The sequence below is a fragment of the Streptacidiphilus melanogenes genome (genome assembly GCF_000787835.1).
Lineage (GTDB): Bacteria > Actinomycetota > Actinomycetes > Streptomycetales > Streptomycetaceae > Streptacidiphilus > Streptacidiphilus melanogenes.
On sequence record NZ_BBPP01000017.1, the window covers coordinates 1 to 57480 of the forward strand.

General features: G+C 71.7%; 52 protein-coding genes and 1 pseudogene (1 of these 53 only partly in view). 27 read left to right on the top strand and 26 right to left on the bottom strand.

From position 1 onward, the window contains the following. Positions 1 to 241: 241 nt before the first annotated feature. Positions 242 to 580 (top strand): hypothetical protein, encoded by a 339-nt coding sequence (locus tag TR49_RS19375; protein ID WP_042383228.1) that lies wholly within the window; start codon positions 242 to 244, stop codon positions 578 to 580. Positions 581 to 603: 23 nt separating this feature from the next. On the opposite strand, the gene TR49_RS19380 is transcribed toward TR49_RS19375, so the two are convergent. From TR49_RS19380 to hutH, 4 genes are all read right to left on the bottom strand, one after another. Then, positions 604 to 2286 (bottom strand): TROVE domain-containing protein, encoded by a 1683-nt coding sequence (locus TR49_RS19380; RefSeq protein ID WP_042383230.1) that lies wholly within the window; start codon positions 2284 to 2286, stop codon positions 604 to 606. Between the two features lie 212 nt (positions 2287 to 2498). After that, positions 2499 to 3053 carry a hypothetical protein gene (locus tag TR49_RS40105; RefSeq protein WP_052434444.1) on the bottom strand — a complete coding sequence of 185 codons (555 nt, stop codon included), beginning with the start codon at positions 3051 to 3053 and terminating at the stop codon, positions 2499 to 2501. Between the two features lie 77 nt (positions 3054 to 3130). Further along, the gene (locus tag TR49_RS19390) at positions 3131 to 4042 is read right to left on the bottom strand and encodes a MurR/RpiR family transcriptional regulator (protein ID WP_042383231.1); all 912 of its coding nucleotides are present in this window, start codon (positions 4040 to 4042) and stop codon (positions 3131 to 3133) included. A 168-nt stretch (positions 4043 to 4210) separates the two neighbouring features. Beyond that, the gene (gene hutH / locus TR49_RS19395; protein ID WP_042383232.1) at positions 4211 to 5770 is read right to left on the bottom strand and encodes a histidine ammonia-lyase; all 1560 of its coding nucleotides are present in this window, start codon (positions 5768 to 5770) and stop codon (positions 4211 to 4213) included. Between the two features lie 180 nt (positions 5771 to 5950). On the opposite strand from hutH, the gene fdhD reads away from it, so the two are divergent. Next, complete coding sequence (gene fdhD, locus TR49_RS19400; protein WP_042383233.1) at positions 5951 to 6796, top strand: formate dehydrogenase accessory sulfurtransferase FdhD; 846 nt, start codon at positions 5951 to 5953, stop codon at positions 6794 to 6796. Between the two features lie 563 nt (positions 6797 to 7359). Here the strand turns inward: fdhD and TR49_RS45705 are convergent. Then, positions 7360 to 8472: pseudogene (locus TR49_RS45705) on the bottom strand (diguanylate cyclase domain-containing protein); the annotation flags it as partial. A 310-nt stretch (positions 8473 to 8782) separates the two neighbouring features. Here TR49_RS45705 and TR49_RS19410 point away from each other — a divergent pair. The 4 genes from TR49_RS19410 to TR49_RS19425 all read left to right on the top strand — a co-directional run bounded on the left by TR49_RS19410 (position 8783) and on the right by TR49_RS19425 (position 14386). Next, positions 8783 to 9505: a WXG100-like domain-containing protein gene (locus tag TR49_RS19410; RefSeq protein WP_042383234.1), complete on the top strand. Its 723-nt coding sequence runs from the start codon at positions 8783 to 8785 to the stop codon at positions 9503 to 9505. A gap of 45 nt (positions 9506 to 9550) precedes the next feature. Continuing rightward, positions 9551 to 13288, top strand: coding sequence for an RHS repeat-associated core domain-containing protein (locus TR49_RS19415; RefSeq protein ID WP_052434446.1), 3738 nt, complete (start codon positions 9551 to 9553; stop codon positions 13286 to 13288). Beyond that, on the top strand, positions 13288 to 13644 hold the full coding sequence (locus tag TR49_RS19420; protein ID WP_042383235.1) for a hypothetical protein: 357 nt from the start codon (positions 13288 to 13290) through the stop codon (positions 13642 to 13644). Before TR49_RS19415 ends, TR49_RS19420 begins: the two co-directional genes overlap by 1 nt. 127 nt (positions 13645 to 13771) lie before the next feature. Then, positions 13772 to 14386, top strand: coding sequence for a DUF4291 domain-containing protein (locus tag TR49_RS19425; protein WP_042383236.1), 615 nt, complete (start codon positions 13772 to 13774; stop codon positions 14384 to 14386). Between the two features lie 30 nt (positions 14387 to 14416). Here the strand turns inward: TR49_RS19425 and TR49_RS19430 are convergent, their stop codons facing one another. Next, positions 14417 to 15673, bottom strand: coding sequence for an adenylate/guanylate cyclase domain-containing protein (locus TR49_RS19430; protein WP_084725056.1), 1257 nt, complete (start codon positions 15671 to 15673; stop codon positions 14417 to 14419). 87 nt (positions 15674 to 15760) lie between these two features. Beyond that, the gene (locus TR49_RS19435; RefSeq protein ID WP_042383237.1) at positions 15761 to 16642 is read right to left on the bottom strand and encodes a biotin--[acetyl-CoA-carboxylase] ligase; all 882 of its coding nucleotides are present in this window, start codon (positions 16640 to 16642) and stop codon (positions 15761 to 15763) included. Between the two features lie 117 nt (positions 16643 to 16759). Here TR49_RS19435 and TR49_RS19440 point away from each other — a divergent pair, with 117 nt between their 5' ends. The 5 genes from TR49_RS19440 (at position 16760) to TR49_RS19455 (ending at position 20351) form a co-directional block, all read left to right on the top strand. Beyond that, the gene (locus tag TR49_RS19440; protein ID WP_042383238.1) at positions 16760 to 18355 is read left to right on the top strand and encodes an acyl-CoA carboxylase subunit beta; all 1596 of its coding nucleotides are present in this window, start codon (positions 16760 to 16762) and stop codon (positions 18353 to 18355) included. A gap of 47 nt (positions 18356 to 18402) precedes the next feature. Then, the gene (locus TR49_RS19445; RefSeq protein WP_042383240.1) at positions 18403 to 18612 is read left to right on the top strand and encodes an acyl-CoA carboxylase subunit epsilon; all 210 of its coding nucleotides are present in this window, start codon (positions 18403 to 18405) and stop codon (positions 18610 to 18612) included. A 138-nt stretch (positions 18613 to 18750) separates the two neighbouring features. Then, entirely contained in the window at positions 18751 to 18876 is a 126-nt protein-coding gene (gene mmpB / locus TR49_RS46435) for a morphogenic membrane protein MmpB (protein WP_268874100.1), read from the top strand. Positions 18877 to 18921: 45 nt separating this feature from the next. Next, on the top strand, positions 18922 to 19524 hold the full coding sequence (locus tag TR49_RS19450) for a nucleoside triphosphate pyrophosphatase (RefSeq protein WP_042383241.1): 603 nt from the start codon (positions 18922 to 18924) through the stop codon (positions 19522 to 19524). Between the two features lie 110 nt (positions 19525 to 19634). Then, a complete protein-coding gene (locus tag TR49_RS19455; RefSeq protein ID WP_236653439.1) occupies positions 19635 to 20351 on the top strand; it encodes a hypothetical protein in 717 nt (238 codons plus the stop codon). On the opposite strand, the gene TR49_RS40115 is transcribed toward TR49_RS19455, so the two are convergent. Then, positions 20293 to 20727, bottom strand: a complete 435-nt coding sequence (locus tag TR49_RS40115) for a hypothetical protein (protein WP_052434447.1) — start codon at positions 20725 to 20727, stop codon at positions 20293 to 20295. The genes TR49_RS19455 and TR49_RS40115 overlap by 59 nt on opposite strands. A 182-nt stretch (positions 20728 to 20909) precedes the next feature. Here TR49_RS40115 and TR49_RS19465 point away from each other — a divergent pair, with 182 nt between their 5' ends. Then, entirely contained in the window at positions 20910 to 22685 is a 1776-nt protein-coding gene (locus tag TR49_RS19465; RefSeq protein ID WP_042383243.1) for an acetyl/propionyl/methylcrotonyl-CoA carboxylase subunit alpha, read from the top strand. Between the two features lie 110 nt (positions 22686 to 22795). Beyond that, positions 22796 to 23851: a bile acid:sodium symporter family protein gene (locus TR49_RS19470; protein WP_063770133.1), complete on the top strand. Its 1056-nt coding sequence runs from the start codon at positions 22796 to 22798 to the stop codon at positions 23849 to 23851. 2 nt (positions 23852 to 23853) lie between these two features. Here the strand turns inward: TR49_RS19470 and TR49_RS19475 are convergent, their stop codons facing one another. Both TR49_RS19475 and TR49_RS19480 read right to left on the bottom strand, forming a co-directional pair. Further along, on the bottom strand, positions 23854 to 24711 hold the full coding sequence (locus TR49_RS19475) for a DeoR/GlpR family DNA-binding transcription regulator (RefSeq protein WP_439654117.1): 858 nt from the start codon (positions 24709 to 24711) through the stop codon (positions 23854 to 23856). A 172-nt stretch (positions 24712 to 24883) separates the two neighbouring features. After that, positions 24884 to 26326, bottom strand: a complete 1443-nt coding sequence (locus tag TR49_RS19480) for an NAD(P)H-quinone dehydrogenase (protein WP_042383245.1) — start codon at positions 26324 to 26326, stop codon at positions 24884 to 24886. A gap of 49 nt (positions 26327 to 26375) precedes the next feature. Between TR49_RS19480 and TR49_RS19485 the strand changes: the two genes are divergently transcribed. The 4 genes from TR49_RS19485 (at position 26376) to TR49_RS19500 (ending at position 30418) form a co-directional block, all read left to right on the top strand. Next, positions 26376 to 26813, top strand: a complete 438-nt coding sequence (locus TR49_RS19485) for a gamma-glutamylcyclotransferase family protein (RefSeq protein WP_042383248.1) — start codon at positions 26376 to 26378, stop codon at positions 26811 to 26813. A gap of 157 nt (positions 26814 to 26970) precedes the next feature. Continuing rightward, entirely contained in the window at positions 26971 to 27801 is an 831-nt protein-coding gene (locus TR49_RS19490; RefSeq protein WP_042383251.1) for a purine-nucleoside phosphorylase, read from the top strand. A 140-nt stretch (positions 27802 to 27941) separates the two neighbouring features. Then, entirely contained in the window at positions 27942 to 29654 is a 1713-nt protein-coding gene (locus TR49_RS19495) for a phospho-sugar mutase (protein ID WP_042383253.1), read from the top strand. Between the two features lie 17 nt (positions 29655 to 29671). Next, complete coding sequence (locus TR49_RS19500) at positions 29672 to 30418, top strand: tyrosine-protein phosphatase (RefSeq protein ID WP_042383255.1); 747 nt, start codon at positions 29672 to 29674, stop codon at positions 30416 to 30418. 221 nt (positions 30419 to 30639) lie between these two features. Here TR49_RS19500 and TR49_RS19505 read toward each other — a convergent pair whose 3' ends face one another. Beyond that, positions 30640 to 31332 (bottom strand): PH domain-containing protein, encoded by a 693-nt coding sequence (locus TR49_RS19505; RefSeq protein ID WP_052434448.1) that lies wholly within the window; start codon positions 31330 to 31332, stop codon positions 30640 to 30642. 133 nt (positions 31333 to 31465) lie between these two features. On the opposite strand from TR49_RS19505, the gene deoC reads away from it, so the two are divergent. The 4 genes from deoC to TR49_RS19525 all read left to right on the top strand — a co-directional run bounded on the left by deoC (position 31466) and on the right by TR49_RS19525 (position 35513). Then, positions 31466 to 32452: a deoxyribose-phosphate aldolase gene (gene deoC, locus TR49_RS19510; RefSeq protein WP_236653450.1), complete on the top strand. Its 987-nt coding sequence runs from the start codon at positions 31466 to 31468 to the stop codon at positions 32450 to 32452. Between the two features lie 5 nt (positions 32453 to 32457). Continuing rightward, positions 32458 to 33894 (top strand): aldehyde dehydrogenase family protein, encoded by a 1437-nt coding sequence (locus tag TR49_RS19515; protein ID WP_042383261.1) that lies wholly within the window; start codon positions 32458 to 32460, stop codon positions 33892 to 33894. Continuing rightward, a complete protein-coding gene (locus TR49_RS19520) occupies positions 33887 to 34792 on the top strand; it encodes an aldehyde dehydrogenase family protein (RefSeq protein ID WP_042383263.1) in 906 nt (301 codons plus the stop codon). The genes TR49_RS19515 and TR49_RS19520 overlap by 8 nt, the downstream gene beginning before the upstream one ends. A gap of 85 nt (positions 34793 to 34877) precedes the next feature. Then, positions 34878 to 35513, top strand: a complete 636-nt coding sequence (locus TR49_RS19525; protein WP_236653440.1) for a uridine kinase family protein — start codon at positions 34878 to 34880, stop codon at positions 35511 to 35513. A 175-nt stretch (positions 35514 to 35688) separates the two neighbouring features. Here TR49_RS19525 and TR49_RS19530 read toward each other — a convergent pair whose 3' ends face one another. After that, positions 35689 to 36348 (bottom strand): SigE family RNA polymerase sigma factor, encoded by a 660-nt coding sequence (locus tag TR49_RS19530; RefSeq protein ID WP_174501589.1) that lies wholly within the window; start codon positions 36346 to 36348, stop codon positions 35689 to 35691. Between the two features lie 214 nt (positions 36349 to 36562). Between TR49_RS19530 and TR49_RS19535 the strand changes: the two genes are divergently transcribed. Beyond that, a complete protein-coding gene (locus TR49_RS19535; RefSeq protein WP_152627352.1) occupies positions 36563 to 37240 on the top strand; it encodes a response regulator in 678 nt (225 codons plus the stop codon). Continuing rightward, positions 37237 to 38850 carry an ATP-binding protein gene (locus tag TR49_RS19540; protein WP_439654114.1) on the top strand — a complete coding sequence of 538 codons (1614 nt, stop codon included), beginning with the start codon at positions 37237 to 37239 and terminating at the stop codon, positions 38848 to 38850. The genes TR49_RS19535 and TR49_RS19540 overlap by 4 nt, the downstream gene beginning before the upstream one ends. Here the strand turns inward: TR49_RS19540 and TR49_RS19545 are convergent. Then, positions 38840 to 39223, bottom strand: a complete 384-nt coding sequence (locus TR49_RS19545) for a hypothetical protein (RefSeq protein ID WP_042383268.1) — start codon at positions 39221 to 39223, stop codon at positions 38840 to 38842. The genes TR49_RS19540 and TR49_RS19545 overlap by 11 nt on opposite strands. A 12-nt stretch (positions 39224 to 39235) precedes the next feature. Next, complete coding sequence (locus tag TR49_RS19550; RefSeq protein WP_160311619.1) at positions 39236 to 39646, bottom strand: hypothetical protein; 411 nt, start codon at positions 39644 to 39646, stop codon at positions 39236 to 39238. A gap of 19 nt (positions 39647 to 39665) precedes the next feature. On the opposite strand from TR49_RS19550, the gene TR49_RS40120 reads away from it, so the two are divergent. Beyond that, positions 39666 to 40349, top strand: coding sequence for a VanZ family protein (locus tag TR49_RS40120; RefSeq protein ID WP_052434449.1), 684 nt, complete (start codon positions 39666 to 39668; stop codon positions 40347 to 40349). A 61-nt stretch (positions 40350 to 40410) separates the two neighbouring features. Beyond that, positions 40411 to 40602, top strand: a complete 192-nt coding sequence (locus tag TR49_RS19560) for a PspC domain-containing protein (protein ID WP_042383272.1) — start codon at positions 40411 to 40413, stop codon at positions 40600 to 40602. A 21-nt stretch (positions 40603 to 40623) separates the two neighbouring features. On the opposite strand, the gene TR49_RS19565 is transcribed toward TR49_RS19560, so the two are convergent. The 4 genes from TR49_RS19565 to TR49_RS19580 form a co-directional block, all read right to left on the bottom strand. After that, positions 40624 to 41034, bottom strand: coding sequence for a hypothetical protein (locus tag TR49_RS19565; RefSeq protein WP_042383273.1), 411 nt, complete (start codon positions 41032 to 41034; stop codon positions 40624 to 40626). A 154-nt stretch (positions 41035 to 41188) separates the two neighbouring features. Then, positions 41189 to 42325: an adenosine deaminase gene (locus TR49_RS19570; RefSeq protein WP_042383274.1), complete on the bottom strand. Its 1137-nt coding sequence runs from the start codon at positions 42323 to 42325 to the stop codon at positions 41189 to 41191. Between the two features lie 103 nt (positions 42326 to 42428). Further along, the gene (locus tag TR49_RS19575) at positions 42429 to 43775 is read right to left on the bottom strand and encodes a class I SAM-dependent methyltransferase (RefSeq protein WP_236653441.1); all 1347 of its coding nucleotides are present in this window, start codon (positions 43773 to 43775) and stop codon (positions 42429 to 42431) included. Positions 43776 to 43874: 99 nt separating this feature from the next. Next, positions 43875 to 44843, bottom strand: a complete 969-nt coding sequence (locus TR49_RS19580; protein WP_084725068.1) for a LysR family transcriptional regulator — start codon at positions 44841 to 44843, stop codon at positions 43875 to 43877. A 63-nt stretch (positions 44844 to 44906) separates the two neighbouring features. Between TR49_RS19580 and TR49_RS19585 the strand changes: the two genes are divergently transcribed. Continuing rightward, a complete protein-coding gene (locus TR49_RS19585) occupies positions 44907 to 46211 on the top strand; it encodes an MFS transporter (protein WP_042383276.1) in 1305 nt (434 codons plus the stop codon). A 119-nt stretch (positions 46212 to 46330) separates the two neighbouring features. After that, complete coding sequence (locus tag TR49_RS19590) at positions 46331 to 47524, top strand: phosphodiester glycosidase family protein (protein WP_042383278.1); 1194 nt, start codon at positions 46331 to 46333, stop codon at positions 47522 to 47524. 48 nt (positions 47525 to 47572) lie between these two features. Here TR49_RS19590 and TR49_RS19595 read toward each other — a convergent pair whose 3' ends face one another. The 8 genes from TR49_RS19595 to TR49_RS19630 form a co-directional block, all read right to left on the bottom strand. After that, on the bottom strand, positions 47573 to 48865 hold the full coding sequence (locus tag TR49_RS19595; protein WP_063770134.1) for a thymidine phosphorylase: 1293 nt from the start codon (positions 48863 to 48865) through the stop codon (positions 47573 to 47575). Between the two features lie 198 nt (positions 48866 to 49063). Beyond that, positions 49064 to 49447, bottom strand: coding sequence for a cytidine deaminase (locus TR49_RS19600; protein ID WP_084725070.1), 384 nt, complete (start codon positions 49445 to 49447; stop codon positions 49064 to 49066). Positions 49448 to 49451: 4 nt separating this feature from the next. Next, positions 49452 to 50759 (bottom strand): ABC transporter permease, encoded by a 1308-nt coding sequence (locus TR49_RS19605; RefSeq protein WP_042383280.1) that lies wholly within the window; start codon positions 50757 to 50759, stop codon positions 49452 to 49454. After that, entirely contained in the window at positions 50756 to 52117 is a 1362-nt protein-coding gene (locus TR49_RS19610; RefSeq protein ID WP_052434450.1) for an ABC transporter permease, read from the bottom strand. Before TR49_RS19610 ends, TR49_RS19605 begins: the two co-directional genes overlap by 4 nt. After that, a complete protein-coding gene (locus TR49_RS19615) occupies positions 52114 to 53748 on the bottom strand; it encodes an ABC transporter ATP-binding protein (RefSeq protein WP_152627353.1) in 1635 nt (544 codons plus the stop codon). The genes TR49_RS19610 and TR49_RS19615 overlap by 4 nt, the downstream gene beginning before the upstream one ends. 150 nt (positions 53749 to 53898) lie before the next feature. Beyond that, positions 53899 to 54990: a BMP family lipoprotein gene (locus TR49_RS19620; protein ID WP_042383282.1), complete on the bottom strand. Its 1092-nt coding sequence runs from the start codon at positions 54988 to 54990 to the stop codon at positions 53899 to 53901. Between the two features lie 336 nt (positions 54991 to 55326). After that, a complete protein-coding gene (locus TR49_RS19625) occupies positions 55327 to 56517 on the bottom strand; it encodes an amidohydrolase (RefSeq protein ID WP_236653443.1) in 1191 nt (396 codons plus the stop codon). 205 nt (positions 56518 to 56722) lie between these two features. Continuing rightward, positions 56723 to 57480, bottom strand: partial view of an acyl-CoA mutase large subunit family protein gene (locus TR49_RS19630; protein ID WP_042383285.1) — the 3' portion only. It continues 826 nt past the right edge of the window; 758 of the gene's 1584 nt are visible here — the last part of the coding sequence; the start codon falls outside the window, past its right edge; the stop codon is at positions 56723 to 56725.

Here is a 57480-nt window from a genome sequence, read left to right on the forward strand (position 1 = left end):
CCGTGCGCGGGCCGCTCTGCTGCTGCGCCATGGTTCACGTCCTCTCGGTGCTCTGATCGAGGCTCTGGATAGTTTCATTCACTATCGATAAATCTGAATGTAGCCGTTCATTCCCCGCTCCACCAGAGCCCGTCGTCAAGGAGTCCGCCGAGAAGCCCGACGGAAGGTCTTCTTTGTCCGCTTTGTTACTGTTCGGCACCTATGCTGTCACGGACGAGCCACGCGTCGAGAGGAGACCCACGTGGGCCCGGTCGAGTTCCTGGTCCTGGCCTTCCCCGGTGGGCGCGTCGGCGAAGCGGTTCTCGGCCCACTCGACCGGCTGCGGCAGGCAGGCGGGGTCCGGGTGCTCGACGCACGCGAGCTGCGCCGCGGCGCGGACGGGGTCGCCACCGCCGAACCGGGCAAAGGTGGCCTGATCACCGACGAGGACGTGGAGGCGGCGCGGGAACTGCTGCACGGGGACGAGTCGGCGCTGCTGCTGCTCGTCGAGCACGTCTGGGCGGCCGAGCTCACCGCGGCGTTCGAGGCGCGGCGCGGGCGGGTCGCGGCGTCGGTCCGCGTGGCTCGCGAGGAGGACTGACCGGCAGGTCGGTCAGGTGGCGCTCATCCGCCCGCGGCGGCCGCCAGCGCCTCCCAGGGCCAGCGGTCGCCGTCGCCCGCCTCGATGAGCGGGACCAGGCGGAAGGCCGCGTCGCTCAGGCCGCCGAAGGTGTGCCGGTTCGGGCCGGAGGGAGCGTGGCCCACGCCGTATCCGGCGAGGTTCCAGGTGTAGGTCGGCACGTGCCCCGGGATTCCCCGGAAGACATGACCGCCCGGGGACCAGTGCGCCTGTTCGTCGGTCACCACGACGACGCGGTCGTGCTCGTCGTAGTGCCCGCTCACCGCCGCGGCGGTGTTGGTGCCGCCGAGGCTGCGGAAGCGGTCGACCGTCCGCAGCAGCGAGTCGCCGGGGCGCACCTCGACGCGATGGCTGTCGGTGCCGAACTCCACCAGGTCGGCGTGCTCGGCCCGCAGGGCCAGCGCGGTGCCGAAGACGGCCGCGGAGTCGGCGCGGTTGAGCTGGGTGTGCGCACTCGGTCGGTCGAACATCGACCCGGACCGGTCCACCAGGACCAGCGTCCGGCCCGGGAGTTCGGGCACGTTGGCGAGGGAGTGGAGGAGCGCCGTCTCCAGCGCCGTCTCCCAGCGGGACGACGGGACGCTTCGGTGCGCGGCGAGGAACCGGAACGGGAACTGCCGGGACCGGGCGACCTCGGCCGGGTCCGCGATCCGACGTGCGACCTCCTCGGCGGCCTCCGCACCGATCCCGGCCTCGTCGAAGTTGCGCAGGTTGCGGACCAGCGCCATGGGCCCCATCGAGGGGATCACCGCCTCCCACACCGCCGCGTCCAACGGGCCCTTCAGCCAGCCGGCCAGGGCCTCCCAGGTCATCCCGGCCGCGGCCAACCGCTGCGCGCCGCCGGGCGCGGTGACCACTGCGTACCGCTCCTCGGCCGGGACGTCGAGGAGGGCGTGGTGGGCCACCAGGAGCGGCTCCGCCGCGGGCGGCAGGGCGTGCCGGGGGCGGTGCCGCCGGTCCAGCGCGTAGCGGAACAGCGCCCCCTGCCAGGACCGGTCCGGCGCGGGCGCGGGGTGAGTCAGCTCCAGCACGTCGCCGAACCGGAAACCGCGCGCCTGTGTGTCGTACTTGAGCAGGGCCCGGCCCGTGTAAAGGCGGCACACCGCGTCGGCGACCCCGCGCTTGAGGGGCTGCGGCAGCCGCCGTCCGTAGCGGGACGTCCAGTAGGCGAGCAACTCGCCTGGCTCGTCCGGGCGTTGCAGGACGGCCTCGACGGCTTCCCGGGACCAGCCGGCCCGGCCCGCGTCGGTCCGCGCCCGGACGAACTCGGCCGCGCCGACGAGCGAGGCGGTCCGCATCTGCGCCTCACCGCGCAGCCAGCGAAGCAGGCCGAGGGTCCAGGCGGGGTCGGTCACGGCGAGCTCGCGCACCAGCCGCAGGTAGCGGTCGTCGCGGGAGCCCGCGCCCTCGTAGAAGCTGTGCCGACCGACCATGTTCGCGGCCGCGAGCAGGAACAACTCCTGCTTGGGCTCACGGACGTAGCCGACGCCGCCCTGGTGGTTGGCCACACGGAGCCGGGTGCGGACGGGATCGCCGGGGCCGGGGACCGGCCAGGTTCCGTGGACGGAGAGGGGTGAGTCCGCCCCGCTGCGGGTCAGACCTGGTACTTCGGACTGGATCTCGGCTCGTGCTTCGGTCTTGGCGCGCTGGCGGTTGAACCGGCTCACGCAGAAGTCCCCCAGGACGGGTGGGTCGTGCGCTCGTGCGCAGAGGTGTGGAAGCGTCCTCCGAGATCAGAAAGGGGCGCCGGTGGTCGTCGTTGTCAGGAAGTAACCGGGGCCGCGCGCATCGGAAGACGCACGGCAGAAACTACCGACGCCCGCCGCCGCACGCATCCGATTTTCCGGCCGACTGCTCCTACCGCTTCCGGCACGCTCGCTCAGCCGTGCACCACGGCCTTCACCTTGCCCGCGGCGGGGCCGGTGGTGACGAACTCCCCCACCGCGGCGCGGCGGCCGAACAGGCGGCCGTCGTCGGTGCGGGCCCACAGCAGCTTCTCCTCGCGGTGCTCCCAGCGCGCGAGCAGCAGCACGGACAACTGCACGCCGAGGCCGTAGCCGAGCACGCCGAGCGCCGCGGCGGGCCCGGCGAGGACGCCCAGCGCGGCGGTCACGCCGATGCCGACGAGCAGCCACAGGGCGTGCCCGCGAGCGAGCCGCTGCCGGGTCTCCTGCGGCGGCTCCAGCGTCACCGCGAACGCGGCCTTCGTCGCCGCGGCCGCACGCGCGGCGAACCACCGTCGGCGCTGGAGCAGTCCGGCCGCCAGGCCGGCCACGAACAGCGCGGCGCCGACCGACATCCCCCGCCCGAGCCCGGTCAGACTCGGAATGAGCAGCCCGGCCAACGCACCGACCGCTCCGATCCACATCAGTGTCCGCGCCACGGTTCCCCGGACGACCACGACCCGGGCGCGCGCATAGGTTCCACGCAGCATGGCGGGACGATAACTCCGCCGCATGAGAATTGTCTTGGGGTGTGCAGGCGGGAAATCACCGTCGGACGCTCCCCGCGTCACCCCATGAACAGGCCCCGCGTCGTGGCCTGCTGCTCGAACTCCTCCAGGCGCAGCACCGAGCCGGGCAGCTCGTCGCACATGGCCTGGAGCAGCACGCGTCCCAGCATCATCGGCGCGCACGCCGTGTCGAAGACGAGGCTGGAACCGACCGCCGCCGGCAGCAGCAGGTCCGAGACCGACGCGACGGGTGCGAAGGCGCTGTCGGCGACGGTGACGACGGTGAGCCCGGCGGCCTTGGCCGTGTTGAGGGCGTCGAGGAGCTCGCGCGGGTAGCGCGGCAGGGCGAAGCAGATCAGCGCGGTCGCGCCGGCGATCCGGGCCTGTTCGATACGGTCGAGCAGCAGCGAGCCGCCCTCGTCGAGCAGCCGCACGTCGGGGTGGACCTTGGCGGCGAAGTAGGCGAAGCCGTTCGCCTGGGCCGAGGCGGCGCGCAGGCCGAGGACGATCAGCGGCTGCGACGCGGCCAGCACCCGGGCGGCCTGCAGCACGGGCTCGGGGTCGGCCAGCACCGCGGCGAGGTGCTGCAGGTTGGCGATCTCGCTCAGCACGGCCTGCTGCTGCTCGTTGCGGACGATCTCGCCCGCCGTCTCGCGCACCCCGCCGACGCGCGCACCGGGCTCGCTGCCGGGTTCGGCCAGGCCGAGCTCGCGCAGGCGGCGGCGGAGCGCCGGGTAGCCGTCGAAGCCGAGGGCCACGGCGAAGCGGGTGACCGAGGGCTGGCTGACGCCGGCCAGCTCGGCCACCTCGACGCTGGACAGGAAGGGGGCCTCGGCGGCGTTGCGCACCAGGCAGTGCGCGATGCGCCGCTGAGTCGGCGTCAGCCGGTACCCCTCGAACAGGCGGAGCAGCCTGCTGGAGGGCCCGCTGCCCTGCGGGGCCTCCACCGACTGGGGCGGTGTCACGCTCATGTGCGCCTCCAGCGGGCGTGCAGGCGATTCAGTAGGTGCCGACTCTGCATGACCGCATGCAGAGTCGGCAAGTCCCTTCTCACCTGCCGGTACGGATCCGGACACATGGTCCGGAACGGTTGTTCGCCTGTCGTTCAGACGGGCGAATCAGCCCGGCCGGGGTGCCGGTCAGGCCAGCGGACCGGTGACCGTCTCGACCGCGGAGACGAGGCCGCCGCCGCGGACGAAGCGGTACGCGGCTTCGAGGTCGGGGGCGAGGAAGCGGTCCGAGCCCGGACCGCCGACGCCGGCCTCGCGGGCCGCGGCGATGGCGGCGGCCGTCGCCGGGGCGAGCGGGCTGCTGCCCTCGCCGGTGTGGCTGTAGGTGCGGATCTCCAGCGCGCGGGCCGAGGCGACCAGCTCGACGGCGAGCACGCGGGCGAGGTTCTCCACGGCCTGACGCAGCTTGCGTGCGGCGGACCAGCCCATGGAGACGTGGTCCTCCTGCATGGCCGAGGAGGGAATGGAGTCGACCGAGGCCGGGACGGCCAGCCGCTTGTTCTCGCTGACCAGCGCGGCCTGGGTGTACTGGGCGATCATCAGGCCGGAGTCGACGCCCGGGTCGTCCGCCAGGAACGGCGGCAGGCCGTGCGAGCGGTTCTTGTCCAGCAGCCGGTCGGTGCGGCGCTCGGCGATCGAGCCGAGGTCCGCCGCGGCGACGGCGAGGAAGTCGAGCACGTAGGCGACGGGCGCGCCGTGGAAGTTGCCGTTGGACTCCACGCGGCCGTCGGGCAGCACCACCGGGTTGTCGACCGCGGCGGCGAGCTCGCGGTCGGCGACCAGCTGGGCGTGCGTGAGGGTGTCCCGCCCGGCGCCGGCGACCTGCGGCGCGCAGCGGATGGAGTAGGCGTCCTGGACGCGCGGCGCGTCGTCCTGGTGGTGGCCGGTGAGGCCGGAGCCCTCCAGCACCTTCAGCATGTTGGCGGCGGAGGCGGCCTGGCCGGGGTGCGGGCGGATCGCGTGCAGCTCGGGCAGCAGCACGCGCTCGGTGCCGAGCAGCGCCTCCAGGGACATGGCGGCGGTGATGTCGGCGACGGTGAACAGGCGGCCGAGGTCCGCGATCGCCATCACCAGCATGCCGAGCATGCCGTCGGTGCCGTTGATGAGGGCCAGGCCCTCCTTCTCGGCGAGCTCGATCGGCTCGATGCCGTGCTCGGCCAGCAGCTCGCCCGCGTCGCGGACGGCGCCGTCGGGGCCGTAGGCGAGGCCCTCGCCCATCAGCGTCAGCGCGCAGTGCGAGAGCGGCGCGAGGTCGCCGGAGCAGCCGAGCGAGCCGAACTCGTGCACGACCGGCGTGATGTCGGCGTTGAGGATGGCCGCCATCGTCTCGGCGACGACCGGGCGGACGCCGGTGCGGCCGGAGGCGAGGGTCTTCAGACGCAGCAGCATCAGCGCGCGGGTGACCTCGCGCTCGACCTGCGGGCCCATGCCGGCCGCGTGCGAGCGGACCAGCGAGCGCTGCAGCTGGGCGCGCAGCTCCGGGCTGATGTGACGGACGGCCAGGGCGCCGAAGCCGGTGGACACCCCGTAGACCGGGCGCGGCTCGGCGGCGAGCGCGTCGATCCGCGCGCGAGACGCGGCCATCTCGGCCAGCGCGTCCCCGGAGAGCTCCACCTTGGCGTTGCCGCGCGCGACCGCGATGACGTCGGCCGGGCCCACGTTGGCCTTGCCGATGACGACGTTGTGCATATCCATATACGAAATCACATCATGTGAATGGCACTATGACAACAGGAGTCGTCGCGTGCTTCGCGGGCCTCTCCGTCACCGCTGCTCAGGCGGTTCCTCCCGGCACGGTGTTGAGTACGGTGGTCGGGATACACGCCGGACGAGGACCGCGCGGACGCGCGCGAACGAAGGAGGCCGACCATGGGCCGGGTGACCGAACGCCGCCGGGTGACCCGTCTGCGCGACGGGCGCCGCGACGCGCGTCCCGACGCGCTGGCCGCGGAGGAGCCCCTGGAGATCCGCGTCGGCGGTCGCGCGCTCACCGTCACCATGCGCACCCCCGGCCACGACTTCGACCTCGTCGCCGGCTACCTCGTCGCCGAGGGCATAGCCGCGACCGCGGACGACGTCCCGGCCCTGCGCTACTGCGCGGGCACGAACGCCGAGGGGATCAACACCTACAACGTCGTCGACGCCCGCGTGGCCCGCCCCGGGACCGTCCCGGTCTCCGCCTACCGCAACCTGCTGACGAGCAGCGCGTGCGGCCTCTGCGGCGCGGAGACGGTCGACGCCGTCCGCAAGCGGCTCCCCGCGACCCTCGCGGACGATCCGCTGACCGTCGCCGACGAGGTCCTCTTCTCCCTGCCCGACACCCTCCGCGCCTCCCAGCGCGCCTTCGACGCCACCGGCGGCCTCCACGCGGCGGGCCTGTTCACCGCCGACGGCCGCCTGCTCTGCCTGCGCGAGGACGTCGGCCGCCACAACGCCGTGGACAAGGTCATCGGCTGGGCCCTGCGGGAGGACCTGCTCCCGCTCCGCGGCCACCTGCTGATGGTGAGCGGGCGCGCCTCCTTCGAACTCGTCCAGAAGGCCGCGATGGCGGGCATCCCGCTCCTCGCCGCGGTCTCCGCCCCGAGCGCCCTCGCGGTGGACCTGGCGGACGAGGCCGGCATGACCCTCGTCGGCTTTCTCCGCGGCCGCAGCGCGAACCTCTACACCGGCGGCGAGCGGATCCTCTCCTCGAGCGAGGAACTCTCCGCCCGCTAGCGCCGGGTTCGAGGGGGATCGGGTCACGGGGGGCTGGCCGGGCCCTGGAGGGCGATGGCGACGAGGGCGCGGAGCGTCGGGCCGACGGCGGCGAAGGAGAGGGTGGACTCGTCCGCGAAGAGTTCCATCAGCCAGCCGCCGGCGGCGTTCGCGCCGCCCGCGGCGACCATCGCGCGGTAACCGCCGACCACGAGGACCGCCTCCTCCGCCGGGTCGTTGCCGGGGACGCCCGTCCGCAGGCCGAAGCTCCCGCCGCGGATCGCGAGCGCGGTCAGCGGATAGGCCTTGAGGTCGAAGACCGCATCCGGCGCCTCGTTCATCGCCCGCTGGACCTGGGCCCGGACACTGCCGGGCCCGCGGGTCATCCGGCGGACGCCGTAACCCGCGGTGTGCATCGTCGTGGAGCCGGGCGGCAGGTAGGAGACCCACCAGGCGACGGCGTCCAGCAGCTGGGAGACCGTATCCGCGACGGTCTCGAGGCGGGAGAACGTTCCGGCGGGGCCGGGGCCGTCGTCGAGCGCGGCCGTCACAGCCGCGAGGAGCTGGCCCGGATCGGCGGTGTGACGGGCCCCGCGGAAGCGCCGACGCTCGGTGCGGCGGCCGCCGCCTGGACGGACGCCGGAGTCGGCGAGACTCACCGTCGGGTCGGGAAGGCTGCCTCGTCCGGCGACGACGGGCTGCGCCGCCGGACCGGACTTGGCCCGGTACTGCGCGGCGTCGGCCAGTCGGAACAGCCGGTCGGAGGTGGTGACGGGCCCGATCGGGTCGCCGGTGGAGGCCACCCCGCAGGCGACGCCCTCCCCCTGATCGATCGTGAGCGCCTGCGCGCACAGCTCCTCCGCGACGCGCACCACCTCGTCCGCGCTCGGCCCGCTGGCGACCAGGCAGAACTCGTCGCCGCCGAGCCGCCCGGCCAGCGCGCCCGGCAGCATCGCGCCGCACAGCGAGAGCTGGTTGGCGAACTGCTCCAGCAGCCGGTCGCCGAACTCGTGGCCCTTCTCGTCGTTGACCCGCTTCAGGCCGTTGATGTCGCAGACGACGAGGGAGACGACGGTGCCGTCCAGGCGGTGCCGCTCCAGCGCGGCGTCGAGCCGGGCGTCGACGGCGCGGCGATTGGCGAGGCCGGTCAGCGGGTCGGTGAAGGCCAGGCGGCTGACCTCCTCCAGCCGCTCGCTCTGCGCGAGCCCGGCGGAGAGCTGCGCGGCGAGCACCGTCGCGAACGCCGCCTCGGCGTCGTCGAAGACGGGGCGGCCCGCGACCCGGGCCAGATACAGCTCACCCCAGGCCCGGCCGCCGAGGAGGATCGGCGCGACCAGGCAGCAGGCGCGTCCGCGCCGCCGCAGCGACGCGGCCCGTGCGCGGCAGTCGGGGCCGTTGGCGGCGCCGCCGTCCGCGCTCTGCACCCAGGCCCGCGGCAGCCCGTCCGGGGCGAAGATCTCGCCGAGGCCGCGCTGGGCCAGGAACTGCCCGATCTCCGGGTACTCGGCCAGCGGATAGGACTCGTCCTGCGGCAACTCCTCCTCGCCGGGCGCGAGCAGACCGTCGTTGACCAGCACCCGCAGCCGCCCGCGCTCGCGCTCCCACATGGAGATCGCGGCGAACTCCGCCGCCATGATCTCCCGCGCGCGCCCGGCCGCCACCTGCGCAGCCGCCCGGCCGTCCGGCGCCGCGGCCATCGCCTGGGCCAGCCCGACCACCGCGCGCAGCCGCGCGTCGGACGCACCGGAGTCGGGCGGAACCGGCGCGTTCGGCGGGGCGTCCTCACTGGCACTGGCCTGCACGGTGCTCCTCGTTCCTGGGTCGCGGCTCTTGAGCATCGAGACTACGGACATACAGGGCAAATACTACGCAGGCGAGCGATCACGGCCCTCGGTGCTTCCTCTCCGCCGGACGAACCAGGAGATGCGCTCTCGCCGTCCGACGCCGCTGCTACGGTGACAGGAACGCGACGCGATCCACTGGATCCGACGGTCACGGGGGGAAAGCATGGCCATCGAACTTCCGGGCGAAGTCGCTCAGTTCCTGCAGTTCATCGGCATCAACTGGCCGCAGATCAACGAGGACAAGGTCCGCGAGTTCGCCTCCCACGTCCGGGAGTTCGCCACGAACATCCAGGACACGCACCAGCAGGCGACCGGCACCGTCAGCGACATGAGCCAGCACTACCAGGGCAATTCGTACGAGCTGCTGGTCTCCAAGTGGGCCCACCTCTCCCAGGGCCACATGCAGGACCTGCTCGACGCCTGCCAGGTGCTCGCCACCGCGCTGGACGCGGGCGCGGACTACATCGTCGCCATGAAGCTGGACTGCATCGCCGAACTCATCGCCCTCGCCGCCAGTTTCATCGCGGACCAGGCCGCGGCCGTGGCGACCCTCGGCCTCGCCGAGGCCGCCGAGGCGCTGATCGTGGAGGCGGCCGAGAAGGCCGTCGACTTCCTGGAGCAGCAGCTGGTCCAGTACATCATCGGCCAGGTCATCGAGGCGGCGCTGACGCCGTTGCTGGGCGTCGTCGAGAAGGCCGTCGCGGGCATGACCTACTCGGCACTGGAGGACATGCTCGGCGTCAGCGGCAGCGGCCCGGGCGACGGCTTCATGATCCACCCGGACAACCTCAAGGCCCACGCCCAGCTCTTCGCCGTCCACGCGGAGACGGTGCAGGGCCACGCACAGGTCCTGAGCGGCCGGCTCGCGGGGATGAGCTTCGAGTAGTCCGAACAACACGAGCCGAACCGACGAAGACGGGACCACGGGGGAATGAGCGAGATCGCGCAGGCGGTCGGAGACGCGGCGAAGAAGGCGGAGCAGGGCCTCGCCCAGGACTTCAGCAAGGCCTACCACTCCATCCTCAAGGACACCGAGGAGAAGACCACCCAGGTCGCCGAGCACGCCGCGGAGAACGAGGCGAAGACCGTCGACGACCTCGGCAAGTCGGCCGAGCACGCCGGCACCACCCCGCACGACCCGCACGCGCCCTCCGGCGGCGGCCCGTCCTCCAGCCCGGGCGAGGGCGGCGGCCCGGAGGGCGGCGCCGGCCGTGAGCAGGTCCAGGACCCGCACGACGCCGGCCGCACCGAGGACGCCGTCTGCGGCGGCGGTGAGCCGGTCGACATGGCGACGGGCCGGATGTACATCGACCAGGTCGACGCCTCCCTGCCGGGCTCGCTGCCGCTGCTGTTCACCCGCAACTTCGAGTCCGGCTACCGGGCCGGGCGCTGGATGGGCCGTCGCTGGGTCTGCACCTTCGACGAACGCCTGGAGATCGACGCCGAGGGCGTCGTCCACATCCGCGCCGACCGGGTCACCCAGGCGTACCCGCATCCCGAGCCCGGCGAGCCCGTCCAGGCCTCGGCGGGCGACCGACGCCTCCTGGGCGTCGACGCCCGCGGCCGCCTCTACACCGTGACCGAACCGGGCACCGGCCTGGTCCGCGAGTTCACCGTCCAGGCGGACGGGGCGACGGCCCTGCTCACCCGCGTCCGGGACCGCTCCGGCCGCCACTACGACCTGGAGTACGACGGCGCCGGTACCCCGCTGGCCATCCAGCACTCCGGCGGCTACCGGCTCCTGGTGACGACGGACCGCGACCGCATCACCGCCCTCCTCCTGGCGGGAGCCGCCCCGGACGGCGGCGACCAGGAACTGCTGCGCTACGCCTACGGCGAGGACGGCAACCTCACCGAGGTCTACAACTCCTCCAGCCTGCCGATGCGGTTCACCTACGACGCCTGGGACCGCGTCACCTCCTGGACGGACCGCAACAACAGCCGCTACTGGTACGTCTACGACAGCCGGGGCCGGGTCGTCGACGAGGGCGGCGAGGACGACTCGCTTCGCTTCACCTTCCACTACGGGGAGCCCGATCCGGCCACCGGCCTGCGCGTCCACACGGAGACCAACGCCCTCGGCTACGCGACGCGGTACCACATCAACGACCGCCACCAAGTCGTCGCGATCGTCGACCCGTTGGGCAACGCCACCCGCTACGAGCGAGACCGGTTCGACCGCCTCCTCAGCGAGACCGACCCCCTCGGGCGCACCACGCGCTACGAATACGACGGCGCCGGCGACCTCACCACCGTCATCCGCCCGGACGGCGAACGCACCACCGCCGAGTACGCGGGCGAGCTCAGCCTCCCCACCCGCATCGTCGAACCGGGCGGCGCGGTGCTGCTCCGGACGTACGACGAGGCGGGGCGCCGGACCTCGGCAACGGACCCGCTCGGGGCGGTGACCCGGTACACCTACGACGAGCGCGGCCATCTGTCCGGAATCGACCACCGGACGGGCGGATCCAGCCAGGTTCACTGTGACGCAGCCGGACTCCCCGTGCTGGTCTCGTCCCCCTCCGGAGAGACGACGCGATACCTGCGCGACGCGTTCGGCCGGGTTCGCCGGATCACGGACGGTCTCGGCCACGCCACATCCCTGGACTGGACGGTCGAGGGACATCTTGCCCGTCGAACAGCCCAGGACGGCTCCACGCAACTCTGGTCGTACGACCCTGAAGGCAACTGTCTGACTCACACGGACGAGACGGGCGCGACCACTCGGTCCGAGTACACGCACTTCGAAACCCTGTCCGCCCGGACCGAGCCTGACGGCACTCGCATGAGTCTCCGTCACGACGCGCACATGCAACTCGTCGCCGCCACCGACGCGCGCGGACGGACCTGGAGCTACACCTACGACGCTGCCGGTCGACTCGTCCAGGAGCAGGACTTCGAGGGCCGCGAGACGCGGTACGTCCGCGACGCCGCCGGCCAGATCGTCGGGCGGACCGATCCGCAGGGCCGGCGGACGGAGTTCTCCTACGACCTGCTCGGCCGCGTGATCGGGAAGGTCCATGGCGGCGACCGGCTCACCCGGTTCCGGTACGACCCACGCGGGCACCTCCTGCAGGCCACGAACTCCGATGCGGACATTCGACGGTCCGTGGACGCCCTTGGCAATCTTCTGAGCGAAACGGTCAACGGACGCGAACTGAGGCTCACGCGCGACGCCGTGGGGCGGCGGCTCTCACGCCGGACTCCGGGAGGCAACACCAGCACCTGGACGTACGACGCCACGGGACGCCCCGCCCATCTCGCAACCCCTGGCGGCCGGCTGGACTTCACCTTCGATGCGCGCGGGTACGAGGTCGTGCGCGAGATCGACCATCGGTTGCAACTGTCCAGTTCCTGGGACTCCTCGGGCCGGCTGGCAGAACAGAGCATGGCCGTCCGGCTCGACGAGGGCGGGCTCTCGACCCTCCAGGCGCGCGGGTACAGCTATCGCGCGGACGGGAGCCTCCAAGGTGTGGCGGACCAGCGCTCCGGCGAGCAGGCGTTCGAACTCGACGAGGTCGGCCGGGTCACGGCCGCACACTCCCAGCGGCGCACCGAGCGATGCGCCTACGACGCCAACGGCTCCCCTCTCTACCAGCATGTGACCTACCACCATGACGGCTGTGGTCGCGTGATCCGCCGCGAGGTGGCTGCCGCTGACGCCGGGCCCCCTACGGCCTGGGTCTACACCTGGGACGACGCCGACCGGCTGACGGATGTGGAGACTCCCGACGGGAGTCGCTGGCATTACCGCTACGACGCCTTCGGTCGACGGATCAGCAAGGAACGCGTCCTGCCCGGCGGCGCCACGGCCGAGACCACCGACTTCACCTGGGACTCGTCCACCCTCGTCGAACAGACCACCCAGGCCGACTACCTACCGGGGCCGCACACCCTCACCTGGGACCACCTCGGCCGTCATCCGCTCGCGCAGACCGAGCATCTCCTGGTCGGCGACCGCACGACCCGGCGGTTCTTCGCCGCGATGACCGACCTCGTGGGGACGCCGACCGAACTGTTCGACGTCGCCGGGGGAAAGCTCGCCTGGCGAGCCTCGTCGCGCATCTGGGGAGGAACCGCCTGGCCTGCCGGCGCCGACACGTACACGCCGCTCCGCTTTCCGGGCCAGTACTTCGACCCGGAATCCCGACTGCACTACAACTACCATCGCTACTACGACCCCGAGACCGCCCGCTACCTCTCTCCGGATCCGCTGGGCCTGGCGCCCGGCCCCGACCCGTATGCCTACGTGCGCAACCCGCACGTCTGGCTCGACCCGCTCGGCCTTTCTCCTCATCCCCCCGGGCCCGGCTTCATCGCCTCGGCGGATGGCGTCGCCGTCCCGAAGAGCGCCGCGGAGTTCGAGCAGGGGCTCCAGGCGGCGGTCGACGCCGGCGAGCCTGGATTCGGCACGTTCGCGACCAAGTCCGCAGGTACCGGTTTCGAACTCCCGGACGGCAGCCGCGTGCGGATCATGCAGCCTCAGGCGGGGGCCAACGGCGCCGGCCTCCGCGCGTCGTTCACCAACGGTTCGGACGCGCCGATCAGCCCGTTCACCGGGAAGCCCGTACAGCCCCCGAAGGGGGTCCAGGTCCCCCCGAACATGACCCCCAAGCAGTTCAACAAGGAATACGTACGATCCCGGACCCACGTAGAACTGGAACCGTAGTGGACCCCCTCCTCGCCGACGCCTCATCACATCTGCCGCTCACCGTCACCACGGTCACGCCGGACCCCGACGGGGTTCTGGTCGGTGGCGCCGAGTGGCACTATCGCATCAACACCGACTGGCGCCTGGAAGGTCCGGGTTCCGAGGGAGAGACGCTCGACTCGCTCATCGGGCACCGGGTCGCGGCCCTCTCCCTGGAAACCCACGGGGAGTACCGGGACCTGCTCCTCGTCTTCGACGACGGTCGCTCACTCACGGCTGTCAGCGACTTCCCGTACGGTGAGTGGATCTTCTCGATCACGGATCCTCAGGCAGAGCATGACCTGCCTGTCTTCGACCTCTCCGGTCCGTGCTGAAGGCCGCCGACTTCATCGCGGAGACCGTGGCCACGGGCCGGATCAACAGAGTCGGCAACGGGACCCCGCGCTCCGGACCCCGGAATCCGTTCGACGAAGCCACGGCGCGGCTGCTTCGCTTCTCGCCATGGAAATGGAAGCCCGGCCCCTGCGACAGATCCGAGCCGCCTATGACGACGATGCCCTGACCGTCTATCAGGCCTACTCCCCCGCCATCGCCGACCCCGCGCTCGAGGCCGGGACGTTCGTCGCGCCGTTCAGGCGGGAGCGGATGACGTGGATCAAGCCGTCGTTCCGCTGGATGATGTACCGCTCGGGGTGGGGCGAGAAGCCGGGGCAGGAGCGGGTGCTGGCCGTGCGGATCAGGCGGAGCGGGTTCGAGTGGGCGCTCGCGCATGCGTGTCTGAGCCACTACGACCGCAAGCGGCACGACTCCGCCGCCGAGTGGAAGCAACTGCTGCGCGAGAGCCCCGTGCGGATCCAGTGGGATCCCGAGCGCTCCACGAACCAGCAGGAGCTCCCCCACCGCGCGATCCAGATCGGCCTGACCGGCGAGGCCGTCCGCCGCTACGTGGACGAGTGGATCGTCGGCATCACGGACGTGACCGCGCTCGCACACGAGACCCACGCTCTCGTCCGCGCGGGCGAGGCAGGGAAGGCGGATGCTCTCCTCCCCGCCGAAATCCCCTACCCGCTCCCCGAGCCCCTCCGCGCCCGCATCGGCGCGAGCGAGCAGGCGTGAGAAGGACGACGGACTGAACGGCCCAGCGGCTCACGCGCCCGGGGTGCGGCGGGAGAGGAGCCAGGGTTCGACCAGGCCGAGGCCGCGGACCGGGCGGCGCCACATGGGTTGGAGGGAGAAGCGGTACTCCGCGTCCGGCAGGGGTGGTTGGACGTGCTGGCCCTCGCTGGAGGCGGGGGTGACGCCGACCGAGGAGATGGTCTGCAGGGCGTCCGTTCCGCCCTCCTCCGAAGGGGGGACCGCGCCCTCGCGTTCCAGCGCGCCGGCGAGTTCCTCGTCGCACAGCACCGCGTCCTTCGGGGCGATCGAGGTGAGGCGGGACGCCAGGTTCACCGTCGTGCCGAAGACGTCGCCCATGCGTGTGGTCACCGTGCCGAAGGCGATGCCGACCCGGAGGGCCGGCATCGAGTCGTCCTTGCCGAGCGTCTCCACCAGGGCGAGTCCGATGTCGCCCGCCGTCGCCGCCTCGTCCGCGACGAAGAGGATCTCGTCGCCGAGGGTCTTGACCAGGCGTCCGCCGCGACCGGCCACCAGATCCGCGCAGGTGGTCTCGAAGTTCTCGACCAGTTCGCCGAGTTCGTCGTCCTCCAGACGGCGGGACAGACGCGTGAAGCCGACCAGGTCGGCGAAGCCGACCGCAAGACGGCCGCTCTGCATCTCCTCGTCGTTCTCCGCCTGGACGACCCGGCCGGTGACGGCCGCCAGCTGACGGCGCCAGACGTAGATGAGGAACTGCTCCAGCTCCGGCAGCAGCAGCTCGACCAGCGGGTAGGCGACCTCGGCCCGGGTCAGGCCCGGCTCGGAGGCGGAGGTGAGGTGCTCAAGGAAGGTGTCGATCTGCCACTCCGCCAGCCGGGCGGTCGTCTGGCCGGTGGAGCGGGCGACCTGGATGGCCATCCGCTCGCTCAGCAGACCCGCCTCGACCATGCCCGCGAGTCGGCGCAGCGCGATGACGTCGGTCTCCGTCAGCGCGCGGGACTGGCCGATGTCGGCGAAGCCCATGGCGCGCCAGAAGCGGGAGGCGAGCTCCATGGAGACGCCGGCGGCGCGGGCCGCCTGGTAGGGGGTGTACTGGCGCTCCGAGTCCAGGATCAGCTGTTCCAGCTGCAGGGCCACGGAGTCGCGGTGGTGCTGCTCAGCACCGAGTCGATCCCGCTCCCGTTCCCGGTCGCCCACCTGTTCGCCGTCCCGTCCGTCCTTGTGACGCACCCGTGCCCCCGCGACGGGCGTGTCCTTGCTCACACCTCGCCCAGTGATACTCGCACGGAATGGGCCTGTCCGGAGCATCCGCCCCGGTGAGAACCCACGCGCTGGAAACTCACACGCCGGAATACACACGCCCCGGCTCACACGCCCCGGCTGGGGCTCCCCGGCTCACGCGCCCCGCACGTGGATCACGTCGCCCGCGGAGACGGCGTGCTCCGCGCCGCTCGGCTCGCGCAGCACCAGCCGGCCGAGGTCGTCGACGTCGACAGCCTCGCCGACCACCTGCGTGTCGCCGGGCAGCAGCACCCGCACGTGCTTGCCGATGGTCGCGCACTGGGAGAGGTACGCCTCGCGCAGCCGCGTCGCGGTCGGGTCGCCGCCGTCCGCGCACCACTCCTGGTACAGCTCGGAGAAGGTGCGCAGCAGCTCGCGCAGCAGGATCTCGCGGTCCGTCACGGCCGCCTGAGCCAGCGCCAGCGAACCCGCCGTCGGCACCGGCAGCTCGCTCTCACGCAGGGTGACGTTGACGCCCATGCCCGCGATCACCGCGCGCCCGTTGTCGGCCAGCTCGGTGAGGATGCCGCCGACCTTGCGTTCCTCCTTGCCCACGGTGACCAGCAGGTCGTTCGGCCACTTCAGTCGCACCTGGGTCTCCGCCGCGCGCGTGAGCGCGCTGGCCGCGGCGACGCCGACCAGCAGCGGCAGCCAGCTCCAGTTGTCCCGCGGCACGCCCGCGTCACTCGGACGGAGCAACGCGGACAGGAAGATCCCCGAGCGGGGCGGCGCGGACCAGCTGCGGTCGAGCCGGCCCTTGCCGTGGGTCTGGACCTCGGCGACCAGCACCGCGCCCTCCGGAGCGCCCTTGGCGGCGAGATTCGCCAGGTCGACGTTGGTCGAGCCGGTCTCGGTGACGACGTCGACACTGTTCCACAGCGCGCCGAGCCGCCCCGGGTCGCGGTTCAGCTGCGCGGCCCGCAGCGGCGGGCGGTCAAGGTCACTCCAGGGGGATTCGCTCACGACACCTAGCGTATGACCCCTGTCACTCGCCATATCCGAGGCAGGCCGTCGTGGCTAACCTACTGATCGGAAACCCACCCGTTGGTGCCGCGCGTATCCCCTTGCTGGAACGCCAGCGGTACTACCCCTCCTGACGGGAGCCGCCCACCCATGTCCTCCGCCGACCACGCCAACGCCGACGTGGACATCCACACCACCGCCGGCAAGATCGCCGACCTGCGCCGCCGCATCGACGAGGCGGTCCACTCGGGTTCGGCGCGAGCCGTGGAGAAGCAGCACGCCAAGGGCAAGATGACGGCCCGTGAGCGGGTGCGTCAGCTGCTGGACGAGGACTCCTTCGTCGAGTTCGACGAGTTCGCCCGGCACCGCTCCACCAACTTCGGCCAGGAGAAGAACCGCCCCTACGGCGACGGCGTGGTGACCGGTTACGGCACCGTCGACGGCCGTCAGGTCGCGGTCTTCGCCCAGGACTTCACCGTCTTCGGCGGGTCCCTCGGCGAGGTCTTCGGCGAGAAGATCGTCAAGGTGATGGACTTCGCCCTGAAGACCGGCTGCCCGATGATCGGCATCAACGACTCCGGCGGCGCCCGCATCCAGGAGGGCGTGGCCTCGCTCGGCCTCTACGGCGAGATCTTCCGCCGCAACGTGCTGGCCTCCGGCGTGATCCCGCAGATCTCGCTGATCATGGGCCCCTGCGCGGGCGGCGCGGTCTACTCTCCCGCGATCACGGACTTCATCGTGATGGCCGACCAGACCTCGCACATGTTCATCACCGGCCCGGACGTCATCAAGACGGTCACCGGCGAGGACGTCGGCATGGAGGAGCTGGGCGGCGCCCGGGCCCACAACTCCAAGTCGGGCGTGGCGCACCACATGGCCTCGGACGAGAAGGAGGCCATCGAGTACGTCAAGGCGCTCCTGTCCTACCTGCCGTCGAACAACCTGGAGGAGCCGCCTGCGTTCCCGGAGGAGGCGGACCTCGCCACCACCGCCGAGGACGAGGAGCTGGACGCGATCGTCCCGGACTCGGCCAACCAGCCGTACGACATGCACAAGGTCATCGAGCACGTGCTCGACGACGGCGAGTTCCTGGAGACGCAGTCCCTGTTCGCGCCGAACATCCTGACCGGCTTCGGTCGCGTCGAGGGTCACCCGGTCGGCGTCGTCGCCAACCAGCCGATGCAGTTCGCCGGCTGCCTGGACATCGACGCCTCCGAGAAGGCCTCCCGCTTCGTGCGGACCTGTGACGCGTTCAACATCCCGGTGCTGACCTTCGTCGACGTCCCCGGCTTCCTGCCCGGCACGGACCAGGAGTGGGACGGCATCATCCGCCGCGGCGCCAAGCTGATCTACGCCTACGCCGAGGCGACCGTCCCGCTGATCACGGTCATCACCCGCAAGGCCTTCGGCGGCGCGTACGACGTCATGGGCTCCAAGCACCTGGGCGCGGACCTCAACCTGGCCTGGCCGACGGCGCAGATCGCCGTCATGGGCGCGCAGGGCGCGGTGGGCATCCTGCACCGCAGCACCATCGCCGCGGCCGACGACCCGGAGACGAAGCGGGCCGAGCTGATGCAGGACTACGAGGACACCCTGCTCAACCCGTACATCGCGGCCGAGCGCGGCTACGTCGACGCGGTGGTCCTGCCCTCGGAGACCCGCCAGCACATCGTCAGGGGCCTGCGCGCGCTGCGCAACAAGCGCGAGACCCTGCCGCCGAAGAAGCACGGCAACATCCCGCTGTAACCGCCCGTCGTCGGCTTGTCGCAAGTCGGAAGAGAGGTACCGGCCTGATGGCCCCTATCCGCGTGCTGCACGGGCAGCCCAACCCCGAGGAGCTCGCCGCCGTCCTGGCGGTGGTCTCGGCCCGGGCGGCAGCCGGCGCCGCTGCCGCCCCGGAGCAGTCCCGCGCCGACGTCTGGCGCGACCGCGCGGCCCTGGTGCGGCGGATGCCCCACCCGGGCCCGAACGCCTGGCGCACCTCCGCCTGGGCCGGCCGCTGAGGTCCTGCCCGCACCGGCGCAGAACAGCCCCTGTGGTCCGTCCGCGGACGGACCACAGGGGCTGGTTCACGGCACCGGCGGGCAAGTTGAGTACGCGTACTCATGCACCGCCGCAGGCCCGCGGCGCACAGTTGACGCGTGCTCTGGTCAGATCCCACGGACGACACCCCGGCGGAAGCGGCCCGCATCCGCGGGCTGCTCCGGCGGGTCGGCATCCTCATCGCCCTGTGCATGTCCCTGGCGATGATCGTGGTCATGGTCTGAGAACCGCCTTCCGGCCGGACACGCGGAGCCCTCTACCCTGGTGGCATGACCAGCCCGAAGCGCACGCTCGTCCTCGCCTCCGCCTCCCCCGCGCGCCTCGGCCTGCTGCGGCAGGCCGGCCTGGACCCGAAGGTGATCGTCAGCGGCGTCGACGAGGACGCGCTTTCCGCGCCCACGCCGGCGGAGCTCGCGCTGGTCCTCGCCGAGGCGAAGGCGGCCGCTGTCGCCGCCGCGCTGGCCGACGGCGAGCTCGTCGTCGGCTGCGACTCCGTCCTGGAGCTGGACGGCAAGGCTCTGGGCAAGCCGTCCGACGCCACCGACGCCCGCGCCCGCTGGACGTCCATGCGCGGCCGCAGCGGCGTCCTTCAGACGGGCCACTGCGTCATCGACACCCGTACCGGCGCCCGCGCGTCGGCGACGGCCTCCACCACGGTCCACTTCGGCACCCCCGACGACGCGGAGATCGACGCCTACGTCGCCTCCGGCGAGCCGCTCCACGTCGCCGGTGCCTTCACCCTGGACGGCCGCAGCGCCCCGTTCGTCGACCGCATCGAGGGCGACCACGGCAACGTCATCGGCCTGTCACTTCCGTTGCTGCGCAGGCTCCTGGCCGAGGTCGACGTGAGGATCACCGACCTCTGGGCGTGAACCCGCCGGTAGGGCATGCTCTCTGTCGGAATCCCGGATTCGGTCCGGCGCGACTTCTGCTCGGGGGCAGGCCAGTGAACAGCGGCGACATATGGAACATCGTGCTCGGGGTGACCTCCAGCGCCGTCAGCGCAGCGCTCGCGTGGCTGCTGCAGGCGCTGTTGAGGCGTCGGCGACTGGACCGGAAGCGCGCGTTCTTCGGTCTGCGCAGCGGTGGCAACGCGCTGCTCGTCGTGCCGCGCAAGGCGGGCTCCGCGGACGGCGACCGCATCGTCGCGCAGAACGACGTCTACGGGCTGATGGAGCTCTCCGCCCTGGTGTACGAGTGCGGCGCCCAGTACACCGTGCTGCCCGCCAACCAGATCCGCCAAGGGATCGGTGACCGCGCCGAGTTCTGCATCGGCGGACCCGTCGCCAACGAGCGGACGGCCGCGCACCTGAAGCTGAAGTTCCCCGGCTTCTCCCACTTCGCGGAGTGGGAGGTCACCAAGACCAACGAGTTCGTCATCGGCGGCACCCACTACGCGCGCGAGGCGGGGGTGGCCGACTACGTGCTGCTCGCCCGGGTCGCGGTCGGCGCGCAGGGGCTGCCGACGTTCCTGATCTGCGGTCAGACCGCCGTGTCGAACCTCGCCGGAGTACGCCATCTTCGTCGCGCGTACCGTGAGTTGAGTCACAAGCACGGTGCGGTCGGCACCTTCGCACTGCTCTTCAAGGTGCTCCAGCCGGACAACTACGGATCCGACGTCGTCGAGTTCGTGGCGGATGTCACGAAGCCGGCGCAGCAGGCACCGGCGCCTGCTGCGGCGACGGTCGCGTCGGAGTGAAGAACATCAGGACAAGAAGCGTCAACGTGAGGGCGACGACCAGGAAGGTCCACACCCCCGAAAGGGCCAGCATCAACGCCGCCAGCACGCCGTGGAAGACCGCCGCGGCGATCAGCAGGAAACGGGTGGGCCGCCCGAACGGGCGGTCCTGAGCGCCCACCGCCACGCGGATCAGCACGCCCGCGACCAGCAGCAGGAAGACCGCCTGCAGGCCGAGGCCCACGTACGAGGCGTCGGCGATCGCCGTGTACGACACGCCCGCGAACTGCATGTGCTGCTTGTGCGCCACCGCGCCGAGCAACAGGGCCGCCAGCAGCGAGACGCCCGCCTCCAGCACCAGCAGGACCGTCGCCGATATCGCCGTCCATCTCCGCATGGGCGCACCTTACTGAGTAGTAGTCAACGGCGGAAGAGGTGTGCTCAACCCCGCCACAACCCGGACGGCGTACCGTGGAAAGCACTGCTCACCCTGCGTGTGGGCAAGGTCACCACCGGAACGGACTCGTGGGTACACCTCGCGATTCCCTAGACTCTCCGGGGTTCAAGAAGGGAGCCATTGTGCGCAAGGTGCTCATCGCCAACCGCGGAGAAATCGCTGTCCGCGTCGCCCGTGCCTGCCGCGATGCCGGGATCGCCAGCGTCGCCGTCTACGCCGAGCCTGACCGGGACGCGTTGCACGTCCGCGCTGCCGACGAGGCCTTCGCTCTCGGTGGCGACACGCCGGCAAGCAGCTATCTGGACATCGCGAAGGTACTGAAGGCCGCAGCCGACTCGGGCGCGGACGCCATCCACCCGGGCTACGGCTTTCTCTCCGAGAACGCCGACTTCGCCCAGGCCGTCCTGGACGCGGGTCTGATCTGGATCGGGCCGCCGCCGCAGGCCATCCGTGACCTCGGTGACAAGGTCACCGCCCGTCACGTCGCCCAGCGCGCCGGTGCGCCGCTGGTCGCCGGCACGCCGGACCCGGTCTCCGGCCCGGACGAGGTCGTCGCGTTCGCCCAGGAGCACGGCCTGCCGATCGCCATCAAGGCCGCCTTCGGCGGTGGCGGTCGCGGCCTGAAGGTCGCCCGCACGCTCGAGGAGATCCCCGAGCTGTACGAGTCCGCCGTCCGCGAGGCCGTCGCCGCCTTCGGCCGCGGCGAGTGCTTCGTCGAGCGCTACCTCGACAAGCCGCGCCACGTCGAGACCCAGTGCCTCGCCGACCAGCACGGCAACGTGGTCGTCGTCTCCACCCGTGACTGCTCGCTGCAGCGCCGCCACCAGAAGCTCGTCGAGGAGGCCCCCGCGCCGTTCCTCAGCGAGGCGCAGGTCGCGGAGCTGTACCGGGCCTCCAAGGCCATCCTGAAGGAGGCCGGCTACGTCGGCGCCGGAACCTGCGAGTTCCTCGTCGCCAACGACGGCACCATCTCCTTCCTCGAGGTCAACACCCGCCTCCAGGTCGAGCACCCGGTCTCCGAGGAGGTCACCGGCATCGACCTCGTGCGCGAGATGTTCCGCATCGCCGACGGCGAGCCGCTGGGCTACGACGACCCGGAGCTGCGCGGCCACTCCTTCGAGTTCCGCATCAACGGCGAGGACCCGGGCCGCGGCTTCCTGCCGGCCCCCGGGACGGTCACCCTGTTCGCCCCGCCGTCCGGCCCCGGCGTCCGCCTGGACTCCGGTGTCGAGTCCGGCAGCGTCATCGGCCCGGCCTGGGACTCCCTGCTGGCCAAGCTCGTCGTCACCGGCGCCACCCGCAAGCAGGCGCTGCAGCGCGCCGCCCGCGCGCTGGCCGAGTTCAACGTCGAGGGCATGGCCACCGCCATCCCGTTCCACCGCGCGGTGGTCGTCGACCCGGCGTTCGCACCCGAGCTCACCGGCAGCGACGCGCCGTTCACGGTCTTCACCCGCTGGATCGAGACCGAGTTCGACAACACCATCCCCCCGTTCGCCGGCGCCGGCGCCGGCGAGGAGGAGGGCGAGGGCGGCCGCGAGACCGTCGTCGTCGAGGTCGGCGGCAAGCGCATCGAGGTCTCCCTCCCGGCCGGTCTCGGCGTCGCCTCGGCGGCCCCGGCCAAGGCCGCGGCGGGCAAGGCCAAGCGCCGCGCCGTCTCCGGCAAGGGCGGCTCCGCCGTCTCCGGTGACACCCTCGCCTCGCCGATGCAGGGCACCATCGTCAAGGTCGCCGTCGAGGAGGGCCAGACCGTCGCCGAGGGCGACCTGGTCGTCGTCCTCGAGGCGATGAAGATGGAGCAGCCGCTCAACGCCCACAAGGCGGGCACCGTCGTCGGCATCACCGCCGAGGTCGGCGCCACGGTCACCTCCGGCGCGGTGATCTGCGAGATCAAGGACTGAGCTCGCTGATACCCCGGCGCCACGGCACCACGTCGACGCCCGTCCCGGCCCTGCGCAACGCGCTCGGCCGGGCGGGCGTCGACCCGTATCTGCTGGCGATCCTCTCGACCGTGGGCCTCGCTGCGCTGGTCCCGGCCCGGGGCGGCGCCGCGCACGCGGTGTCGGTCGCCACCGAGGTCGCGATCGGCCTGCTGTTCTTCCTGTACGGCGCGCGGCTCTCGCCGAGGGCCGCCCTGGACGGCGCTAAGCAGTGGCGCCTGCACCTGGCGATCATGCTTGCCACCTTCGCCCTCTTCCCGCTGCTCGGCGTCGCCGCGCAGGCGCTGACCGCGCCCGTGCTGGGCGCGTCGCTGGCGAAGGGCGTGCTCTTCCTGACGCTGCTGCCCTCCACGGTGCAGTCCTCGATCGCGTTCACCTCGATCGCGGGCGGCAACGTCGCCGCGGCAGTCTGCGCGGCCTCCTTCTCCAGCCTCATCGGCATCGTCCTGACACCACTGCTCACGGCATGGCTGATGGGCGGCAGCGCCCGCATCGACGCCGGCTCGGCGGTGGACCTGCTGCTGCAGCTGCTGCTGCCGTTCCTGGTGGGCCAGCTCTCGCGCCGCTGGATCGCCGGGTGGATATCCCGGCACAGGCCCGCGCTGACGCTGGTCGACCGGGGGTCGATCCTGCTGGTCGTCTACAGCGCGTTCTCCGAGGGCATGGTGGACGGCGTCTGGTCCTCGCTCTCCCTGGCGCGGTTGGCCCTGCTGCTGGGGGTGTGCCTGGCGCTGCTCCTCGCGGTTCTCGGCGTCACGACACTCGCGGGCAGGCGGTTGGGCTTCTCCCGCGAGGACCGGATCGTGCTGATCTTCTGCGGCAGCAAGAAGAGCCTGGCCAGTGGCCTGCCCATGGCCGCCGTGCTGTTCCCCGCCTCAGCGGTGAGCCTCACGGTGCTACCGCTCATGCTCTTCCATCAGATCCAGTTGATGGCCTGCACTGTCATCGCGCGTCGGATGCAGACTCAGGGGCGCGAGGCTCTGCTCCACAACGGCGTGCGCGACAAGCCACCCACGAGGTCGGTCCCCGAACGCGCAGGGCCATCCTCCCCCAGCCTTCGGCCGGGGGTACCCCCATCGGGTGATGTCTCGCGCACGCAGTCATCGGGCAGAGCCCCGCGCCCCTGAGGTCACCTCCTGCCGGAGGCCACCGGCACGGGGCCCCTGCGCTGCCCTGGGAACGTCGCCGGCCGGCGCGGGGCGTCCTGGGGGGATGACGCCGGGAAGCTGTTCGTCGGGGGTGTCAGCGGGGCCAGCTGGACCTGGACGCCGCAGTCCGCCAGGGCGTCCAGCTCGCGGGCCGCGGGCTCGACCAGCGTCGCCTGCTCGTCCGTGACGAGGTGGGTGATCGCCTCGCTCGCGACGGTCTGGAACATGGTGTCGTTGCCGAGCTTGCTGTGGTCCGCCAGGACCACGACCTCCGCCGCCGCGTTGACCAGCGCGCGGTCGACGGACGCGCTCAGCATGTTCGTCGTGGACAGGCCGCGCTCCGCACTCAGCCCGCTGCCGGAGATGAAGGCGCGGGTGACCCGCAGACCCTGCAGGGACTGCTCGGCGCCGCTGCCCACCAGGGCGTAGTTGGACCCGCGCAGCGTCCCCCCGGTCATCACCACCTCGACGCGGTTGGCGTGCGCCAGCGCCTGGGCGACCAGCAGGGAGTTGGTCACGACGGTGAGGCCCGGGACCCGGGCCAACCGACGCGCAAGCTCCTGCGTGGTGGTGCCGGCGCCGACGACGATGGCGTCACCCTCGGCGACCATGGTCGCGGCGAGGTCGGCGATGGCGCTCTTCTCGGCGGCGGCGAGGTGAGTCTTCTGGGGGTATCCGGGCTCTCGGGAGAATCCGCCGGGGAGCACCGCGCCCCCGTGCCGGCGGTCGAGCAAGCCCTCGGCCTCCAGGGCGCGTACGTCTCGGCGTACGGTCACCTCGGAGGTCTGGACGACGCGGGCGAGCTCCCGGAGCGAGACCGCTCCGTTTGCTCGCACCATTTCGAGGATCAACTGACGACGTTCTGCTGCGAACACGAAACAGACGGTAACGTGCACGACCGTTAGCTTTCAGGCGATTGCGCCTACTTGCCCAAAACGTCCGCAGCGGACCGGCGCACACCTCTACACTGTGCGCCGCACATCTGGCGCGGCGCGCTCCCCGAACGCGCCGTCAGCTCTCCTCTGCGCGCTTGCGCACGTGCAACTGACGGGCTGCCTCGGCGATCGAACCCGACACGGACGGGTAGACCGTGAAGGCGTTGGCGATCTGCTCGACCGTCAGGTTCAGGTCCACGGCCAGCGAGATCGGGTGGATCAGCTCGCTCGCCTTCGGGGCCACCACGACGCCGCCGACCACGATGCCGGTGCCGGGGCGGCAGTAGAGCTTCACGAAGCCGTCGCGGATGCCCTGCATCTTCGCGCGCGCGTTGCTGCGCAGCGGCAGCTTGACGCAGACGGCGTCCATCTTCCCGCACTCGACGTCCGCGGCGCTGTAGCCGACGGTGGCGATCTCGGGGTCGGTGAAGACGTTGGAGGAGACCGTCTTCAGGTTGAGCGGCGCCACCGCGTCGCCGAGCGCGTGGTACATCGCGATGCGGCCCTGCATGGCCGCGACGGAGGCCAGCGGCAGCACGCCGGTGACGTCGCCCGCGGCGTAGACGCCGGGCGCGGAGGTGCGGGAGACCCGGTCGACCTTGATGTGCCCGGAGTCGGAGGTCTTCACCCCGGCCGCCTCCAGGCCCAGGCCCTCGGAGTTGGGGATCGAGCCGACCGCCATCAAGCAGTGCGAGCCGGTGATGACCCGGCCGTCGGAGAGGGTGACCTCGACCTTGTCGCCGACCCGGCGCGCGGACTCGGCGCGGGAGCGGCCCATGACGTTCATGCCGCGGCGGCGGAAGACGTCCTCCAGGACGGTGGCGGCGTCCGGGTCCTCGCCGGGCAGCACGCGGTCGCGGCTGGAGACCAGGGTGACCTTGGAGCCGAGCGCCTGGTACGCGCCGGCGAACTCGGCGCCGGTGACGCCGGAGCCGACCACGATGAGCTCCTCGGGAAGCTCCTCCAGGTTGTAGACCTGGGTCCAGGTCAGGATCCGCTCGCCGTCGGGCTCGGCGTCCGGCAGTTCGCGCGGGTGGGTGCCGGTGGCCAGCAGCACGACGTCGGCGCGCAGCTCGTGGCTCTCCCCCTCGGCGGTGTCGACGATGACGGCCCGCGAGCCGTCGAGCGCCTGCCCGCCCTCCAGGCGGCCGGACCCGCGCACCACGGTGACTCCCGCGCGGGTGACGGACTGGGTGATGTCGTGCGACTGGGCGACCGCGAGCCGCTTCACGCGTCGGTTGACCTTGCCGAGGTCGACGCCGATGAAGCGTTCCTTCGCGGCGCTCTCGCCGTCCGCGACGACGATGCCGAGCTCCTCGTAGGAGCTGTCGAAGGTGGTCATCACCTCAGCCGTCGCGATCAGCGTCTTCGAGGGGACGCAGTCGGTGAGCACCGCGGCGCCGCCGAGGCCGTCGCGGTCGACGATGGTCACCTCCGCGCCGAGTTGCGAGGCGACCAGCGCCGCCTCGTAGCCACCAGGTCCGCCACCGATGATCACAATCCGAGTCACGTACCCCATTGTCCCGCACAACCGGACGCACCTTGCACCGGCCCGTACGCTAGGACCCATGACGCTCTACGCCGCGTATGCCAGCAACCTCGACGCGCGGCAGATGAGTCGCCGTGCCCCCCACTCGCCGCTGCGCGGCACGGGCTGGCTGGACGGCTGGCGGCTGACCTTCGGCGGTGAGCAGTTCGGCTGGGAGGGCTCGATCGCGACGATCGTCGAGGACGAGAAGGACCAGGTCTTCGTCGCCCTGTACGACATCGCCCCCATGGACGAGCAGGGGCTCGACCGCTGGGAGGGCGTGCCCCTCGGCTTCTACCGCAAGCTCCGCGTGCGCGTGCACACCCTCGACGGCGACGTCACCGCGTGGACCTACGTCCTCAACGACTACGAGGGCGGTCTGCCGTCCGCGCGCTACCTCGGCATCATCGCCGACGCGGCGGAGTCGGCGGGGGCCCCGCACGACTACGTCATGGAGCTGCGCAAGCGCCCCTGCTGAGCCCGCCGGGCGGCGACGCGGAGAACGGACGCAGGCCCCGTGGAGAGCCGCACACCGGCGGGTTTTCGTGTGTTCATCCGAAGACCGGCACGAGATCACCCTCAATGTCATCCATTTGTGCTCTACGCGCGTAGGAGTTTCTGGTTATCCTCGTTCTGTGAACGCTTTCCCCCAGCCGAACGCCGGCTCCACTCCCGCCAGCCCCTACGAGGCAGCCGCGGCCGCCGCCGCGCGCCTGCGCGAGCTCACGGAGGGCCACGCGCACGACGTCGCGCTCGTGATGGGCTCCGGCTGGGTCCCCGCCGCCGACGAACTGGGCAAGCCCGACTACGAGTTCGCCATCACCGAGCTTCCGGGCTTCCCGGCCCCCGCCGTCGCGGGCCACGCCGGCAAGATCCGGTCGATCAAGGTCGGCGACAAGCGCGCCCTGGTCTTCCTCGGCCGCACCCACTACTACGAGGGCCACGGCGTCGCCGCCGTCGCCCACGGTGTGCGCACCGCCGTCGCGGCCGGCTGCCGCACCGTCGTGCTGACCAACGGCTGCGGCGGCCTGCGCCAGGGCATGCAGCCCGGCCAGCCGGTCCTGATCAGCGACCACATCAACCTCACCGGCGCGTCCCCCATCGTCGGCGCCAACTTCGTGGACCTGACGGACCTGTACGCCTCGCGCCTGCGCACGCTGTGCCAGGAGGTCGACCCCTCCCTGGAGGAGGGCGTCTACGTCCAGTTCCCCGGCCCGCACTACGAGACCCCGGCCGAGATCGGCATGGTCCGCGCCATCGGCGGCGACCTGGTCGGCATGTCCACCACGCTGGAGGCCATCGCCGCCCGCGAGGCCGGCGCCGAGGTGCTCGGCCTGTCGCTGGTCACCAACCTGGCCGCCGGCATCACCGGCGAGCCGCTCAACCACGAAGAGGTCCTGGAGGCCGGCCGCGCCTCCGCCACCCGCATGGGCGCGCTGCTGGCCAAGGTCCTCGAACGGATCTGACCCTCCATTTTCTTCGATCCCCCGCATGGCATCCGACGGTTCGCACGCCGGATGCCATGCTTTTTGTACGGCTTTGCACGGCACTTGCAGCACTTGCACCGCGCCTGCGCGGCGACTTCCGAAGACGAGGACGTGACGCGATGACTGCCCACCACGACGGCGATCTGCTCTCCCGGGCGCGCATCTGGCTGGCCGAGGATCCGGATCCGGAGACCCGCAAGGAGCTCTCCACGCTCCTCGCCGCCGCCGAGGGGGACCCGAACGAGGGCAGCGAGAAGGCCTGGTCCGAGCTGGCCGAACGGTTCAGCGGCACCCTGCAGTTCGGCACCGCGGGGCTGCGCGGCGAGATGGGCGCCGGGCCGATGCGGATGAACCGCGCCGTGGTCATCCGCGCCGCGGCGGGCCTCGCCGCCTACCTCAAGCGCGGAGCGAGCGCCGGGCTCGTCGTCGTCGGCTACGACGCCCGCCACAACTCGGAGGCCTTCGCGCGTGACACCGCCGCGGTGATGGTCGCCCAGGGTCTCAAGGCCGCACTGCTCCACGGCCCGCTGCCCACGCCCGTGCTCGCCTTCGCCGTCCGCCACTTCGGCGCGGCCGCCGGCATCGCCGTGACGGCCAGCCACAACCCGCCGCGCGACAACGGCTACAAGGTCTACCTGGGCGGCGCGTTCGGCGGCTCGCAGATCGTCCCGCCGCACGACGCCGGGATCGCCGCCGAGATCGACGCCGTCGGCACGCTCGACGAGGTGCCGCTGGCCGTCGAGGGCTGGGAGGTCCTCTCCGAGGCGGACGTGCTGGAGCCCTATCTGGCCCGCGCCGCCGCCGTCGTGGACGAGCACGCGCCGCGTGACCTGTCCGTCGTCTACACCCCGATGCACGGCGTCGGCCGCGGCACCTTCCTGGCCGCGTTCGAGCACGCGGGCTTCCCCGCGCCGACCGTGGTCACCCTGCAGGGCGACCCCGACCCGGCGTTCCCGACCGTCTCCTTCCCGAACCCGGAGGAGCCCGGCGCGATGGACCTGGCCTTCGCGGCCGCCGCCGAGCACCAGCCGGACATCGTCATCGCCAACGACCCGGACGCCGACCGCCTCGCGGTCGCGATCCCCTCCGGCGACCCGGACCACGCCCTCGGCTGGCGCATGCTGCGCGGCGACGAGGTCGGCGCGCTGCTCGCCGCCCACCTGGTCGCGAAGGGCGCGAAGGGCACCTTCGCCACGACGATCGTCTCGTCCTCCCTGCTCGGCCGGATCGCCGAGTCGGCGGGCCTCGGCTACGCCGAGACGCTGACCGGCTTCAAGTGGCTGTCCCGGGTCGACGGCCTGCGCTACGGCTACGAGGAGGCGCTGGGCTACTGCGTCGACCCCGACGCCGTCCGCGACAAGGACGGCGTCAGCGCCGCCCTGCTGATGGCCGAGCTCGCCGCCACCCTGAAGGCCCAGGGCCGCACCCTGCAGGACCTGCTGGACGACCTGGCCGCCACCCACGGCCTGCACGCCACCGATCAGCTCTCGGTCCGCGTCGCCGACCTGCGCGTCATCGCCGACGCCATGGCCCGGCTCCGCGAGCAGCCGCCGACGCGGCTCGCGGGTCTCTCCGTCGACTCCGCGGAGGACCTGGAGGCGGGCTCCGAGAAGCTTCCGCCCACGGACGGCCTGCGCTACCACCTCTCCGGCCCCGGGGTCTCCTCGGCGCGCGTCGTGGTCCGCCCGTCCGGGACGGAGCCGAAGCTGAAGTGCTACCTGGAGGTCGTGGTGCCGGTCGGCGGGGTCGCCGAGCTGGGCGCCGCGCGGGAGCGTGCGGCGGCGCTGCTGGCGTCTCTCAAGACGGACCTGGCCGTGGCGGCGGGCATCTGATCTGACATGCTGTCGGCGTGTCGATATTCGGTGCCGAACGCCTGATCCTCATCCCCGGCGTGCGCAACCTGCGCGACGCCGGGGGTTTCCCCACGACGAGCGGCGCCCGCGTCGCCGAGGCGCTGCTGTACCGCGCCGGCTCCCTCCACGAGCTGACCGCGGAGGGCGCGGAGCGGCTGGCCGCGCTCGGCCTGCGCACGATCATCGACCTGCGGTCCGCGCCGGAACTCGAGGTCTGGCCGGACCACCCGCTGGACGGCGAGGTCCGCTTCCTGCACCTGCCGACGTTCCCGCCGCGGGAGCGCGAGACCGCGCACGACGCGCGGGACGTGCGGGACGCCGAGGCCGGCGAGGAGACGCTGGAGGACCTCTACGCCTTCATGTCGGCGACGGCGGGCCCCGCGATCGCCGCGTCCGTCAGCGCGCTGGCCGCGCCGGGCGCGCTGCCCGCGCTGATCCACTGCGCGGTCGGCAAGGACCGCACCGGCGTCACGGTGGCCACCCTCCTCTCCGCGCTCGGCGTCTCCGACGCCGACATCGTCGCGGACTACCACCTCTCCAACACCGGCCTCGGCCTGGACCGCGGTCCGGTCTACTACGTCGACGAACACGGCACGGAACGCCGCTCCCGCCCGGTCCACGAGGGCCTCATCACGGCCTTCCTCGCCTCCCTCCGCACCACCCACGGCGACGCGACCCGGTACCTGCTCGCCCACGGCGTCACCGAGCCCGAACTCGCCACCCTCCGAGCCGCCTTCCTCTGACAGGCAGCCACCGCTCCCGCAGCTGGTTGCCCTACGCCAGGGGCGCGGTGCTGTGCCGATCCGCGGCCCCGCCGCGCGGCGCGCCACTCCCCCAGCCTTCGGCCGGGAGGTGGCCCCCATCCCACGCACCTAGAGCCCCGAGCGCGCAGGGCCATCCGCACGCCCGTGGTCCTCGCGCGTCCCCGCGGCCCCTGGACGGTGCAAGTTCCCCGAGCGAAGGGTCAGCCGACGGCGAGGAGGATGATCAGGGCCAGCGCGCCGGCGACGATCGGGCCGATGATCCACCAGCTCCAGGCGACCTTGACCTCCGGCGCGCCCGCATCCTCCGGCAGGGCCTCGCGGTACGCGGCCACGCGTTCGTTCAGCTCGTCGACCGCCTTGTCCGCGTACGCCTCCGTCGGCTGCGAGGAGGAGCCCGCCGTCGGCGCGCCGAAGAGGCTGGGGCGCGGCTGCCGCGCCGTCGCGGAGCGCGGGGCGTTGGAGACGGTGCCGCGGTCCCCCGCGTCGATCATCGCGCGGCGGTTCGCGCGCTTCCGCTGGCGCAGCGAGACCGGCAGCGCCCAGATGACGAACTTGTGCCCGCCCGCCCGCAGCTCGACGGAGAGCGCCGCGGTGAGCGACTCCACCCCGTCCCACCGCGTCTCGACCGTACGGAAGGGGTTGCGCACCAGCAGCCGGTCGGCGCCCGCGCGGACCTGGGGCCAGAGGGTGAAGGCGACGATCAGCGGGGTGCCGAGGACGAGGACCGACGCCGCGAGGCCCGGCGCGGTGCCCGCGCCCCGCACCATCGCGTCGATGCAGAGCCAGAAGAGCAGGACCAGGAGCAGGACGCCACCGACGATGCCGCCCCCGCTCCGGTAGACCTTGTCCTGAAACGTGGGGGCCGTGTTCTCACGGGCCGGGGTGTCGCTCATGGTCATCGATTCTGCCCCAGTTCACCCCGTTCACCACGGGAGGGCGGGTCTCAGAATCGCATCGGCGGGGCAAAGTCACACGGACGCCCCCATGACGAAACGCTACGCGTGTAGATATGCTGGATTGGTGAGCATGTCCTCCTCCTCCACTGTCAGCGGGCACCTCGCCGCGAGCGGGCTCGCCGAGGTCGCCTCCTCCGAGGCGTCCCTGCGACGCTTCCTGCACGGGCTGCCCGGCATCGACGCCGTCGGCCTGCAGGCGCGCGCCGCAGGTCTCGGCACGCGGTCGATCAAGACCACCGCCAAGGCGTACGCCATCGATCTGGCCATCTCCATGATCGACCTCACCACGCTGGAGGGTGCGGACACCCCCGGCAAGGTGCGCTCGCTCTGCCAGAAGGCCAAGAACCCCGACCCCGGGAACCCGGACGTCCCGCACACCGCGGCCGTCTGCGTCTACCCGGACATGGTCCCCTTCGCCAAGGACGCCCTCGGCGGCGCGCCGATCAACGTCGCCGCCGTCGCCACCGCCTTCCCCTCCGGCCGGGCCGGGCTGCCGGTCAAGCTGGCCGACACCGCCGAGGCCGTCGCCGCCGGGGCCGACGAGGTCGACATGGTCATCGACCGGGGGGCCTTCCTCTCCGGCCGGTACCTGGAGATCTACGAGCTGATCGCCGAGATCAAGAAGGCCTGCGAGCGCCCGGACGGCACCGCCGCCCACCTCAAGGTGATCTTCGAAACCGGCGAGCTCGTCACCTACGACAACATCCGCCGCGCCTCCTGGCTGGCGATGCTGGCCGGGGCCGACTTCATCAAGACCTCCACCGGCAAGGTCACCGTCAACGCGACCCCCGCCAACACGCTGGTGCTCATGGAGGCCGTCCGCGACTTCCGCAGTGCCACCGGCATCCAGGTGGGAGTGAAGCCGGCCGGGGGTATCCGTACCACCAAGGACGCCATGAAGTACCTGGTCATGGTGAACGAGATCCTCGGTGACGACTGGCTCTCCCCGGACTGGTTCAGGTTCGGTGCCTCCAGCCTGCTCAACGACCTGCTGATGCAGCGGCAGAAGCTGGCCTCCGGCCGCTACTCCGGTCCCGACTACGTGACGGTGGACTGATCACCATGGCACTGTTCGATTACGCTCCCGCGCCCGAGTCGCGCGCCGCCGCGGGTGACATCGCCTCGACGTACGGGCACTTCATCGACGGCGAGTTCGTCGAGTCGACCGGCTCCGAGGCCCTGAAGACCGTCGACCCCTCCACCGAGGAGGTCCTCGCCGAGTTCGCCCAGGGCACCGAGGCCGACGTGGACCGCGCCGTCGCGGCCGCCCGCAAGGCGTTCACCTCCTGGTCCGCCCTGCCCGGCGCCGAGCGCGGCAAGTACCTGTTCCGCATCGCCCGGATCATCCAGGAGCGCTCGCGCGAGCTGGCCGTGCTGGAGTCGATCGACAACGGCAAGCCGATCAAGGAGACCCGCGACGTCGACCTGCCGCTGGTCGCCGCGCACTTCTTCTACTACGCCGGCTGGGCCGACAAGCTGGAGTTCGCCGGTTACGGGTCCAACCCGCGCCCGGTGGGCGTGGCCGCCCAGGTCATCCCGTGGAACTTCCCGCTGCTGATGCTGGCGTGGAAGATCGCCCCGGCGCTGGCCACCGGCAACACGGTCGTGCTCAAGCCGGCCGAGACCACCCCGCTCACCGCGCTGCGCTTCGCAGAGATCTGCCGTCAGGCCGGTCTGCCCAAGGGCGTCGTCAACATCATCACTGGCGACGGACGCACCGGCGCCGCGCTGACCGCGCACCCGGAGATCGACAAGGTCGCCTTCACCGGCTCGACCGAGGTCGGCCGCGCCATCGCCCGCACTCTGGCCGGGACGACCAAGCGCCTCTCGCTGGAGCTCGGCGGCAAGGCCGCGAACATCGTCTTCGACGACGCGCCGGTCGATCAGGCGGTCGAGGGCATCGTCGACGGCATCTTCTTCAACCAGGGCCACGTCTGCTGCGCGGGCTCGCGCCTGCTGGTCCAGGAGTCGGTCCACGACGACGTCATGGACGCCCTCAAGCGCCGGATGTCGACGCTGCGCGTCGGTGACCCGCTGGACAAGAACACCGACATCGGCGCGATCAACTCCGCCGCGCAGCTCGCGCGGATCCAGGAACTGACCGCCGCGGGCGAGGCCGAGGGCGCCGAGCGCTGGTCTCCCTCCTGCGAACTGCCGTCCGCCGGTTACTGGTTCGCGCCGACGGTGTTCAGCAACGTCTCGGCCACCCACCGGATCGCCCGCGAGGAGATCTTCGGCCCGGTCCTGTCGGTGCTGACCTTCCGCACGCCGGAGGAGGCCGTCGCCAAGGCCAACAACACCCCGTACGGCCTGTCGGCCGGCATCTGGACCGAGAAGGGCTCGCGCATCCTGTGGATGGCGAGCAAGCTCCGCGCCGGCGTGGTGTGGTCCAACACCTTCAACAAGTTCGACCCGACCTCGCCCTTCGGCGGCTACAAGGAGTCGGGCTACGGCCGCGAGGGCGGCCGCCACGGTCTGGAGGCCTACCTCGATGTCTGAGCCCACCACGGCACTCCGCCTTGACGTCTACAAGACCTACAAGCTCTTCGTCGGCGGCAAGTTCCCGCGCTCCGAGAGCGGACGGGTGTACGAGGTGACCGATCGCAAGACCGGCGAGTGGCTCGCCAACGCCCCGCAGGGCACCCGCAAGGACACCCGCGACGCGGTCTCCGCCGCGCGCAAGGCCTTCGGCGGCTGGTCGGGCGCGACCGCGTACAACCGCGGCCAGATCCTCTACCGCGCGGCCGAGATGCTCCAGGGCCGCCGCGACCAGTACGTCGCCGAGGTGGCGCTGTCCGAGGGTCTGACGGCCAAGAAGGCCGCACCGCTGGTCGACGCGGCCGTGGACCGCCTGGTCTGGTACGCGGGCTGGACGGACAAGGTCGCCCAGATCGCGGGCAACGCCAACCCGGTCGCCGGTCCGTACTTCAACCTGTCCACCCCGGAGCCGACGGGCGTCGTCGGCGTCGTCGCCCCGCAGGGCGGCACCGGCTTCTCGCTGCTGGGCCTGGTCTCGGTGCTGGCCCCCGTCATCGCGACGGGCAACACCGCGGTCGTCGCCCTGGCCCCGGGCGCCCCGCTCCCCGGCCTGTCGTTGGGCGAGGTGCTGGCCACCTCGGACCTGCCCGGCGGCGTGGTCAACCTGATCTCGGGCCGCACCGAAGACATCGCCCCGACCCTCGCCTCCCACGCCGACGTCAACGCGCTCGACCTGGCGGGTGTGGTGGCGGAGGAGGGCCCGGCCTCGGCCAGGGACCTGGAGGTCGCGGCGGCGGAGACGCTCAAGCGCGTCCTGCGCCCGGAGTCGGCGTCCCACGACTGGACGACCGCGCCCGGCACCGACCGGCTGCTGACCTTCCTGGAGACCAAGACGGTCTGGCACCCGATGGGGATGTGACGTTCCCCTCACCTACACGGGCACGTGCTCTCTCGCCGTGAGCACGTGCCCGTTCCTTTACTTCGGGATGTCACACTGGTGTCCCGTGAGTACTTCTCCCGTGAACCTCTCTCCGGCGCGCGTCATCCTCCTCTGCGGCCCCTCCGGTTCCGGCAAGTCCACCCTGGCCGAGCGGGCCGGGCTCCCGGTGCTCCAGCTCGACGACTTCTACAAGGACGGCGACGACCCGACCCTGCCCCGGCTCCAGGACGGCAGCGTCGACTGGGACGACCCGCGGTCCTGGCACTTCGACCAAGCGATGGCGGCGATCCGCTCGCTCTGTGACACGGGCACGGCCGACGTCCCGGTCTACTCCATCCCGGCCAACGGCGCCGTCGGCTCCCGCACCCAGACCGTCGACACCCAGGTCTTCATCGCCGAAGGGATCTTCGCAGCGGAGATCGTCCGCGCGTGTGAGGCCGAGGGCCTGCTCGCGGACGCGATCTGCCTGCGTAACCACGCCCTGACGACGGCCTACCGCCGCTTCCTGCGCGACGTCCGCGAGGCCCGCAAGTCCGTGCCGTACCTGCTGCGCCGCGGCTACCGCCTGATGCGCACGGAACGCGCGGTCGTCACCCGGCAGAAGGACCTCGGCGCGACGCCCTGCAACGGACGGGAAGCTTTCGCGCGGGTGGCGCGCCAGGGGCGCGAGGAACTGCGCGCCCAGCCCGCCGCCGCGTAGAGCACCGCACCGCTGGGACCACCCGCACGCCGGCGGTTTCTCGCCCGGCGCCCCTGATCGTGCAGAACAGAAGGCCTGGACCCCGGCGTCCCCCAACGCCGAAGCCCAGGCCTCGTGCTGCTGTGGGCTACCCCCGTGCCCACAGCCTCCCCCTCAAATGTGGTCTCTGTCGCCGTCAGGCGACGAGCTCGCCGAAGGCGTGCCCCAGGTCCCCGTCCTGCGCCGCCAGCGTCTCGTCCTCACGGAGCCGGCGCAGGGCGCGCCAGATGCCGCTCTTGACCGTGCCGACGCTGATCCCCAGCACGTCGGCGATCTCCGGGTCCGTCTTGCCCTCGTAGTACCGCAGCACCAGCATGGTGCGCTGGTTCTCCGGGAGCTTGGCCAGCGCCTGCCACAGCACCGTCCGCAGCTCCGTGCCGCCCATCGCGTCGGTGTCGCCCGCGGTCTCCGGCATCTCCTCGGTGGGGTACTCGTTGACCTTGCGCCGGCGCCACGCCGAGATGTGCAGGTTGGTCATGGTGCGGCGCATGTAGCCGCCGACCGCCGCCTTGTCGGAGATCCGGTCCCAGGCCCGGTAGGTGCTGAAGAGCGCGCTCTGCAGCAGGTCCTCGGCCGCGAAGCGGTCCCCGGTCAGGTGGTAGGCCGTGGCGTACAGCGACGCACGGCGCTCCTTCACGTAGGCGGTGAAGTCGTCGGCGTTGCCGGACTCCCGGGTGCCCGTGGAACCGTACGCCGCCTCGTGGCGTCCCACCGCGTGAAGGTGACGGACGGAGTACGTCTGGTGAGGCAGGGTCGCGGCGGCCTTGTCGGCGTGCGCCTCGAGGACTGCGTTCATCGGGTACTCCCTCGGATTCCGGTCGGTGCTGCTCGGTGCTGCGCCTTGGTGCTTGGCGCCGGGCTGCTGGTTCCGCCCGACAGAGAAAATCCTGCCCGGGGGTTTTCATCGCCCTGTCCGTCGACTGTCACAGGCGTGTCACAGAGGCTGTCGCGCCGTCCCCCGGTGCACGGGAGGGTCGATCCCACGCGGGCGGTACGCCACAATGAACCGCGTGTCTCACCTGTTGCTCATCGAGGACGACGACGCGATCCGTACCGGACTGGAGCTCGCGCTGACCCGCCAGGGTCACCGTGTCTCCGTGGCCGCCTCCGGCGAGGACGGCCTGAAGCTCTTCAAGGAGCAGCGCCCGGACCTGATCGTGCTGGACGTCATGCTGCCCGGCATCGACGGCTTCGAGGTCTGCCGGCGGATCCGCCGCACCGACCAGCTGCCGATCATCCTGCTGACGGCGCGCTCCGACGACATCGACGTGGTGGTCGGGCTGGAGTCCGGCGCGGACGACTACGTCGTGAAGCCGGTACAGCCGCGCGTGCTGGACGCGCGCATCCGCGCGGTGCTGCGGCGCGGCGAGCGGGAGAGCTCGGACTCGGCGGCCTTCGGCGACCTGGTGATCGACCGCAACGCGATGACCGTCACCAAGTCCGGCGCGGAGCTCCAGCTCACTCCGACCGAGCTGCGGCTGCTGCTGGAGCTGAGCCGTCGCCCCGGCCAGGCGCTGTCACGCCAGCAGCTGCTGCGGCTGGTCTGGGAGCACGACTACCTGGGCGACTCGCGGCTCGTGGACGCCTGCGTCCAGCGCCTGCGCGCCAAGGTCGAGGACGTGCCGTCCGCACCCACCCTGATCCGCACCGTGCGCGGCGTCGGCTACCGCCTGGACGCCCCGGCGTGACCAACCGCTCCACGACCACCGCTCCCAACGGCAACGGCCACGACTCGGGCGCCGGCCACGGCTCCGGGTCCGCCCACGGCTCCGGCGCCGAGCCGCCGCACGGGGCCGACCCGGGTCCGGCGCACCCGCGCGCCGGCTGGGTGGTCCGCCGGCTGCGGCTGACCTCGCTGCGGATAAGGATGATCGCCGTCTGCGCGGTGGTCGCGCTGGCGGCGGCGGTCTCCTCCTCCGGGATCGCGTACTGGCTCAACCGTGACGCGGTGCTCAAGCGCACCCAGGACACGGCCCTCGCGGACTTCCGCAACCAGCTCGACCGCACCGTCACCGCGCTGCCGCTGGAGCCGAGCTGCCAGGACCTGCAGGTGGCCGCGAACGTGGTGGCCACCACCGGGCTGCGCTACGACGTCGCCATGACCTCGCCGAGCTGCACGGTGGCCTCGCTGCGTTCCCACTACACGGCCGCCGACGTGCCCGACGCGCTGCGCCGGCAGGTCGAGCAGCCGTGCATGCACTGCACCACGTCGCCGGGCCAGTACCACCTGTTCTGGCAGCGAGTGAACCTGGACGGCGTGCCGTACCTCATCGGCGGCACCAAGGTGCTGCCGAGCGGGCCGACCGCCTACATGTTCAAGTCCCTGGACGACGAGCAGCGCGACCTGGACTCGCTTGCCTGGTCGCTGGGCATCGCGACGCTGCTGGCGCTGGTCGGGGCGGCGCTGCTGGCGCAGGCCGCGGCGGCGACGGTGCTGAAGCCGGTGGCCCGGCTCGCGGAGGCGGCGCGCCGGCTGGGCGAGGGCAACCTCGACACCCGCCTGGACGTCACCGGCCAGGACGAGCTGGCGGAGCTGTCGCGGACGTTCAACCACACGGCGGCCGCGCTGGAGGCGCAGGTCGACGAGCTGAGCGCGCGCGAACACGCCAGCCGCCGCTTCGTCGCCGACATGTCGCACGAGCTGCGCACGCCGCTGACGGCGATGACCGCCGTCACGGACATCCTCGAGGACGAGGCGGACATGCTCGATCCGATGATCGAGCCGGCCGTACGCCTGGTCGTCAGCGAGACCCGGCGGCTGACCGAGCTGGTGGAGAACCTCATGGAGGTGACCCGCTTCGACGCCGGCACCGCCAAGCTGGTCGTCGACGAGGTCGACATCGCCGACCTGATCACCTCGACCATCGACGCCCGTGCCTGGCTGGACGCCGTCGAGCTGGACGCGCCGCGCGGCCTGGTCGCCCGGCTGGACCCGCGCCGTATCGACGTGGTGCTGGCCAACCTGATCGGCAACGCGCTCAAGCACGGCGGCTCCCCGGTCCGCGTCCGCGCCCGCGAGGACTCCGACGCGCACGGCGACTGGCTGGTCGTCGAGGTCGCCGACGGCGGTCCCGGCATCCCCGAGGACGTCCTGCCGCACGTCTTCGACCGGTTCTTCAAGGCGGACGCCTCGCGCCGCCGCTCCGAGGGCAGCGGGCTCGGCCTGTCGATCGCGATGGAGAACGCCCGCATCCACGGCGGCACCATCACCGCGGCCAACGCCGCGGACGGCGTCGGGGCCGTCTTCACGCTCCGGCTGCCGAAGAACCCGCCGACGAAGGACGGCATCACGCAATGAGCACCACCCAGCGCACGGTTACAAGGTCAGCCCGGACCAGGGCGGTCACCAGCAGGTCCGCCGCCACCCGGGGCGTGACGACCAGGAGCGGCACCACCACGGCCGGCAGGACCACGAGCGGCACCACCGGGTCCGGCACGACCGCGGAAGTCGGGAACGGCCCCGCCGTGCGGCGAGGCCGCGCGGCCACGGCCGCACTGTCCGCGGCGGTGCTCGCCGCGATCGCGGCGGTCACGCTGAGCGGCTGCGGCATCCGCAGCACCGCGGTGCCGGTCGACGCCGGCATCCCCGCCTCCCGCACGGCGTGCCCGCCGACGCCGGGAGCGACCGGGGCCCCGTCCGCCGACAGCACCGGGCCCGCCGTGCTGACCACCGAGGCGCCGACCTACGTCCTGCCGGGCGGCCCGAGCGACCTGCCGTCGCAGCTGTCGTCGGAGACGCCGTGGGAGGCACTGACCTCCGCGCTTCCGGTCGGCCCCGGGGTGCTGTCGTCCGCGACGGGAAGCGCGGCCGGGACGTCGTCGGGGACGCGTCCGTCCGCCGCCTCCGGCTCGGGGCGAGCCACCGGGGACAGGTCCGCCTCGCCCCGTGCGGCGGCTCCGGCGTCGCCCGCCCGGAGCACCCCGAGCACGGCGTCCTCGTCCGGGTTCTCCCTGAACGACTGCCCCGGCGCCTCCACGACCGGCGCCCCCTGAGGCCGGGCCTTGAGCCGCGGGTGGGGGCGGGCGAGGGCTGCCGCAGGGGTGCGCGCGGGCGTGACGGCGCACACAAGGTTCCGCGCAACCGTGCGCCCCACCTCACGCGTCCCTGCTGGCGTGCAGCACGGAGAGAGCAGCGCTGATCCCCGTCCCTTCGCCGCCCGGTCAGGCGACGCGACGCGGCCCGACGTCCACACCGGCGCTCGGCGCCTCGGCCTGCTGCTGCTGACGGTCCATCTGGCGGTGCTGCTGTGGGCCACGTTGCGCAGCGGCCCCTCCCTCTGGCTCGCCGACAGCAACCTCACGCCCTTCGCGTCGGTCCGCGCCGAGCTGACCGGCGGCACCGTGCGGAACTATCTGGAGCTGCTGCGCAGCCTGCTCTCGCTCGCGCCGCTGGGTGTCCTGCTGCCGCTGGCGGGCGGCAGGCGCGACGCCCCGCTGCTGCTCTCGTTCGCCCGTACCCTGCTCGCGGGGGTCCTGGTCGCGACCGGCCTGGAGGTGCTGCAGACGACGCTGTCGCTGCGGCTGCTCAACGTCGACGACATCCTGCTGGCCTGCATCGGGATCGCACTGACCCACCTGGCGGTGGTTCCCCCGGCCCGTGCCTGGCTGCGCCACCGCGCTGCGGCGCGGGTCGCGCACGCCGAATCGGCACACGCCACGCCCCACGCCACGGCGAGCGCCCCTGAGGGCGACCCTGAGAGCGCCCCTGAGACGAGGACCTTCCGGGGCGCGAATCCCCCAAGGGTCCGAATCATCGGCGGGGCTGACGCCACCGCCCTTCCTGCGCGAGAGGCTTGAGACATCAAGCAGGCGGCCGGCCCCGGAGGACGGGGGCGGCCCGACCGACAGGAGTGATCCCATGTCCGCGACCGCCACTCTCGCCCGCCCCCGCAGCGGCCGCATGATCGGCGGTGTCTGCGCGGGAATCGCCCGGCGCTTCGGGCTGAGCCCGCTCACCGTCCGCGTGCTGTTCCTGCTCTCGTGCCTGCTGCCCGGGCCGCAGGTGCTCATATACCTGGCCCTGTGGCTGGTGCTCCCGGCCGAGTACTGATCCTTCGCGCCGGTGCTCCGCTCAGCTGATCGACGGCGGGTTGAGGGGCAGGTTCTGGTGCAGCGTGTCGAGCGTGTGCCCTGTGCCGCCCTGGAGCTGCCCCACCGCGGGCAGGCTGCCGAGGTTCCCCACGGCGGGCAGGCCGCCGTCACGCTGCTGCGGCACCACGGACTGAACGGCCCGCGTCGGGACCGGCAGCGAGGACGTCGCGTTCTGCACCATCGGTGCGGCGCCGTTGATGACGCCCTGGGTGGTCGAGGTCAGGTTGTGCAGGCCGCCGTTGGGGGCGGTCAGCGACGATGCCGTGCCGGTCAGCGGGCTGGTCTGGGGAAGCCCGCCGAGCGGGTCCGCCGCGGCAGGTCCGGCGACGGCGGCGACCGCCGCGACGCCGAGCACGGCCGTTCCGGCCGCCTGCAGGGTGACCTTCTTCATGAGCAGTCTCCTCGTGTCCTGCGAGCCCGGCGATCACCGCGCGTGCTCGACTGACGGCCCAACGTATCCACGCGGCCCCGGACGCCCCAAATCCCGGTCCACCGATCGGCGTACCGGGATTCAGGGTGTTGACGGGCGACGGCGACCCCACGGCTCAGGAGAAGAGCCACTCCGCCTTGAGCGCGGCGTAGCCGGGCTTGATCACGTCGTTGATCATCGCCAGCCGCTCGTCGAAGGGGATGAAGGTGCTCTTCATCGCGTTGACGGTGAACCACTGCAGGTCGTCCAGCGTGTAGCCGAAGGCGTCGACCAGGTGCTGGAACTCCTCGCTCATGCTGGTGCCGCTCATCAGCCGGTTGTCGGTGTTGACCGTGACCCGGAAGTGGAGCCGGCGCAGCAGGCCGATGGGGTGCTCCGCGTAGGAGTCGGCGGCTCCGGTCTGCAGGTTGGAGGTGGGGCACATCTCCAGCGGAATGCGCTTGTCGCGCACGTAGGCGGCGAGCCGGCCGAGCTCGACCTGCCCGTCGTCCTTGACGGTGATGTCGTCGATGATGCGCACGCCGTGCCCGAGGCGGTCGGCGCCGCAGCACTGGATCGCCTCCCAGATGGAGGGCAGCCCGAAGGCCTCGCCGGCGTGGATCGTGAAGTGGTTGTTCTCGCCCGCGAGGTACTCGAAGGCGTCCAGGTGACGGGTCGGCGGGTGGCCCGCCTCGGCGCCGGCGATGTCGAAGCCGACCACGCCGTGGTCGCGGTAGCGGTTGGCCAGCTCGGCGATCTCCCGGGAGCGGGCGGCGTGGCGCATCGCGGTCAGCAGCGTGCCGACCTTGATCCGGTCGCCGTTCTCCCGGGCGCGCAGCTCGCCGAGCCGGAAGCCCTCGTTGACGGCCTCGACGACCTCGTCGAGGGTCAGCCCGCGCTCGAGGTGCTGCTCGGGGGCGTAGCGGACCTCGGCGTAGACGACGCCGTCGCGGGCGAGGTCCTCGGCGCAGTCCGCGGCGACGCGGATCAGCGCCTCACGGGTCTGCATGACCGCGCAGGTGTGCGCGAAGGTCTCCAGGTACCGCTCCAGCGAGCCGGAGTCGGCGGCGTCGCGGAACCACTGGCCGAGCTTGGCCGGGTCCCGCTCGGGCAGGGCGTCGTATCCGACGGCGTCGGCCAGCTCAATGATCGTCTCGGGGCGCAGTCCACCGTCGAGATGATCGTGCAGGAGCACCTTCGGCGCGCGACGGATCTGCTCCGGGGTCGCGGCGGGGATCAGTGCGCTGACAGTTTGAGGGTTGTGGGTCACCATTGCCCGATCCTAGCTCCTACGCGCGTAGATGTACCACCTGCGCAACACGGGAAGTTGCACCGCCCGCCGGCGCGCGCCCCCGGGCGGTGCAACGCCCTGTGCACTAACTCCTCAGCTCGTAAACGATGTTGAACGGCGTCTCGGTCGCCCGGCGGAAGTGCGCGAAGCCCGCCTCCGCCGCGACCTCGCGGGTGCGCGCCTCGCCCGCCTGCGCGCCCATCGCCCGGCCCACCGGCTGCGCCTGCGAGGCCGGCACGCAGATCAGCGACGAGCCGCCGTAGAACGCCCGGCTCAGCGGGTTCATGTTGTCCGCCAGGTCGTCGGCGGCGTTGGGCTCGACCAGCATGACCACGCCGCCGTCCGTCAGGCGCGCCCGGCAGTGCGACAGTGCGCCGACCGGGTCGCCCATGTCGTGCAGGCAGTCGAAGAAGGCGATCAGGTCGTAGGGGCCGCCGCCGAAGTCGGCCGAGCCCGCGACCTCGAAGTCCACCCGCTTGCCCAGGTGGTCCGCCTTGGCCAGCCTCCGGGCCTCGTCGATCGAGGGCCCGTGGTAGTCGAAGCCGACGAAGTGCGACTTCGGGAAGGCCTTGGCCATCATCATCGTCGAGTAGCCGAGCCCGCAGCCGACGTCCGCGGCGGTGCCGCCGGTGCGCAGCCTGTCCACGACACCGTCGAGCGCCGGGAGCCACTGGTCCACGAGGAAGGCCGCGTAGCCGGTGCGGAAGAAGCGGCCGACGTTCGGGAACAGCTCCGCGTGGTGCTCCTCCCAGCCGACGCCGCCTCCCTTGACGAAGGCCTGCTCCAGCTTGTCCCGGGTCTCCATGGAGCCGGCCGCCGAGAAGAGCTGGAAACCGCTCGGCGCGTAGTAGGGGCTGTCCTGCTGGGTGAAGACGATGACCTGTTCGGGGCTCAACCGGAAGCGCCCGTCCGGGTCGAGGGTGATGTAGCCGCTCGCCGCCATGAGCGCGAGCCACTCGCGGACGTTGCGCTCCTGCGTGCCGGTCCGGGTCGCCAGGTCCGCGGAGGTGAGCGGCGCGCCGTCGGCCATGGCGGTGAAGAGGCCGAGCCGTTCGCCGATGACCATCATCGGCGCGACCGTCACCGCGCCCAGATCGGTGAGGACCTTGCCGAGCAGGGACTCCATCGCGTCCTCGTCGACGACCTCGTCCCGGGTGACGTCGAGGTTCACGAAGCGGGGCTCCCCGACGCAGGCCTCCCGCATCTCCTCGGCGATGTGCCGGGTCTCGGGGAGGTCGCTGTTGCGCATCGCCTCCTCGTAGGAGGGGAACTCGACGATCTGCATGAAGTGGGAGGGCTTCTCCCGGTCCTTGCCCATCATGGCGTGGTGCGCGGTCCGCTTGCCCTCGGTGATCCGCAACCACTCGTCCATCAACCGGTCGACACGGTCCTCATCGGTGGTTTCATATTCAATGACCTGCATGAACGTCATACCGACCAACCCCCTTTCAGAGGTACAGGAACAGCGTCCCGCTCGCCGGTAATGGTCACAAGCCAGACAATGCCGACTTTCCGCTGAATTCATCCGAATTCAGCTGTGCAGCGGCAGGCGGTCCTTCTCCGACAACACGTAGTCACGGAAGGCCACCGCGGGCGGCGGCAACGGGCGCACCGACGACCAGACCAGCGCCAGCTCGCGCCGCGCCGTGGGCGAGGTGATGGCCAGCTCCACCACGTCCCGACGTGGCACCGAGGCCGGCGGCAGTACGGCGACGCCCAGCCCCGCCGCGACGAGGCCACGCAGCGTCTCGGCCTCCTCGCCCTCGAAGGAGATCCGCGGCGTGAAGCCGGCCTGGGCGCAGAGCGCGTCCGTGATCCGGCGCAGCCCGTAGCCGGGCTCCAGGCCGACGAAGGGGTCCTCGGCCACCTCCTCCAGCCGCACCCGGCGACGCCCGGCGAGCCGGTGGTCCACCGAGACCACGAGCCGCAGCCGCTGCTCGCCCATCCGACGTGCGGTCAGATCCGGGGCATCGGGCCGCGGCGAGAGCAGGCACAGGTCGAGCTCGCCCTCGCGCAGCCGGGCCAGCATCTCGTCGGTGTAGCTCTGCACCAGCTGGAACCGTACCCGCGGCAGCTGGGCCCGGAAGCCGCGCAGCAGCATCGGCACCGCCTCCGTCCCCATGGTGTGCAGGAAGCCGAACGCCACCCGTCCACCCGTCGGGTCGGCCTCCGCCCGCGCCGCGTCCGCCCCGCGCTCGAGCTCGGCGAGTGCCCGCTCCGTCGACGCCAGGAAGATCCGCCCGGCCCGGGTCAGCCGGATCGTGCGGCCCTCTCGCGCGAGCAGCACCACACCCAGCTCCGCCTCCAGCCGGGCCACGGCCCGGCTCAGCGTCGGCTGCGGCATGCCGAGCTCCGCCGCGGCCCGGGTCACGTGCTCGCCGCGCGCGACCGCGGCGAACTGCGCGAGCAGCGGCGAGAGCCGCGACGCGGGTGACGTGGGCGACAGCTCCGCCTGCTCAGCGGGAAGGGGCACCGGCTCTGAGCTTGCTTCATACGTCACAGCATGAATCTTCGCCTATCCATGCATTGGACGCATCAATGGCGCGGTCCTAGCGTCTGAAGCATGCCAGCGGACCCCGCCACAGCCAGCCTCCCCGCTCCCGTCGCCGTCCTTCCCACCCCGACGTCCCGGCCGAACCCGACGTCCGCGCCGACCCCGACGTCCGACCCCCGGCACCTGCCCGGCTCCCCCGGGCTGCGCCGCACCCAACTCGCCCTCTTCGGCGCGGGCCTGGCGACGTTCCTGCTGCTCTACTCCACCCAGGCGCTGCTGCCGAACCTCTCCGCGAACCTGCACCTGACCCCCGGCCAGGCCAGCTGGACCGTCTCCGCCGCCTCCATCGGGCTGGCCGTCGCGGTGATCCCGATCAGCGCCCTGTCCGAGCGCTTCGGCCGCACCCGCATCATGTCGGTGGCGGTCTTCGCGGCCGTCGCCATCGCGCTGGTCCTGCCCTTCACCGGCGACCTCACCACCCTGATCGCCCTGCGCGGCCTCCAGGGCGTCGCATTGGCGGGCCTGCCTGCGACCGCGATGGCCTTCCTCGCCGAGGAGGTCCACCCCTCCGCGCTGCCGTCCGCGATGGGCCTCTATGTGGCGGGCAACAGCATCGGTGGCATGAGCGGCCGCCTCCTCTCCGGCGTCGTCGCCGGCGCGTACGGCTGGCGCGCGGGTCTGGCAGCCGTCGCAGTCGCGTCGCTGCTGTGCGCCGTCGCGTTCCGGGTGCTGATCCCCCGCGCCCGGTGCTTCCGCCCCGGCCCGGTCAACCCGCGCGCCCTCTGGCACACCGTCACCGGTCATCTCGCCAACCCGCTGCTGGCGCGGCTGTTCGCGCTGGGCCTGCTCTTCATGACGGTCTTCGGCGCGGTCTACACGGTCCTCGGCTACCGGCTGGTCGCCGCCCCGTTCGATCTGCCGCAGGCGCTCGCCTCGTCCATCTTCGTGGTCTACGTCGTCGGCACGGTCGCCTCGGCGGCGAGCGCCCGGATCGGCGCACGCCTGGGACGTCGCGGCGCGCTCTATGCGGCGATCACCACCACCGCCGCCGGCCTGGTGCTCACCCTGCCGGACTCGCTGCCGCTCACCCTGCTGGGCCTGGTCCTGATCACCGCGGGCTTCTTCACCGGCCACTGCGTCGCCTCCGCGTCGGTCGGCCGCACGGCGACCCACGGCCGCGCTCAGGCCTCGGCGCTCTACCTCGCCGCCTACTACGTCGGCAACAGCCTCGGCGGCGCGGTCGGCGCGAGCGCCTACCACGGCAATGGATGGGACGGCACGGTCGCGGTGGCCCTCACCGCGATGCTGCTGGCCACCGGTGTGACCGCATGGGGGACGGTCGCGGCCCGCCGGTCCCTGGCCGCCCGCGCCTGACGAAGTCCACGCCTCCTGAGGTCGGCGACCGGGGAAGGCCGCGCCTGAGGAAGGCCGCGAGTACTCCCCCGGGGTGAATCCGCGCCCAAAGACGTCGCCGGGCGGGTACCCCTCCGCTCATGCGACTGCGCCGGAAGCCCCGCGATCCAGCCGGCGCCGCCGGGAACCGCCCAACCGCCACCGTCCGTTCCCGGCGGCGCCGTGTCCTCTACGCGACACTCGGCAGCGCCGCCGCGACGGCCGTCGTCGCCGCCTTCTGCGTGAACGCGGCGCTCGACACGCCCGGCCCGGGCGGGGCGCAGACGAAGCTCGCCCGCTGGGGGCACTGCCACGGGCTGGGCTCCGTGGTGAGCCTGGTCGACAACGCGCACCAGGACTCCACCTCCGTCGACGTCTCCTGCAACGCGGCCGCGCTCGGCATCCGCCCGAACCCGCTCGGCCCCTCGGGGAAGCCGACGCCGACGCCGACCGTGCCGCCGATCCCGCTGCACGCGCCCGTCCAGCCTCTGGTCAGCCCGGCCCAGTCGGGCGAGGGCGTCTTCTCCGCGCTGGTCAAGGAGAAGGGCCAACCGGTGATCCAGAGCGCCCTGGTGCGGCCCGACGGCTACGACGTCGGCTTCCCCGCGGGCATCGTCTGGATGAAGCAGCACGCGCTCCGCTTCGACCTGCATCCGGGGGTGTCCGAGCCCGGCGGCAGCTGGCCCGTCCCGTCGACGATCGCCCCTGGTGAGCGCACCGACCTCGTCGCCGCCTACAACGGCGGTTTCAAGGTCTCCAACGGCGACTCGCACGGCGGCTTCTACCTCGACGGCCGCACCATCGGCTACCTGCGCGACGGCGCGGCCTCGGAGGTCTTCCACCGCGACGGCTCGTTGACCGTCGGCGTCTGGAACGAGGACGTGCGCATGGCCCCGGACGTCGTCGGCGTCCGCCAGTGCCTGGTGCCGCTGGTCCGCGACGGCCGGATCACCGGTGACGTCTACAACGGCGGCACCGGGACGTGGGGCTTCGACGACGGCGGGAACCCCGCCGTCGCCCGCTCCGGCGTCGGCGTCGACCGCAACGGCGACATCGTCTACGTCGGCGGCCGTCTGCTCACCGTCCAGTCCCTGGCCACCCTGCTGCAGCGCGCGGGCGCGGTGACGGCGATGATGCTGGACATCAACCTCAGCTGGCCGTCGTTCATCTCCTACGACGCGACGAAGAACCCCCATGACCCGGTCCCCCGCAACCTGGTCAACTTCGTCCGCGCCGCGACCCGCTACTACGACTACTCCAGCCGTGACTTCGTCGCCGTCTACGCCCGCCCGTGACGCCGGGCGTGGACATGGACGGCGACGGCGACGGCGACGGCCGGGCGACTACGCGACGCGGTCCAGGATCAGCGGGGTCGGCTTGAAGTCCGTGCCGTCGGCGGCGACGGTGATCGCGTCCGGGGCGGCCAGGGCCTCCAGGGCGTACTCGAAGCGCTCCGGGGTGTCCGTGTGGAGGGTCAGCAGCGGCTGGCCCGCGACGACGTGGGCGCCGGGCTTGCCGTGGATCTCGACGCCGGCCCCCGCCTGCACCGGGTCCTCCTTGCGCGCGCGGCCCGCGCCCAGGCGCCAGGCGGCGACGCCGACGGCGTAGGCGTCGAGACCGGTCAGCACGCCGCTCGCCGGAGCGGCGAAGACGTGCTGCTCACGGGCGACCGGCAGCGCGGCGTCCGGGTCGCCGCCCTGCGCCGCGATCATGCGGCGCCAGTGGTCCATCGCCGAGCCGTCGCGCAGCGCGGTCTCCGGGTCCCTGCCGCCGGTGACGCCCGCCGCGGCGAGCATCTCGCGCGCCAGCGCGATGGTCAGCTCGACGACGTCGGCAGGACCGCCGCCCGCCAGAACCTCGACGGACTCGCGGACCTCCAGCGCGTTGCCGGCCGTGAGGCCGAGCGGGGTGCTCATGTCCGTCAGCAGCGCGACGGTGTTCACGCCCGCGTTCTTGCCGAGCCCGACCATGGTCCGGGCCAGCTCCTGCGCGTCGGCGAGGTTCTTCATGAAGGCGCCGGAGCCGACCTTCACGTCCAGGACCAGCGCGCCGGTGCCCTCGGCGATCTTCTTCGACATGATCGAGGACGCGATCAGCGGGATCGCCTCGACGGTGCCGGTGACGTCGCGCAGCGCGTACAGCTTCTTGTCGGCGGGCGCGAGGCCGTCCCCGGCGGCGCAGATGACCGCGCCCGTGTCGCGGAGCACCTGCATCATCTCCTCGTTGGAGAGCAGCGCCCGCCAGCCGGGGATGGACTCCAGCTTGTCCAGCGTCCCGCCGGTGTGGCCCAGCCCGCGGCCGGAGAGCTGCGGCACGGCCGCGCCGCAGGCGGCGACCAGGGGCGCGAGCGGCAGCGTGATCTTGTCTCCGACACCGCCGGTGGAGTGCTTGTCGCTGGTGGGCAGCGGCAGCGAGGAGAAGTCCATCCGCACGCCGGACCGGATCATCGCGTCGGTCCAGCGGGAGATCTCCCGCAGGTTCATCCCGTTGAGCAGGATCGCCATGGCCAGCGCGGACATCTGCTCGTCGGCGACCTCGCCGCGGGTGTAGGCGTCGATCACCCAGTCGATCTGAGCATCGGTCAGCTCGGCGCGGTCGCGCTTCGCGCGGATGACGGAGATGGCGTCCACGTGCACTCCATGGTTGTGCGAAGGGGGAGACAGACAGAACTCTACGCGCGTAACAGCAGGATGCACTACAGGGGCGCAGGGAACTGCGCGAGCGACCACCCGGTGCGGGTGGCCCATGCTCGCTCTGCGACCCACCACCCAGGGTGGCTTGTCGCGCAGTTCCCCGCGCCCCTGGATGGTGCAACCAGACGCGGAGGCGTAGAGCTAAAGCCGTTCGGGTCCGAAGGCGTCCGGCAGGAGCTCGGAGAGGGGGCGGATGCCGGAGACGGACTCCACGATCAGCTCCGCTCCCCCGTGCTCCCACAGCAGCTGCCGACAGCGCCCGCAGGGCATCAGCGGCTCGCCGCTGCGATCGCAGCAGGTGAACGCCACCAGGCGGCCGCCGCCCGACGCGTGGAGTGCGGACACCAGGCCGCACTCCGCGCACAGGCCAAGCCCGTAGGACGCGTTCTCGACGTTGCAGCCGCTGACGATGCGGCCGTCGTCGACCAGCGCCGCCGCGCCGACCGGGAAGCCGGAGTACGGCGCGTACGCGCGCCCCATCGCCTCCCGGGCCGCGGAGCGCAGCGCGTCCCAATCGATGTCCACGGCCTCAGCCCTTGATGTACGGCTTGCCGGACGCGGCCGGCGGGCGGGTCAGGCCGCCCATCGCCGCAACCACGAAGATGGTCACCAGGTACGGGGCCATCGCCAGGTACGCGCCGGGGATCGGCGTGTTCAGGGACGACAACGCGACCTGGAGCTCGGTGGCGAAGCCGAAGAGCACCGCCGCGCCGAAGGCGCCGATCGGGGACCAGCGGCCGACGATCAGTGCCGCGAGGGCGATGTAACCCTTGCCGGAACTCATGTCCTTGCCGAAGGCGCTGGCCAGACCGAGGGTCAGCCAGACGCCGCCGAGGCCGGAGAGCAGACCCGCGGTGATGACGTTGCGGTAGCGCAGGCCGATGACCTTGATGCCGACCGTGTCGGCGGCCGTCGGGTGCTCGCCGACCGCGCGGGTGCGCAGACCCCAGCGGGTGCGGAAGAGCAGGAACCACATCACCGGCACCAGGACGTAGGCCAGGTAGAAGATGATGTTCTGGTTGAACAGCTCACCGATGATCGGGATCGACGACAGGCCCGGGATCTTGATCGCCGAGAAGCCCTTGGCCTGGTTGTAGGTGCCGCCGTTGGTCGACATGACCCGGTCGTAGAGGAAGCCGGTCACGCCGGAGGCGAGCAGGTTGAGCACGACGCCGAGGACGACCTGCTCGATCAGGTAGCGGTTGGCGAAGACGGCCAGCAGGGCGCACATCAGCGCGCCGCCGAGGCAGCCCGCGATCGCGCCGGCCCACAGCGAGCCGGTGCTGGACGCGGTGATCACCGCCGCGAACGCGCCGAAGAGGAACTGACCCTCGATCGCGATGTTGACGACACCGGAGCGCTCGCACATCAGGCCGCTCAGCGAGCCGAGGATGAGCGGCACCGCGCCCGCGGCCGTCAGAACGATGATCGACGGCACGTTCAGGCCGACGGACGAGCCCGCCGCCGCCCACACCAGGAACGAGATCACGAGGCTGGCGAAGTAGACCCCGTCCAGCCACAGCTGGATCTTCTTCGAGATCGGGGCGAAGGCCCGGACCAGGCCGCACAGGATCGCCAGCGAGGTCAGCGCGAGCGCGACCTCCTGGGCGGGCGCCGAGATGGGGCCGAGGCCACCGGTCTGGGTCGGGTCGTACTTGAGGCCGAACAGGGTGTGCGCACCGTTGCTGACGCGCGAGGTGAGGCCGAAGCCCCACAGGGCGAGGGCGCCCACGGCGGCCATGACGACGCCGCTGATCATCTTGGACCGGGTGTCCGCGGCCAGAGCGGCCACGTTCGTCGTGGGGACGTTCCCGGTTGCGGTGGATGCCGTGCTCATTCCTCGCCTCCGGCAACGTTGATGGTTTCGGTCGTGTGGAACGGGTCGACGGTCGGAGTGTCCTCGCCGCCGCCCTTGCCCGTGTCGATCTTGTGGGCCCGCAGGTGGAAGATCTCCTTCACCAGCTGCGGCGCGGCCACGAAGATGACGATCAGGGCCTGGATGACGGTGATGATCTCGATGGAGACCTGCGCCTGCGTCTGCATCAGCGCGCCACCCGCCTGGAGTGCGCCGAAGAGCAGCGCGGCCCCGACGACGCCCCACGGCTTGGTGCGGCCCAGCAGCGCGACGGTGATCGCGCTGAAGCCGAGACCGGCGTCGATGTTCGGGCTCAGCGAGTTGTTGTTCGGGTTGGCCAGACCGAGGGTCTGGGTCACGCCGATCAGACCCATCAGCGCGCCGGAGATCAGCATGGAGGCGATCTGCACCCGGCTGACGTTGATGCCGGCGGTCCGGGCGGCGCTCGGCCGCAGGCCCACCGCGCGCACCTCGAAGCCGAGCTTGCTGCGCTTGAAGAACCACGCCACCGCGAAGGTGGCGGCGATCGCGAAGAGCAGGCCGATGTCGGTGAAGAGCTGGTCGCCGAAGAGGTGCGGCAGCACCGCGGTGGAACTGGCCGGCTTGGAGATCGCCTGGCCGGCCGCGGCCGGGTTGTGGAACACCGAGGTGTTCAGCAGCCAGCCGCCCAGGAAGAGCAGGGCGACGTAGTTGAGCATGATCGTCACGATCACCTCGTGCGCGCCGCGCTTCGCCTTGAGCCAGCCGACGAGGCCGCCGTAGAGCATGCCGCCCACGATGCCGGCCAGCACGGCCACGATCATGTGCAACAGGCCGGGGAGCGCGGTCCAGGAGAAGCCGACGTACGACGCGAAGATCGCGCCGACGATCAGCTGGCCCTGGCCGCCGATGTTGAACATGCCGGCCCGGAAGGCCACCGAGATCGCCAGACCACCGAAGATCAGCGGGGTGGCGTACTCGAGCGTGTTCGAGATCGGGCCGAAGAACTGCTCCGGCGTGCCGGAGATCGTCGCCGGGTCGAAGATCGCGCCCTTGAACAGCGAGGAGTAGGCGCTGGAGATGTCGTTCCAGGCCGAGGAGAGGAAGTCGCCGGGCGAGGCGAAGAAGTAGCCCAGCTTGTTCATCGTGTCGGTGCTCGACAGGACGATCATGAGGGCGCCGACCACGAGCGCGAGCACGATGGCCAGGAAGGTGACCATCGCGCCGTTCTCGGCGGTGAAGACGTTGCGGATGATGACGCCCCAGTCGCGGGGCGGCCGGTCCGGCTGCGGCTTCGGGGCGGCGGTCGCCGACTTCGCGGCGTCGGCGGCCTCGTTGTTCTCAGGTTCGGGCGTGCTCACGAGTCCGCCTCCTCCGTCTTCGTGGTGGCGGCGTCGGCCGCTTCGGTCGTGCTCCCGGTGTCCTCGGCGCCGCCGTCGGCGACACCTGCGCCGCCGCCGGTGGGCGCGCTGTCGCCGTTGCCGGTGATGCCGGCCATCAGCAGGCCGATCTCGTCGCGGGAGGTGGTCGGCGGAACCGTGGCGACGATCTTGCCGCGGTACATCACGGCGACCTTGTCGGCCAGCGCCAGCACCTCGTCGAGCTCGGTGGAGACGACCACGACGGGCCGTCCCTGGTCGCGCTCGGCGACGATGCGCTTGTGGATGAACTCCATCGCGCCGACATCGACGCCGCGGGTCGGCTGCGAGGCGACCAGCAGGCGCAGCGGACGCGAGAGCTCACGGGCCACGACGACCTTCTGCGCGTTGCCGCCGGAGAGCTTGCCCGCCGGGTGCTGCGGGGCGGCCGGGCGGATGTCGAACTCCTTGACCCGCTCCTCGGCGTTCTTGGCGATCTCGTCCAGGTTGATCGACAGGCCGCGCCCGAAGGGGGGCTTCTTGTACAGGTCCAGCACCAGGTTCTCGGCCACGGTGAACTCGCCGACCACGCCGTCGTGCCCACGGTCCTCGGGGACGAAGCCGACGCCGGCGTCGAGCACCTGGCGCGGGGTGCGGCCGGTCAGCTGCTTGCCGTCCAGCGAGATCGTCCCGGTGGCGGCCGGCACCAGGCCGAGGATCGCCTCGGCCAGCTCGGACTGCCCGTTGCCCTGGACGCCGGCGATGCCGAGGATCTCGCCGTCGTGGACGGTGAAGGAGACGTCGTCGACGGCGGCCTGGCCGTTGGCGTCGAGCACGGTCAGGTTCTCGACCTGGAAGGAGGCCTTGCCGGGCTTGCTGGTCTCCTTGTCGACGACCAGCTGCACGGAGCGGCCGACCATCATCGAGGCCAGCTCCTGCTCGCTGGAGGTCGGGGAGGCCTCGCCGACGACCGCGCCACGCCGGATCACGGTGATCCGGTCGGCGATCGCCTTGACCTCCTTGAGCTTGTGGGTGATGAAGACGATCGACTTGCCGGCCTCGCGCAGCGAGTTCATGACGACGAAGAGGTCGTCGATCTCCTGCGGGGTCAGCACGGCCGTCGGCTCGTCCAGGATCAGCGTCTGGGCGTCGCGGACCAGGGCCTTGACGATCTCGACACGCTGCTGGACACCGACGGGCAGGTCCTCGACCGTGGCGTCCGGGTTGACGGGGAGGCCGTAGCGCTTGGACACCTCCTGCACGTCCTTGCGGGCGCGGCGGCGGTCCAGCAGGCCCAGCGGGCCGCGGCTCGCGCCGAGCTCGACCTCGTCGCCGAGGACCACGTTCTCGGTCACGGTGAAGACGGGGACCAGCATGAAGTGCTGGTGCACCATGCCGATGCCGTTGGCGATGGCGTCACGGGGGCCGTTGATCGTCTTGGGGGTGCCGTCGACGAGGATCTCGCCCTCGTCGGGCTGGTGAAGTCCGTACAGGACGTTCATCAGCGTGGACTTGCCGGCACCGTTCTCACCCAGCAGACAGTGGACCTCACCTGGTTCGACCGTCAGGTCGATGTGGTCGTTGGCGACCAGCGAACCGAATCGCTTGGTGATGCCGCGAAGTTCCAGACGCACTTGTGAACACACTCCTCACGCCGGGCATCAGAGTCGATCGGCGGAAGCTATCGAGGACTTGACTGGCCTGGCAGGCCCCGGAACGTGAACCCTGGGCCGACAGGCCGGTGGGCGGGCGCGCCGTGCGCGCCCGCCCGTGACCGTCCGGACTCAGCCGGCCTTCGGCTGGCTCTTGGACTTGATGACGATGGTGCCGTTGATGATGCCCTGCTTGACCGCGGCGAGCTGGGCGGTCAGCGAGGCGGGCACCTTGGAGGCGAACTCGTGGTAGGGCGCCAGGCCAGTGCCGTTGTTGGCCAGGGTGCCGACGAACGGGGTGGCGGAGAACTGCCCGTTGGCCGCCTCCTGCACCGAGGTGCTCACGGCGGTGGCGATGCCCTTGGTCACGGACGTCATGATGACGGAGGCGTACTGCGGGTTGGAGATGACGCCGTCGTCGTCGACCCAGATGGCGTTCATCTTGCCGCCGGAGGACTGGGCCTGGGACAGCGCGCCGATGCCGGTGCCGCCGGCGACCGGGAAGATGATGTCCGCGCCCTCGGACTGGAAGGTCGCGGCGATCTGCTTGCCGCCCGCCTGGTCGGTGAAGGACTGGGTCGGGTCGAAGGTGCCCTGCTGGGTGGTCTCGTTCCAGCCGAGGACCTGCACGTGGGTGCCGTGCTTCTGGTTGTAGTACTGCACACCCTCCCAGAAGCCGTCCATGTAGACGGTGACGGTCGGGTAGTTGGCGCCGCCGAAGGTGGCGACCTTGCCGGTCTTGCTCATGCCGGCCGCGAAGTAGCCGCCGAGGAAGGCGCCCTGCGCGGTGTTGAACTCCAGGCCCTTGATCTGCGACGGGGTCGAGGCGTTGTCGACGATCGCGTAGTTCTGGCCGGCGTTCTTCTTGGCCGAGGCGACGGTGGCGTCGTTCATGGCGAAACCGACCGTGACGATCAGCTTGCACTGGGCGGAGACGAAGCCGGCGATGTTGCTGGCGTAGTCGTTCTCCGTCGCCGAGGTGGCGTTCTGGACGGTGATGTTCGGGTTGGCCTTGTGGGCGTCCTGCATGCCGGCCCAGGACTCGGCGTTGAAGGAGTGGTCGTCCAGGCCGCCGGTGTCGGTGACCATGCAGGCCTTGAAGCTACCGGCGGCGTTCGCGGAGCTGGTGCTCGTGCCCGAGGTCGAAACGGGCTTCGATCCACAGGCCGTGGCGGTCAGTGCGACCAGTGTCGCGATCGCTGCCAGCTGAACGGGCTTGTTCATCAATTCCTCCAGATGGGAGCCGACATCGCAGAGCCCGGGGGCAGGGAGCGGCTTTGCTCAACCGATTGGATGCGAGGTTAACGCGCGTAGAACACTTTTGGATTACGGCTGCGGGGCCGTTATCAGATCGTCGCATTTCTACCATCGCCAGCGCACCGAAGGGGCCGGATAAACCGGACGATTCCACTCCGATTTCGCTCGCTCGGCGCACACCTGTCAACACCATGAGACACCAAACGACGCCGCCCTGGAGGGTCGGCGCCGTTTGTCCGCGTGTCGGCTGCGGAAAGCCCTCTCGGCGGGCCGCTCGGAGAGCCCGCGCGGCAGTCTGTTCGGTCAGCCGAGGGCCAGGGCGCTGAACAGCTCCACCCCGACGCCGATGGCCCGCTCGTCCGCGTCGAAGGTGCCCTGGTGCAGGTCGCGCACGCCCTGTTCGTCGGGCGACCGCACACCCAGGCGGGCCAGCGCGCCCGGAACCTCCTGGAGGTACCAGGAGAAGTCCTCACCCCCCAGGCTCTGCTCCGTCGACTCCACCGTCTCCGCGCCGAACCGTTCCGTCATCGCCCCCTCCAGCAGCGCGATCGACTCGGCCTCGTTGACCACCGGCGGCACCCCGCGGCGGTAGTCCAGCACCCACTTGGCCCGGTGCGTCTCCGCGATCTGCCCGACCAGCTCGTCGATCGCGCCCGGCGCCTCGCGCCAGCCGGCCGTCTCCAGGCAGCGGACCGTGCCCTCAAGCTCCGCGTGCTGCGGGATCGCGTTGGCGGCGGAGCCGGACTCGATCCGGCCCCAGACCAGGCTCACGCCCCAGCGCGGATCCATCCGGCGCTGGAGCGCCGCCGGCAGCTCGGTCGCGGTCTTGGCGACGGCCATCACCAGGTCCGTCGTCAGGTGCGGGCGGGCGGTGTGCCCGCCGGGGCCGTCCAGGTTGAGCTTGAGCAGGTCGCACGCGGAGGTGATCGCCCCGACCTTCAGCCCGATCTTCCCGACCTCGACCCGCGGGTCGCAGTGCACCGCGAAGATCCGCTCCAGGCCCGCCAGCACCCCCGCCTTGATCACGTCCAGCGCCCCGCCCGGCATCTGCTCCTCGGCGGGCTGGAACACCAGCCGCACCGGCCGCCGCAGCGTGCCCTGGCGGGCGGCCTCGGCGAGGACCAGGGCCGTGCCGAGGACGACGGTGGTGTGCACGTCGTGGCCGCAGGCGTGGCAGCAGCCCGGCACGGTCGAGCGGTAGGGCAGGTCGAGCGGCTTGGCGTCCTCGATCGGCAGCGCGTCGATGTCGGCGCGGAACCCCCACACGCCCCGCTCGGCGGAGAGCCCCGCCGGAACGATGTCGCACAACAGGCCCGTGCCCCCGGGCAGCACGCGCGGCGCGAGACCGGCCTGCTCGAGGCGGCCCTTGATGAGCGCGGTCGTGCGTACCTCCTGCCGACCCAGCTCGGGGTGCATGTGGAGGTCGCGCCGGAAGGCGATCAGCTCGGGCTGGAGGGCGTCGACGCGGGACCGCAGCTCATTCGACTGGTTCACCTCCACAAGGCTACGGCCCTGGGGCGGTTGGGGCAGGGGATCACCGAAATTCATACCGCCGGACGAGAAGTTTGTCGCCCGCTCGGCGCATGATCCGCCCCGAACGGGGTAGGGAACCTCTTTCATGCTGCCTCCCGCACTGCATCGTTGAAGAGATCAACGAGCGAGCGGATGAGACGTTGCCATCGTCTCAGCTGCCAGGGTCTCAGAAGCTGTCGACCGGGACGTAGGTACCCCACACCTCCCGCAGTGCGTCACAGGTCTCACCCACGGTGGCGCGGGCGGCCAGCGCCTCCTTCATCGGGTGGAGCACGTTCTCCCCCGACGTCTCCGCCGCGCGCCGCAGCGCCGACAGCGCGCGGTCGACCGCCGCGCCGTCCCGCTCGGAGCGGAGCTTCGCCAGCCGCTCGGCCTGCTGCCGCTCGATCGCCGGGTCGACGCGGAGCGGCTCGTACGGCTCCTCCTCATCCAACTGGAAGCGGTTGACGCCGACGACGGTGCGCTCGCCGGAGTCCGTCTGCAGCGCGACCCGGTACGCGCTGCGTTCGATCTCGGCCTTCTGGTAGCCGCGCTCGATGCCGGCGACCGCGCCGCCCATCTGCTCGACCTTGGCCATCAGCTCCAGGGCCGCCGCCTCGACCTCGTCGGTCAGCTGCTCGACCACGTAGGAGCCGGCGAACGGGTCCACCGTCGCGGTCACGTCCGTCTCGTACGCCAGCACCTGCTGCGTGCGCAGCGCCAGGCGTGCGGACTTCTCCGTCGGCAGCGCGATGGCCTCGTCGAAGCTGTTGGTGTGCAGCGACTGGGTGCCGCCCAGCACCGCCGCCAGCGCCTGGACGGAGACGCGGACCAGGTTGACCTCGGGCTGCTGCGCCGTCAGCTGGACGCCCGCCGTCTGGGTGTGGAAGCGCAGCATCATCGACTTCGGGTTCTCGGCCTTGAACTCCTGCTTCATGACCCGCG

Excerpts from the sequence above, each read along its gene's own strand:
- TR49_RS40105 (WP_052434444.1), bottom strand. The coding sequence starts at position 3,053 with ATGCTGCGTGGAACCTATGCGCGCGCCCGGGTCGTGGTCGTCCGGGGA.
- TR49_RS19390 (WP_042383231.1), bottom strand. The coding sequence starts at position 4,042 with ATGAGCGTGACACCGCCCCAGTCGGTGGAGGCCCCGCAGGGCAGCGGG.
- hutH (WP_042383232.1), bottom strand. The coding sequence starts at position 5,770 with ATGCACAACGTCGTCATCGGCAAGGCCAACGTGGGCCCGGCCGACGTC.
- fdhD (WP_042383233.1), top strand. The coding sequence starts at position 5,951 with ATGGGCCGGGTGACCGAACGCCGCCGGGTGACCCGTCTGCGCGACGGG.
- TR49_RS19410 (WP_042383234.1), top strand. The coding sequence starts at position 8,783 with ATGGCCATCGAACTTCCGGGCGAAGTCGCTCAGTTCCTGCAGTTCATC.
- TR49_RS19415 (WP_052434446.1), top strand. The coding sequence starts at position 9,551 with ATGAGCGAGATCGCGCAGGCGGTCGGAGACGCGGCGAAGAAGGCGGAG.
- TR49_RS19425 (WP_042383236.1), top strand. The coding sequence starts at position 13,772 with ATGGAAATGGAAGCCCGGCCCCTGCGACAGATCCGAGCCGCCTATGAC.
- TR49_RS19430 (WP_084725056.1), bottom strand. The coding sequence starts at position 15,673 with ATGCTCCGGACAGGCCCATTCCGTGCGAGTATCACTGGGCGAGGTGTG.
- TR49_RS19435 (WP_042383237.1), bottom strand. The coding sequence starts at position 16,642 with ATGGCGAGTGACAGGGGTCATACGCTAGGTGTCGTGAGCGAATCCCCC.
- TR49_RS19440 (WP_042383238.1), top strand. The coding sequence starts at position 16,760 with ATGTCCTCCGCCGACCACGCCAACGCCGACGTGGACATCCACACCACC.
- TR49_RS19445 (WP_042383240.1), top strand. The coding sequence starts at position 18,403 with ATGGCCCCTATCCGCGTGCTGCACGGGCAGCCCAACCCCGAGGAGCTC.
- TR49_RS19450 (WP_042383241.1), top strand. The coding sequence starts at position 18,922 with ATGACCAGCCCGAAGCGCACGCTCGTCCTCGCCTCCGCCTCCCCCGCG.
- TR49_RS40115 (WP_052434447.1), bottom strand. The coding sequence starts at position 20,727 with ATGCGGAGATGGACGGCGATATCGGCGACGGTCCTGCTGGTGCTGGAG.
- TR49_RS19475 (WP_439654117.1), bottom strand. The coding sequence starts at position 24,711 with ATGGTGCGAGCAAACGGAGCGGTCTCGCTCCGGGAGCTCGCCCGCGTC.
- TR49_RS19480 (WP_042383245.1), bottom strand. The coding sequence starts at position 26,326 with ATGGGGTACGTGACTCGGATTGTGATCATCGGTGGCGGACCTGGTGGC.
- TR49_RS19485 (WP_042383248.1), top strand. The coding sequence starts at position 26,376 with ATGACGCTCTACGCCGCGTATGCCAGCAACCTCGACGCGCGGCAGATG.
- TR49_RS19495 (WP_042383253.1), top strand. The coding sequence starts at position 27,942 with ATGACTGCCCACCACGACGGCGATCTGCTCTCCCGGGCGCGCATCTGG.
- TR49_RS19505 (WP_052434448.1), bottom strand. The coding sequence starts at position 31,332 with ATGAGCGACACCCCGGCCCGTGAGAACACGGCCCCCACGTTTCAGGAC.
- deoC (WP_236653450.1), top strand. The coding sequence starts at position 31,466 with ATGTCCTCCTCCTCCACTGTCAGCGGGCACCTCGCCGCGAGCGGGCTC.
- TR49_RS19515 (WP_042383261.1), top strand. The coding sequence starts at position 32,458 with ATGGCACTGTTCGATTACGCTCCCGCGCCCGAGTCGCGCGCCGCCGCG.
- TR49_RS19520 (WP_042383263.1), top strand. The coding sequence starts at position 33,887 with ATGTCTGAGCCCACCACGGCACTCCGCCTTGACGTCTACAAGACCTAC.
- TR49_RS19530 (WP_174501589.1), bottom strand. The coding sequence starts at position 36,348 with ATGAACGCAGTCCTCGAGGCGCACGCCGACAAGGCCGCCGCGACCCTG.
- TR49_RS19560 (WP_042383272.1), top strand. The coding sequence starts at position 40,411 with ATGTCCGCGACCGCCACTCTCGCCCGCCCCCGCAGCGGCCGCATGATC.
- TR49_RS19565 (WP_042383273.1), bottom strand. The coding sequence starts at position 41,034 with ATGAAGAAGGTCACCCTGCAGGCGGCCGGAACGGCCGTGCTCGGCGTC.
- TR49_RS19570 (WP_042383274.1), bottom strand. The coding sequence starts at position 42,325 with ATGGTGACCCACAACCCTCAAACTGTCAGCGCACTGATCCCCGCCGCG.
- TR49_RS19575 (WP_236653441.1), bottom strand. The coding sequence starts at position 43,775 with ATGACGTTCATGCAGGTCATTGAATATGAAACCACCGATGAGGACCGT.
- TR49_RS19585 (WP_042383276.1), top strand. The coding sequence starts at position 44,907 with ATGCCAGCGGACCCCGCCACAGCCAGCCTCCCCGCTCCCGTCGCCGTC.
- TR49_RS19590 (WP_042383278.1), top strand. The coding sequence starts at position 46,331 with ATGCGACTGCGCCGGAAGCCCCGCGATCCAGCCGGCGCCGCCGGGAAC.
- TR49_RS19605 (WP_042383280.1), bottom strand. The coding sequence starts at position 50,759 with ATGAGCACGGCATCCACCGCAACCGGGAACGTCCCCACGACGAACGTG.
- TR49_RS19620 (WP_042383282.1), bottom strand. The coding sequence starts at position 54,990 with ATGAACAAGCCCGTTCAGCTGGCAGCGATCGCGACACTGGTCGCACTG.